Annotated in this window: 34 protein-coding genes and 7 pseudogenes (1 of these 41 cut by a window edge); 19 read left to right on the forward strand and 22 right to left on the reverse strand. The window is 59.6% G+C overall.

Annotation, left to right across the window (positions count from 1 at the left end; all coding sequences use genetic code 11):
• Window positions 1-487: 487 nt before the first annotated feature.
• The 6 genes and pseudogenes from CBM2586_RS30230 to CBM2586_RS30255 all read right to left on the reverse strand — a co-directional run bounded on the left by CBM2586_RS30230 (window position 488) and on the right by CBM2586_RS30255 (window position 9,319).
• Window positions 488-1,930, reverse strand: a complete 1,443-nt coding sequence (locus CBM2586_RS30230; protein WP_012354588.1) for a TolC family protein — start codon at window positions 1,928-1,930, stop codon at window positions 488-490.
• The gene (locus CBM2586_RS30235; protein WP_012354589.1) at window positions 1,920-3,350 is read right to left on the reverse strand and encodes an HlyD family type I secretion periplasmic adaptor subunit; all 1,431 of its coding nucleotides are present in this window, start codon (window positions 3,348-3,350) and stop codon (window positions 1,920-1,922) included. The genes CBM2586_RS30230 and CBM2586_RS30235 overlap by 11 nt, the downstream gene beginning before the upstream one ends.
• Window positions 3,347-5,479: a type I secretion system permease/ATPase gene (locus CBM2586_RS30240; RefSeq protein WP_012354590.1), complete on the reverse strand. Its 2,133-nt coding sequence runs from the start codon at window positions 5,477-5,479 to the stop codon at window positions 3,347-3,349. Before CBM2586_RS30240 ends, CBM2586_RS30235 begins: the two co-directional genes overlap by 4 nt.
• A gap of 103 nt (window positions 5,480-5,582) precedes the next feature.
• On the reverse strand, window positions 5,583-6,845 hold the full coding sequence (locus CBM2586_RS30245; protein WP_145987295.1) for a hemolysin: 1,263 nt from the start codon (window positions 6,843-6,845) through the stop codon (window positions 5,583-5,585).
• Between the two features lie 173 nt (window positions 6,846-7,018).
• Window positions 7,019-7,780: a hypothetical protein gene (locus CBM2586_RS30250; RefSeq protein WP_145987296.1), complete on the reverse strand. Its 762-nt coding sequence runs from the start codon at window positions 7,778-7,780 to the stop codon at window positions 7,019-7,021.
• Between the two features lie 176 nt (window positions 7,781-7,956).
• Window positions 7,957-9,319, reverse strand: a pseudogene (locus CBM2586_RS30255) (IS5 family transposase).
• Window positions 9,320-9,478: 159 nt separating this feature from the next.
• Between CBM2586_RS30255 and CBM2586_RS30260 the strand changes: the two are divergent.
• Complete coding sequence (locus CBM2586_RS30260; protein ID WP_012354594.1) at window positions 9,479-10,441, forward strand: IS5 family transposase; 963 nt, start codon at window positions 9,479-9,481, stop codon at window positions 10,439-10,441.
• A gap of 160 nt (window positions 10,442-10,601) precedes the next feature.
• On the opposite strand, the gene CBM2586_RS30265 is transcribed toward CBM2586_RS30260, so the two are convergent.
• Window positions 10,602-11,618 (reverse strand): LysR family transcriptional regulator, encoded by a 1,017-nt coding sequence (locus CBM2586_RS30265; RefSeq protein WP_012354595.1) that lies wholly within the window; start codon window positions 11,616-11,618, stop codon window positions 10,602-10,604.
• Window positions 11,619-11,827: 209 nt separating this feature from the next.
• Between CBM2586_RS30265 and CBM2586_RS30270 the strand changes: the two genes are divergently transcribed.
• Window positions 11,828-13,269, forward strand: a protein-coding gene (locus tag CBM2586_RS30270) for an IS3 family transposase (protein WP_240074694.1) whose coding sequence is annotated in 2 segments (ribosomal slippage) — window positions 11,828-12,290 and window positions 12,290-13,269 — 1,443 coding nt in all. Because the reading frame shifts where the segments join, the coding sequence is not laid out codon by codon here.
• A 377-nt stretch (window positions 13,270-13,646) separates the two neighbouring features.
• Here CBM2586_RS30270 and CBM2586_RS30275 read toward each other — a convergent pair.
• Window positions 13,647-14,747 (reverse strand): IS5 family transposase, encoded by a 1,101-nt coding sequence (locus tag CBM2586_RS30275; RefSeq protein WP_012354583.1) that lies wholly within the window; start codon window positions 14,745-14,747, stop codon window positions 13,647-13,649.
• 596 nt (window positions 14,748-15,343) lie between these two features.
• Between CBM2586_RS30275 and CBM2586_RS30280 the strand changes: the two genes are divergently transcribed.
• The gene (locus CBM2586_RS30280) at window positions 15,344-16,126 is read left to right on the forward strand and encodes a GH12 family glycosyl hydrolase domain-containing protein (protein WP_012354599.1); all 783 of its coding nucleotides are present in this window, start codon (window positions 15,344-15,346) and stop codon (window positions 16,124-16,126) included.
• Between the two features lie 143 nt (window positions 16,127-16,269).
• A pseudogene (locus CBM2586_RS30285) lies at window positions 16,270-17,444 on the forward strand (IS3 family transposase).
• Between the two features lie 289 nt (window positions 17,445-17,733).
• Here the strand turns inward: CBM2586_RS30285 and CBM2586_RS30290 are convergent.
• From CBM2586_RS30290 to CBM2586_RS30300, 3 genes and pseudogenes are all read right to left on the reverse strand, one after another.
• Window positions 17,734-18,872 (reverse strand): IS3 family transposase gene (locus CBM2586_RS30290; RefSeq protein ID WP_373429603.1). Its coding sequence is split into 2 segments (ribosomal slippage): window positions 17,734-18,605 and window positions 18,605-18,872, totalling 1,140 coding nucleotides; the frame shifts between segments, so codons are not numbered across the junction.
• 84 nt (window positions 18,873-18,956) lie between these two features.
• Window positions 18,957-19,211 (reverse strand): annotated as a pseudogene (locus CBM2586_RS30295) (transposase); the annotation flags it as partial.
• A 19-nt stretch (window positions 19,212-19,230) separates the two neighbouring features.
• Entirely contained in the window at window positions 19,231-20,559 is a 1,329-nt protein-coding gene (locus CBM2586_RS30300) for an IS4 family transposase (RefSeq protein ID WP_041232861.1), read from the reverse strand.
• A 393-nt stretch (window positions 20,560-20,952) separates the two neighbouring features.
• Between CBM2586_RS30300 and CBM2586_RS30305 the strand changes: the two are divergent.
• Window positions 20,953-21,470 (forward strand): annotated as a pseudogene (locus CBM2586_RS30305) (DUF2165 family protein).
• Window positions 21,471-21,869: 399 nt separating this feature from the next.
• Here the strand turns inward: CBM2586_RS30305 and CBM2586_RS30310 are convergent.
• Together CBM2586_RS30310 and CBM2586_RS30315 are read right to left on the reverse strand one after the other, a co-directional pair.
• Window positions 21,870-22,832 (reverse strand): IS5 family transposase, encoded by a 963-nt coding sequence (locus CBM2586_RS30310; RefSeq protein ID WP_012354594.1) that lies wholly within the window; start codon window positions 22,830-22,832, stop codon window positions 21,870-21,872.
• Between the two features lie 184 nt (window positions 22,833-23,016).
• Entirely contained in the window at window positions 23,017-24,033 is a 1,017-nt protein-coding gene (locus CBM2586_RS30315; protein ID WP_018003670.1) for a 1-aminocyclopropane-1-carboxylate deaminase, read from the reverse strand.
• 243 nt (window positions 24,034-24,276) lie between these two features.
• Here CBM2586_RS30315 and CBM2586_RS30320 point away from each other — a divergent pair, with 243 nt between their 5' ends.
• The 4 genes from CBM2586_RS30320 to CBM2586_RS30335 all read left to right on the forward strand — a co-directional run bounded on the left by CBM2586_RS30320 (window position 24,277) and on the right by CBM2586_RS30335 (window position 26,698).
• On the forward strand, window positions 24,277-24,726 hold the full coding sequence (locus CBM2586_RS30320; protein WP_018003671.1) for an Lrp/AsnC family transcriptional regulator: 450 nt from the start codon (window positions 24,277-24,279) through the stop codon (window positions 24,724-24,726).
• 491 nt (window positions 24,727-25,217) lie between these two features.
• A complete protein-coding gene (locus CBM2586_RS30325; RefSeq protein WP_025586805.1) occupies window positions 25,218-25,826 on the forward strand; it encodes a hypothetical protein in 609 nt (202 codons plus the stop codon).
• Between the two features lie 72 nt (window positions 25,827-25,898).
• A complete protein-coding gene (locus CBM2586_RS30330; protein ID WP_081610655.1) occupies window positions 25,899-26,444 on the forward strand; it encodes an ankyrin repeat domain-containing protein in 546 nt (181 codons plus the stop codon).
• Window positions 26,445-26,455: 11 nt separating this feature from the next.
• Window positions 26,456-26,698 (forward strand): FmdB family zinc ribbon protein, encoded by a 243-nt coding sequence (locus CBM2586_RS30335; protein ID WP_081610656.1) that lies wholly within the window; start codon window positions 26,456-26,458, stop codon window positions 26,696-26,698.
• 278 nt (window positions 26,699-26,976) lie between these two features.
• Here CBM2586_RS30335 and CBM2586_RS30340 read toward each other — a convergent pair whose 3' ends face one another.
• Both CBM2586_RS30340 and CBM2586_RS30345 read right to left on the reverse strand, forming a co-directional pair.
• Window positions 26,977-28,077: an IS5 family transposase gene (locus CBM2586_RS30340; RefSeq protein ID WP_012354651.1), complete on the reverse strand. Its 1,101-nt coding sequence runs from the start codon at window positions 28,075-28,077 to the stop codon at window positions 26,977-26,979.
• Window positions 28,078-28,325: 248 nt separating this feature from the next.
• The gene (locus tag CBM2586_RS30345) at window positions 28,326-29,288 is read right to left on the reverse strand and encodes an IS5 family transposase (protein ID WP_012354594.1); all 963 of its coding nucleotides are present in this window, start codon (window positions 29,286-29,288) and stop codon (window positions 28,326-28,328) included.
• A 370-nt stretch (window positions 29,289-29,658) separates the two neighbouring features.
• Between CBM2586_RS30345 and CBM2586_RS30350 the strand changes: the two are divergent.
• Window positions 29,659-30,962, forward strand: a pseudogene (locus tag CBM2586_RS30350) (IS4 family transposase).
• 324 nt (window positions 30,963-31,286) lie between these two features.
• Here CBM2586_RS30350 and CBM2586_RS30355 read toward each other — a convergent pair.
• A complete protein-coding gene (locus CBM2586_RS30355) occupies window positions 31,287-32,222 on the reverse strand; it encodes a cation diffusion facilitator family transporter (protein WP_115691557.1) in 936 nt (311 codons plus the stop codon).
• Between the two features lie 945 nt (window positions 32,223-33,167).
• Here CBM2586_RS30355 and CBM2586_RS30360 point away from each other — a divergent pair.
• Complete coding sequence (locus tag CBM2586_RS30360) at window positions 33,168-34,496, forward strand: IS4 family transposase (protein ID WP_041232863.1); 1,329 nt, start codon at window positions 33,168-33,170, stop codon at window positions 34,494-34,496.
• A 733-nt stretch (window positions 34,497-35,229) separates the two neighbouring features.
• Here CBM2586_RS30360 and CBM2586_RS30365 read toward each other — a convergent pair.
• The 4 genes and pseudogenes from CBM2586_RS30365 to CBM2586_RS30380 form a co-directional block, all read right to left on the reverse strand.
• Window positions 35,230-36,330: an IS5 family transposase gene (locus tag CBM2586_RS30365; RefSeq protein ID WP_012354616.1), complete on the reverse strand. Its 1,101-nt coding sequence runs from the start codon at window positions 36,328-36,330 to the stop codon at window positions 35,230-35,232.
• Between the two features lie 360 nt (window positions 36,331-36,690).
• A complete protein-coding gene (istB, locus tag CBM2586_RS30370) occupies window positions 36,691-37,458 on the reverse strand; it encodes an IS21-like element helper ATPase IstB (protein ID WP_232348037.1) in 768 nt (255 codons plus the stop codon).
• 17 nt (window positions 37,459-37,475) lie between these two features.
• Window positions 37,476-38,487 (reverse strand): annotated as a pseudogene (istA, locus tag CBM2586_RS30375) (IS21 family transposase).
• A 78-nt stretch (window positions 38,488-38,565) separates the two neighbouring features.
• Window positions 38,566-39,007 (reverse strand): annotated as a pseudogene (locus tag CBM2586_RS30380) (transposase DNA-binding-containing protein); the annotation flags it as partial.
• Between the two features lie 553 nt (window positions 39,008-39,560).
• On the opposite strand from CBM2586_RS30380, the gene CBM2586_RS30385 reads away from it, so the two are divergent.
• Both CBM2586_RS30385 and CBM2586_RS30390 read left to right on the forward strand, forming a co-directional pair.
• Entirely contained in the window at window positions 39,561-40,577 is a 1,017-nt protein-coding gene (locus CBM2586_RS30385; protein ID WP_232348028.1) for an ABC transporter substrate-binding protein, read from the forward strand.
• A complete protein-coding gene (locus tag CBM2586_RS30390) occupies window positions 40,577-42,403 on the forward strand; it encodes a sensor histidine kinase (RefSeq protein ID WP_012354625.1) in 1,827 nt (608 codons plus the stop codon). The genes CBM2586_RS30385 and CBM2586_RS30390 overlap by 1 nt, the downstream gene beginning before the upstream one ends.
• Window positions 42,404-42,598: 195 nt before the next feature.
• On the opposite strand, the gene CBM2586_RS30395 is transcribed toward CBM2586_RS30390, so the two are convergent.
• The gene (locus CBM2586_RS30395) at window positions 42,599-43,561 is read right to left on the reverse strand and encodes an IS5 family transposase (protein ID WP_012354594.1); all 963 of its coding nucleotides are present in this window, start codon (window positions 43,559-43,561) and stop codon (window positions 42,599-42,601) included.
• A gap of 77 nt (window positions 43,562-43,638) precedes the next feature.
• Window positions 43,639-44,271: a response regulator gene (locus tag CBM2586_RS30400; protein WP_012354626.1), complete on the reverse strand. Its 633-nt coding sequence runs from the start codon at window positions 44,269-44,271 to the stop codon at window positions 43,639-43,641.
• Window positions 44,272-45,614: 1,343 nt separating this feature from the next.
• On the opposite strand from CBM2586_RS30400, the gene CBM2586_RS30405 reads away from it, so the two are divergent.
• From CBM2586_RS30405 to CBM2586_RS30430, 6 genes are all read left to right on the forward strand, one after another.
• The gene (locus tag CBM2586_RS30405) at window positions 45,615-46,565 is read left to right on the forward strand and encodes an aldose 1-epimerase (RefSeq protein WP_012354627.1); all 951 of its coding nucleotides are present in this window, start codon (window positions 45,615-45,617) and stop codon (window positions 46,563-46,565) included.
• 2,039 nt (window positions 46,566-48,604) lie between these two features.
• Entirely contained in the window at window positions 48,605-50,101 is a 1,497-nt protein-coding gene (gene istA, locus CBM2586_RS30410; RefSeq protein WP_012354628.1) for an IS21 family transposase, read from the forward strand.
• Window positions 50,098-50,919 carry an IS21-like element helper ATPase IstB gene (istB, locus tag CBM2586_RS30415; protein WP_012354629.1) on the forward strand — a complete coding sequence of 274 codons (822 nt, stop codon included), beginning with the start codon at window positions 50,098-50,100 and terminating at the stop codon, window positions 50,917-50,919. Before istA (CBM2586_RS30410) ends, istB (CBM2586_RS30415) begins: the two co-directional genes overlap by 4 nt.
• 1,312 nt (window positions 50,920-52,231) lie before the next feature.
• Window positions 52,232-52,591 (forward strand): hypothetical protein, encoded by a 360-nt coding sequence (locus CBM2586_RS30420; RefSeq protein ID WP_012354631.1) that lies wholly within the window; start codon window positions 52,232-52,234, stop codon window positions 52,589-52,591.
• A gap of 384 nt (window positions 52,592-52,975) precedes the next feature.
• Window positions 52,976-54,826, forward strand: coding sequence for a phage integrase family protein (locus CBM2586_RS30425; RefSeq protein ID WP_012354632.1), 1,851 nt, complete (start codon window positions 52,976-52,978; stop codon window positions 54,824-54,826).
• A gap of 2,173 nt (window positions 54,827-56,999) precedes the next feature.
• A protein-coding gene (locus CBM2586_RS30430) for an ISL3-like element ISRta1 family transposase (RefSeq protein WP_012353615.1) crosses the window boundary here: on the forward strand, window positions 57,000-57,671 show its 5' portion. 549 nt of this gene lie beyond the right edge of the window; 672 of the gene's 1,221 nt are visible here — the first part of the coding sequence; its start codon is at window positions 57,000-57,002; the stop codon falls past the right edge of the window.

Genomic DNA, 57,671 nt, shown 5'->3' on the forward strand with positions numbered 1-57,671 from the left:
CTTGGCGGAATCTACATAGGGCTGTTTTTTTAGATAGCCGATAACCGCGTTGACGTCCTTGGCCGCATCCATACCGCTTGCCACGGCATCGCATCCGTGCCGACGGAGGTAGCCTTCCGAATTACCATAGCCACGCATCATGGGCTCGGCCACGACATATCCGCGCGACAGCAAATAGCCCGTCGCAAAATTAAAACGAAATCGTGTGGTTTTCCAGGAATGAGCCGTGGTTTAGTACCGCAAGAAATGGACTCGGACCCGGCCGGGTGTACAGCGTGACTTCGAGCTTGACCGGATCGTCGGGATTTCCTTCCACCAGAATCACCCGCTCGCTTTTCTGCACGACCTCTGGAAGATGCTGCTTCGGTTCCCTCTCAGCGAGGGGCGCACAGGCCGCGACGAGCAAGGCCCCCGAAGGCCAGAAGCAAAGAGAGATGCTTTGACATGGATTTACTTTCTCCCTTCGCAAATGCCGTGGCGGTTTCGTTCATCGTTCCACCTGTACATTGTTCATGCCAAGCCGCCCCAGGCTGCCCGCCAGCCGCAACCGCGTGGCTTTCCAATCGGCCAGTGCCTGTACGCGCTGCTGCTTGGCATTGGCCAGCGCCGTTTGCGCATTCAGCAGTTCGAGAATATTGCCGACGCCGGCCTGATAGCGATGTTCGGCAGCGTTAAAGGATTGCTGCGCAGTATCGAGTAGCGTTGCGCTGTACTTCACGCTGTCCGTGGCGGTTCGAACGGCCTGATAACTGCTCCACACCTCCAGCCCCACCTGCTGGCGCGCAGCATCCAGACCGTCGTGCTCGCGTTCGAGCTGTGCCTGGGCCTGATGGATCCGGTACAAACGGCCAAAACCTTCAAATAACGGGATCGTGAGCTGAATCCCGACATACCAGTCGCGTCCGGTAGCCGGAAAGCTCGGGACGCCGAGCCCTAGCGTAGCTGGCTGATTGTTCAGGCTGTAGCGGGATACCAGGCCGAGGCTGGGCATGCCCTCGGCGCGCGTCTGGTCAACCCTGGCCGCCGCCGCATCCACCTGGGCCTCGGCGGCCATCACGCTTGGATGTGCCTGCCTGGCGCCCTCGATCAACTCGCCAACCGCCTGGGTGAACTGCGCGTCCGTCCTCACCTCGTCGCCCACACCGGGCAGGGTGAGCGGCACGTCCGGCGATAGATTCATGTCAGCAGCGAGCGTGCCAACGGCGGTTTGCCACTGGCCGTCCGCCTTGGCGCGGTTTAGTACCGCCTGCGTATAGGCCGTCTGTGCCTGCAAGGCATCCGAGATGGGCGCCACGCCTTTGTCCACCCGCCCCGAGGCCGCGCGGAGGCTGTTCGCCGCCATCGCCTCCACATCGCGCGCCGCAACCAAGGCGCCCGCACTCGCCTGGGCCGTGTAGTAATCCTTGGCCGTGGTCACGAACAGGCTTTGCACGGTGGCATCCTGCGTTGATTGTGCGGCAGCCAGCAATGCCGATGCGCTGCTCACGGCAGCGCTACGCGCACCGAAATCGTAGAGCACCCAATTCAATGCCACGTTGCCGGTGCCCACATTGGCGAGCGTGGCCGAACTCAGATTCGGATGCCTGGTCACATCCGTCCTCGCCCCGTCTCGCACGTACTGCCCGGTGCCGTTCACGGTCGGCAAGTAGCCTGCCCGCGCAGTCCCCACGCCAGCGGCCTGGGCCTTGACATCGGCCCAAGCCTGGCGCGTCTTTGGGTTGACGCATAGCGCCCGTTCGACGGCCTCGCCCAGGAGCAGCGGCGAGACTGGCGGCCCGGCCCGACATCCGGCGATGTCCGGAATGAGCGCGCCGGCAGGGGTGGCCGGAAGGTGCTGCTCCGCGCGCAGCGGGTCGAAGGCCTGCGCGTCCTGGACCAGCCCCCATAGCCCGGCCAGGATGAGGGTGAGCGGGATGCGTCTAGCGTTCACGCAAGCTCTCCTGAGCGGCCTCGATCACGGGGCCTAGGAAGTATTCGGCCACCGTGCGCTTGCCGGTACGGATATCCGCCGTAACCGCCATGCCAGGCGTGAGCGCGATCCAGCGGTTCTCCACCCGGATGCGGTTAGTGGTGAGGCGAATACGCACCGGAAAGGTGAGCCCAAGCTTCTTGTCGTTGGTAGCGTCATTCGACACGGAGAGCACCGTGCCCTCGATGAAGCCATAGCGGGAATAGGGAAACGCCTCCACCTTGACCGCGACAGCCTGGCCCACGTCCACAAAACCGATATCCTTGTTTTCCAGTTGTCCCTCGACCTCCAGCGTGTCGTCGGGCACGATTTCCATCAGCGCCTGGGCCGTGGTCGCGACACCGCCCAGTGTGTGCGCGGCGAGTTGCTGCACCGTGCCGGCCACGGGCGCGGTGAGGCTCATCAGTTCCTGGCGCGTCTGCGCCTTGGTCTCATCGTTGCGGCTCTGCGCCCCCTGCTGGGTGTGTTTCTCCAGCTCATCGAGCTGGTCATGCCGAAACTTCGAGGCTAGCGCCCCCAGTTCGGCCCGCTGCTCGGCGATACCGGCCGTAAGCTCCAGCACGTGGGCACGCTGGGCCGCCAGCTCGTTCTCCAGGTCCAGGGCCTTCTGTTCCTTGTCCAGGTAATCGTGACGCGCCACATACTTGTCAGCCACCAGCGCCTTATAGTCCATGGCCTGCTGGCGCGCAAGCGGCGCGGTGGCCTGTAACCGTGCCACTTCGGCCCGTGTGCTGTCCCGCGCCGCCTCGCGCTTGTGCAGCTCTGCCTGCGCGCTGTCGATGCGATCCTGATACTCGCGCCAGGCGCCATTGGCCAGATGCTGGGCTTCGCGCATTCGGTCTTCCGACGCGCCATCCACCTGCACAACCTGCGGCGGTTGTTTGATTTCCTGCGCGCCAAGCAGCGCCCGCGCACGGGCCGCACCGAGGCCGGCATCGACGCGGGAGAGGTACGCCTTGTCCGCATCGGCGGCGGCCTGAGTGGTGTCGAGCTTCACCAGCAACTGGCCCGCCGCCACGCGCTGGCCATCACGCACGAGGATTTCGCGAATGACGCCGGTCACCGCCGGCTGAATCACCTTCACCCGCGCATTGGGTACAAATTTCCCCTTGGCAGTTACCACGATATCGAGCTTGCCAAAGATGCCGATCAATAACACCAGTCCGGTTAGCGCCACAATGATTCGCATTGTCCAGCGGGGCGCCGGATGCGCTGGCGTTTCCGCCAATTCCAGATGGGCGGGGAGAAATGCCAGTTCGTGCGGGGTCCGACTGGGCGCGTCCAACTCGCGACGGATGTGCCAGGCCGCCCGGAATACGCTGGCGTAGCGGCGCAGCGGCTCACGCAGCGCCGCCCATTGGGATACGCCGGGGGTACTCATAGTCCGCTGTCCTGTAACGAGACGAGATGGGCATAGTAGCCACCCAGTGCCAGCAACTCCTCATGCCTGCCCCGTTCCACGATACGGCCGCCGTCCATGGCAATGATCTGGTCGGCGTGGCGCACGGCGGTGAGCCGGTGGGCGATGATGATCACCGTGCGTCCGGCGCAGATGGCCTTCATATTGTTTTGGATAATTCGCTCGGTCTCGAAATCGAGCGCACTGGTGGCTTCGTCGAACACCAGCACGCGCGGATTGGTCAGCAGCGCCCGTGCAATCGCCAGGCGCTGCCGCTGGCCGCCCGAAAGGTTGCCGCCGTGTTCACCGACCACCGTGTCGTACCCTTCCGGCATGTCGCAGATAAAATCGTGCGCTCCCGCCAGCTTCGCCGCTTGCATGACTGCCTCCAGCGGGGCGCCGGGATCGGTGAGCGAAATGTTGTCGCGGATCGAGCGATTGAACAGCAGGTTCTCCTGCAACACCACGCCGATCTGGCGGCGCAGCCAGGAGGGATCGGCCAGCGCGAGGTCGATGCCATCTATACGCACCGCGCCCTGCTCCGGCAGATAGAGTCGCTGTAGCAGTTTGGTGAGCGTGCTCTTGCCTGAGCCCGAGCGCCCGACAATACCCACGACGTGGCCGGTGGTGATCCCCAGGCTCACGCCATCGAGGATCGGCGGGCCGTCCGCGCGATAGCGGAAGCGGATGTTCTCGAACACGATGCTGCCCTTGATGGACGGCGGCGTTTGCCGGCTTTGCGCCAGCTCCGTGCGCGTATTCAAGATGTCGCCGAGGCGGCTCATGGATATACCGACTTGCTGAAAATCCTGCCACAGTTGCGCGAGGCGCAGCACCGGGGCGCTCACGCGCTGCGACATCATGTTGAAGGCGATCAGCGCGCCCACGGTCAGCTTGCCGTCGATGACGAGCTTGGCTCCAAAAAACAGCGTGCCGAGCGTCACCAGCTTCCCCACCAATTGAATCGCCTGCTGCCCGACGTTGCCGAGTGAGGTCACACGGAAGCCCGCCGCGACGTATGCCGCGAGCTGGGTTTCCCAGCGTTTGACGAACTGCGGCTCCACGGCCATGGCCTTGACCGTTTCGATCCCGGACACCGATTCCACGAGGAACGATTGGTTATCCGCGCCACGGGCGAACTTGTCGTTCAGGCGCTTGCGCAGCAACGGCGTAATGAAGGCGGAAATCGCACCGTAGAGCGGCAAGGACAGAACCACCATCAGCGTGAGCCAGACGCTGTACAGGCACATGACAGCGAGGAACACCACAGAGAACACCAGATCGATGAGCGCGGTCAGCGCCTGGCCGGTCAGGAAATTTCGAATGCTTTCCAACTCCCGCACGCGTGCCACGGTGTCGCCCACACGCCGCGCGCCGAAATAGGCGAGTGGCAAGGCTACAAGATGGCGAAACAGGCGCGCGCCCAGTTCCACGTCGATACGGTTGGTCGTGTGCGCGAATACATGGTTGCGCAGGCCCGTGAGCAACACCTCAAATACCGAGCTGACAAGGAGCGCCAGGCACACCACGTTGAGGGTGCTATAGGTGCGGTTCACCAGCACCTTGTCCATCACCACCTGGAACATCAGTGGCGACACCAGCCCGAACAGTTGCAGCGCCATCGAAACGCCGAGCACTTCCAGCAGCAGGCGGCGGTACTTGACCACCGCCGGGATAAACCATGAGAAATCGAAGCGAGCCAGCTCGCCTGCCAGGGAGGCGCGCGAGGTGAAAAGCAGGATGCGCCCGCTCGTACGCGCCACTATCTCTTCGATCGGCTTGGGTGCGGGCGCCGACATGCCGGGCTCCAGTATCAGCGCGGTCTTGCCATCGGAACCGGCGAGAATGAAATGCCGGCCCGCACTGTCCAGCACCAAGGCCGGGAATGGGGTCTTGCCAAGCCGATCTGCCACCAGCGCCACTGCTCGGGCTTTCAGGCCCATGCCACGAGCGGCTAATACCAGATCGGCCTCAGAGAAGGACTCGCCACCGAGCGCGGCGGCATGGCGGATTTGCGCGGCATCCGTAGCAATGCCATGAAATCGTGCGATGAGCACGAGCGCAGCCAAGCCGGCATCGTCGAGACGCGCCAGGTTTTCGTTCGAACCCATGGATCAGTGCGAAATTGTTCTTGTTAGACGGGGTGGCTATCGACAAGCGTAGAAAAACCGGCGCCCTCGCAAGGGCGCCGTCTGCTACCGTCGGGGTGACGTATCAATGAGCCGCCAGTTGCAGTGTGGTTTGATCCTGGGGCAGCGCCTGCGCAACGATGCTACCGGCTGCGTCCGGCGCATACGCGGCCATTGCCTGAATCAACTGATTCACTTGTTTTTGGGCGAAGGTATCCGCCGCGCTAGGCGTCTGGCCGTTGCCCGGATTGAACATCAGATTGACCCCGGCAATGTCGCCCGTGGTGCCATCGGCGCGCGTGTACGTGCCGTCATCCAGGATGGTGTTGCCGTTGCTGTCCTGGCTGATGTGCGTGGCATCCAGGTTGATCCCTGCAATACCCAATTGGTCGAGGGTGTACAGTTGCCCGCTCTGGAACTGGCCGGTGCCTGTCGTATCACCCCACACCTTGAGGGTCTGCCACGTTGCCACGTTGGCGCCCACATTGAAGACGTTGTTGCTGGTGCAGACTAGGTCATTGGCACCGGTGTTGATGGTGTTGTTTGTACCGTTCGCCGTGACCGTGACATTATTGCCGGCGTTAATGGTGTTGCCAGTGCCGTTCACTGTAGCGGTGGCGCCATTCAGAAGATTAACGGTTGCATTATTCGCATTGACCGTCGCACTAGTATAGACATTTTCGGTAAGCAGATTGCCAGATGGATTCGTAACGGTCGACGTGCTCGGCGCTGTTCCAGTGAACTTTACCTGGATCGTATTACCGGATGAGTAGTTCTCCGACATCGAACCAATCTGATTGGTCGCGTTGTTGTTCGTAAAGGTGACCGATTGAAGGGTTCCAGGCGCGGGAGCCTGTGCGCCACTGGCTGCGCCGTAATAATTGAAGTAGGCCTGCCAGTTAACACTGTTCGGCAAGGTCGCATAGACGCCCATTGCACTATCAATCAGAATCTGCCGATCAGAACCGATAAGGCTACTGGAGCGAATATCCGTGGCATGTTGCGTATCAAGTAACGACTGAAGCCCGGTACTACTAACGCTACCATCAGGATTCGCCTTATACTCGCCCGCCAAATAAATCTGCGGACCATTATTGCTCAGAATCTCCCGCTGAACCACCCAGTTGTTATAGACTGCTTCGCCCTCTTGATGCAGGCCGACCATGGCGCTCATCGCATAGGCGTCTGGACTACTGGACGGAACTGCATACGCCGATTTGAAGTCAGTGTCGGCTTTCACATTCGCGAAATGACCGATCTCATGGGCCAAGCTACCGATGACCTCGCCATCCGGCCAAGTTTTCCAATTGCTAGCAAACGTAATTCCTCCCCCTTCCTTGAAGAACATGCTGCCATCGGGCCCTTGAACAATTGGGTTCAATGATCCCGCAGCAACTGCCGCCTGGTAATCCAATAGCTGGGACACAAGAGTTGGACTCTTGTTTATAAGTGCAATCTGACTCGTTGAGAGTCGGACGTTACCCCACATTGATTCATTGCCCGTGATAATCTGATTACTTGTCATGGTAACTCAACCATTTTCCTGTTTTGAAATAAACTGATATTTGTTGCACAGTCAATCGTAGAGAAGCCAACTATCAACTCAATCCAATTCTCCTTGTAATTGAATCCATAAAAATAGTCCTCACCCGGGTGATCATAATTTCTATGTGATATACCTCGACCGAATTTATCAAAGAGCACGCCACGAGTTATACATATATTATTTCGATCAAGATAATCACCAAATGACACCCTCGGCAGCCCTCCATCACTCGGCGCAAGGGTTCCATATGACGCGCTGGGAGTTGTTGAATAAAGAAAAGTTTCTTGAGACGCCGATGCGATCTTGAAATCCCGTCGGATTCCAATTAACTCATTAGTTTTCGGATGAAAGGCTTGATGCGGCTCTCCGTGGCTAAATTTCAGTCGAAAGCTTTCCGCCAATAGTTCGCTATTTGTTAAATCGCCATGCTCAATGACGTTATTGATCGCTGCGAGAAAAGCCTCCGGTGTTCTGGCAGCATCTGATGCCGACCGCGAGCCCGCGCAGCCATATAGGTAGCCAATGGAGATAGCAATAGCAAGCACTGTCGCTTTGCCTGAAAGATGGCGCCCATTACGCCTTCGATAGCTGATCATTTGAGCTTTATCACCTCCAAGTATGTTGACACCCAGCGTCAAACACGCAAATCTGGTCATGCCCTTAGGCACGCCTCCGCCATGCTGAATAAACTCAGAAAAAATGCACCGAATATTCGCACGAGCAAACCAGCCCATCATTTATTGCAGCACAGGCGGCCACACGGATTCTATAGTCGGACCTGAAAAATTCAGTCTGAGGGCCCAGCGTGGCTGGAGGGTGGATGATTCTGGTCGCCCCATCGGTTGACTGCGGCAATGCGGGCAAGGTCGATTGGCTGCATTCCTGGCGGATCGAGCCATACCTGTGAGCAGAGTCAAGACGAAAAAAAAGAACGCCCGCGGATGCCCAGGCGGGCAATTGCTCGCGGCAGCCAACGGAGATTGAAGCCTGCGGCACAGAGGATAGGGGACGGCGTTACCGATTTCGCCCTGACGCATGCCGTGATCCGCTTTGACATGGCCGATGACAGGCTCGACCGCCTGGCGACGTTTAAGCATTCTGCGCTGGCGACGATTCATGGTTTTGATTCTGCCGCGGTGAATCACCTTCACCGGCGTCACTTCGGCATCGACCCCGCGATAACCGAGGTCAACGATAGCAGTGTGGGGCTTGCGCGATCCCGGCAGGTCCTGAAGCAGGATAGCGGTTTGCTCGAGTTGGATGTGTAGTGTGTGACCATCGTAAGGATTGCCAGGAAAGCTGCGAGCACCGACGATGAGTCCCTGATTGGCAGTGATTGCCAAACTCACCTTCACACCGAACTCATACGGCTGGGGGGCTTTGCCCTTGGCGACACACTTCACCTCGGGTGCGTGCAGGGCGTAGAGCTTGTTCTTGTCCTTGACGCGTTGCTGCGCAATGCGTCGGGCACGTTCGAGCCAGGGACGCAGACGCTCTTGCTGGTCCTCGGCAAGCGCCGTCATCTTGTGTTCGATGTCCCGTAGTACGCGGCCGAGCACGGTGCGCTGACGCTTGAGCACGGTTCTCAGCAGTTTGAACTGCTTGGCATGCGCATAACCACCCGCACGAAATCGCAACGACTTGCCTTCCCTGCCAAAGGTCTGCTTGAACTCGATGCCGGCGCGTTTGGCCAGTTGCACCACCTTGGCCCGCGCTACCTCCAGCAGACGGCTGTCGGTCGGATAGGCAATGGCCTTCTCTTGCACCGTGGTGTCGACGACGACCCGTTCGAACTCAGCCGGTTTGATCACGTTCATTTGCACGGCGGCAGCAATCGTGGTGGCCAGCAGTTCCTCGACGCCAGCCTCACCCAGAGCCTGCCGGAAACGCACGAAGTTGGTCGGGTCACACGGCAGCCGCATCTGGAAGTACTCCTCGCCGCAGAAGTACTGCCAGTACACGTTCTCCGCCCAGCGCTCGCACACCGACTCGTCGCTCTCGTTGAAGGCATGCTTGAGGTAGAGCAGCCCGACCATCAGCCGGATCGGAAGGCGAGGCCGGCCTGCGGCACTGATGCCTGCACCAGCCACCGCCAACATCGGTCCGAACAAGTCCTCGCCGACCACGTTGCTGCCATCCTTCGCCTTGCGCGCAAGCACTGGCGCCAAGGCTGCCTCAATGCTGTTCCACGGCATCCGGCTCGCCAGCACTGCCAGCGGATGCCGAAGATCAGTCATCCCGTCCAGGCGGCTGCGAAAGAAGTCCGGTGTGCTCATCCGCAAGTTCCTCAAATCTCCCAGGATTCGAATCAGATTCATATTCGATCTGGGAGTTCGGCACGCAGCGAAATTTTTTGCTAAACCTTAGGGATGCTCTGCACAATTAGCCGGCGGATGTGCTTGCAATGAATCGTCGAGCCAGCGAGCATGTGGCGCATGAAACAAACTGACCTTGGACTGAACTTGTCGACCAAGCGCACCCGCAAGCGCGAATTCCTGGACGAGATGAACCGTGTGGTGCCATGGGCCGATCTGGTGATGCTGATCGCTCCGTACGCCCCGGAAGGCAAGCGCGGCCGTCCCCCGTTCGCGGTCGAGGCAATGCTGCGCATCCACTTCCTTCAGCAATGGTTCGGCCTGTCGGACCCGGCGATGGAAGAAGCGCTGCACGACGTGCCGCTGTATCGGGAGTTCGCCGGGCTGGACAACTGGACGGTGAGGCTGCCCGACGAGAGCACCATCCTGCGGTTCCGTCACCTGCTGGAGAAGCACAAGCTGGCCGCTCAGATCCTCGCGCTGGTCAACGACATCCTTCGCGACAAGGGATTGATGCTGCGCGCGGGCACGGTGGTGGACGCGACACTGATCAGCGCACCGAGTTCGACCAAGAATGGGTCGGGCGAACGCGACCCAGAGATGCACCAGAGCAAGAAAGGAAACCAGTGGTATTTCGGCATGAAAGCGCACATTGGCGTGGACGCCGAAAGCGGGCTGGTGCACACGGTGCGGGGCACGGCGGGCAAGGTCAACGACGTGGTTGAGGGCAACAGCCTGCTGCATGGAGAGGAAACCGACGCGTTCGGCGATGCGGGCTATCAGGGCGTGGAGAAGCGTCCGGACGCGCGGGCGGGCGTGAACTGGCACGTAGCGATGAAGCCAGGCAAACGTCGCGTCCTGGACCAAAGCAAACCACTTGGCGCGCTCGTCGATCAGGTCGAGCGAATCAAGGCGGGCATCCGGGCCAAGGTCGAGCATCCGTTCCGGGTCATCAAGCGGCAGTTCGGCTACACCAAGGTCCGCTATCGAGGGCTGAGGAAGAACACCGCGCAACTCATGACCTTGTTCGCACTGTCCAACTTGTGGATGGCGCGCGGCAAACTGCTGGCTGCCGGGGCATGAGCGCGTTTCTGGCTCACGCCGATGCCTCGCGCGCAGCCCGCGAATGCTGCTTCGCGCGTGCGAGATAGCTTCGCTCCGAGCTGATAGGTTGGCGTCGTGGCGCATTCAGCTTCCTGTTAAACGGCCAAGCACACTCGATTCGCGTTTGTGCAGAGTATCCCTAACCGAAAGGACTTGTGTCTACGGCGCCTGCCTCCGGTAAGATATTGCGTAGTAATTGCTGTTGAGCCATGTTGTTACTTCTGCCGATGGCCTTGAGCGGATCGCGCAGCACAGCTCTACCAACCTCCATGACGTCGCTCACCACTCGTTGATCGCAACTGCGTTCCGCCCCCCAGAAATTCAAGGCAGCCCATTTTGGGAAACTACAAGGGAGTGCTAGAAGCTGCGTTTCTGGCTCGCGTGTCACCAATGGAATGTTATAATCCAACAGCGAGCAGATGCCACCCGCTGAATGCAGTAGCGTTATCTGCGCATGCCAGGATGGCACCACCGTCTCTCGGTAGCCAGGCGTACCGGCCTGCCGGCTCAGGAAGGCACGTAACGGGCTGCCGGGTTCGCTGTCTTCTTGCAATAGGATCCAGGCATTCTCGCTCTTATCCTCGTTGACTCTGCGCGTGGCGCCGACGAGCCGACGCTGCGTTGCCACGATGTTATGCTGGCGCACACGCTCGGGATGGTGCCCGCTGTCGACGACGAAGGCGCAGTCTAATTCTCCGGCGTCAAGTAGACTGGCAAGCACCGCATCGGCAATCACCGGCCGCGTGACAAAAGTGTCTTGCGGAAACTCTTCGCCTAAGGCGAACAAGATTTCAGTGATGAGGGGATCGCCAATCGATGCCGAAAAGCCTATTGCTACGCGCCTACCACCCTCCTGACGCTTGGTCGTGACCTCCTCTCGGCGTCGAACCAAATCTCCCCATATCGCCAGGATCTGTCGCGCTATCTTTTCCAGACGTATCGCATGCGGTGTGGGCACAAGTATGCCGTTTCCTTTGAAGAACAAGGGGTCACCGGTGATCTCGCCCAAGCGATCGAGACTATAGGACACCGTGCTCACGCTGCGCTGGGTGCATGCTGCGACAGCCCCCAGGTTACGGTACTCCATAACGAGAACAAAGACTTGCAATAGCTTCGTGTTAACATGACGAATTTCCGATAGCGTAGTATTGGACATTCTACCAATATCACCATGCAATGGTGACGCGAGTCTAAAGGACGGGATGGGTATCCAAAAGAAAGATAGACATAAGTCTGGTCCCGTGAATTGATCTGAATCAAAACTTTGCAGACGTCGAAAGATCCTCGTGCACCCCCGGCGTCAGAATTGTTGTCGTGTCACCTGATTTCGATTGACCCAGTCTGGGGGCGGTAGAGTCAGAGTGAATGAGAGCCTATTCAGCAGAGAGAAAGGAAGCGCTGTTGCTCCGCATGATGCCTCCCGAGAACGCGTTGGTGTCAGCGCTGGCAAGGGAGACGGGGATCACGGAGCAGACGCTGTATGCTTGGCGTCGACAGATGAAAGCGCAAGGAGTCCCGGTGCCGGGAGATGGAAAGAACCCCGAGGTCTGGTCCTCGGAAGACAAGTTTGCGGTGGTACTGGAAACCGCGCCGCTCAATGAGGCGGAATTGGCCGAGTATTGCCGCCGCAAGGGTCTTTACGCGGAGCAGATCGCTGCTTGGCGCGAGGCCTGTCGCTCGGCCAATGCCAACGCCGGTGAGCAGGCGCGAGAGCAACTGCTCCAGTCCAAAGGCGACAAGAAGCGTATCCAGCAGCTTGAAAAGGAATTACAGCGCAAGGAGAAGGCGCTGGCGGAAGCGGCCGCGTTGTTGATCCTGAGAAAAAAAGTCCAGGCGATCTGGGGAGAAAAAGAGGACGACTGATCAGCGTCCCAGATCGCCGGTTGTGTATATCGTTGATTCGTGAGGCAGAACGCTCTGGCTGCCGGCTGGCGCAGGCTTGCGACGAGTTGGGTCTGAGCTTGCGCACCTTCCAGCGCTGGGTTCGGGAAGGCGACGAGGTGGTCGCAGATGCTCGCACCACCACTGAGCGGCCAGCGCCAGCCAACAAGCTAAGCGAGGCGGAACGCCAGCAGATTCTTGCCGTGGCCAACAGCGTGGAGTTTGCCAGTTTGCCGCCCAGCCAGATCGTACCGACGCTGGCGGACCGCGGCCAGTACGTGGCCTCGGAGTCGAGCTTTTATCGTGTCTTGCGTAGCGCGTCGCAGCAGCATCACCGCGGTCGTGCGCGCAAGCCCTCGGCCCGGGTGGTGACCAGCCATTGCGCCACCGGTGAAGTGCATCGGGCGGAGTCGGCGGAACTGGCGGCGCTGCTCATGCGGCGAGCCAGTTTGGCCGAAGGTCTGGCTGGACGTCCTCTGGTTCTGCACTCGGATAACGGCAGTCCAATGAAGGGCGCGACGATGCTGGCCACCCTGGAAAACCTGGGGGTGGTCGCTTCGTTCAGCCGGCCGCGCGTGAGCAATGACAACCCCTACGCGGGGTCGCTGTTCCGGACCTGCAAATACCGGCCGGACTACCCGCACCAGGCGTTCGACAGCGTGGACGAGGCACGCGCATGGACGCAGCGATTCGTGCGTTGGTACAACCATGAGCACAAGCCTAGTGCACTGAAATTCGTCACGCCGGCGCAGCGCCACAGTCGCCTCGCCCCGGTGGTGCTGGCGCACCGTGAAGCGGTCTATGCTGAGGCTAAGGCCAGAACGCCTGCGCGTTGGTCAGGGCCGACGCGGAACTGGAGTTTGGCCGACGAAGTCTGGCTCAATCCGGAGCAGATGGAGCTAGCAGAACTAAAGCAGGTTGCGTAAGGTGACGTGACAACTACGTTGACAATCGCCGTGCATGCGGGGCCGCTCATTGAATCGGCGGATTGTTATGCGTTTAGGTTCAAATACAAGCCAACGCCGGGGAAAGCGGCAAGAGCTCGCAAAGAGATTGCTTCGCTCTGGCCAGGTTTGCGTTAAACAATCGAACATGAATTTTCTGGACTGCTTTTCGAAGGGTTTTATCTCCGTGGCATCAGGCACCTTGGAGACCGCCTATCAGGCTGCTGAAGTACTCATCGCGCTAGCGATGAGTTTTTCCCCGCAAGGCGGGGAGCGCTGTTTTTCACAATCCGGAAGCCGGACGTCACTGCCTCGGCTTTTTCCGCGTTTTGGCGCCCATTCCGGCCTCATTAGCGCGATTACTGCAACTGCGGACGGATTTGTCCCAGCGAGCGCATGCGCACGAGGTGGTAGGCGGCCATGCTCAGCACAAACATCTGATCGACTTTCTTCAGACCGCGCACCATCACCTGACGCATGCGCCCCACGGTCTTGACCCACCCGAAGCCCTGTTCGATCAGCTTGCGCTTTTGTTGCGAGACGGCATAACCGGCGCTGGAAGCAATGGCATCAGGAACGGCCGAGCGACGACCCGATGTGTTCTGCGCCACGTGGGGCGTCACCTTCATTTCCAGGCAGGCCTCAATGAACTCGTGCGCGTCATAGCCCTTGTCCGCGCCCACGGTGACTTCCACATTCAGGTCTTCAATCACCTGCCTGGCATCGTTAAGCATGACCTTTGCGGCCTCCCGCTCGGCGTGTCCGTCCGCCTTGGTCACCATGGCGCTAACCACCAGGCCATGGCGGTTGTCGCTCAGGGTATGACCCATGTAGCGCAGCTCACTGGATGTCTTGCCCTTGCGGTAGAGCTTGGCATCGGGATCGGTCTTGGATTCGTGTGTCTCGTTGCTGCGCTTGCGACCTTTGAAGCTGCCGCCGGCGTCATCGTCTTGGTCGTCGCCATCCTTGCGCACGAAGCTCTTGTGGCCTGCCCACGCCTGTATCAGCGTGCCGTCCACGCTGAAGTGCTCACCCGACAGCCAGTTCTTCTTCTGCGCGATGGCCAGCACCTCGTTGAAAAACTGGATCACCGCATCATGCTTGATCAGTCGCTCGCGGTTCTTGGTGAAGACCGTGGGCACCCAAACTGAGTCGTCCATCGACAGCCCGATGAACCAGCGAAACAGCAGGTTGTATTGCGTCTGCTCCATGAGCTGGCGCTCAGAGCGAATGCTGTAGAGCACCTGCAGCAGCATGGCCCGCAGCAACTTCTCCGGCGCGATACTGGGGCGGCCACCCTTGATATCGGCCTCGTACATCTGCGCGAACAGCCGGTCCATCTTCACCAGCGCCTGGTTGGCCATAGTCCGGATCGAGCGCAGCGGATGGGACTGCGGCACGAAATCCTCCAGCCTCCGCATAGTGAACAAGCTTTCCGTGAAGGTATCTGCGCCGCGCATGAATGTGGGATTGGATGGGATCCTCAAAGCAACGCTTCAGCCAGTCGTCGCGCTGACGTCCGCTGGAGGTATTTCAGCGGCCTGCTAGGGCCGAACCTGGCGTCGAATTCGTGCCGTACCGCGCTGCGAACACAACCGGCAATCCTCATTTGGTTAGTTTGGCAATGCTAATGTTTGAACACCATCCCCTCGGGATATCAGATATCAGGAAATCCTTATTATAAATTAAAGAAAATCCGATGACATCTTCTGTAGGGTGCGATTAGTATCTGTATAGGGATTGGGCTAGACAGGCCCTCCTTGAGTTGGTGTATGTCTCCCCAAACAATGCGTCCTTTATAGCGCCCGACTTCCCGTCGGGCGTTTTTTTAACGTCTGTGTGCGGGTGTATTGTGCCGTATACGATGGCATCCCGGACACGCCAGTGGTAGGGGATCTGCTAATGGAGAACCAGGCAGCTCTGTCGGTATTTCCGGCGCGGAATCGTTAGGTAGTTCATTTCCGCTTCAGTTGAACTCGTACGACACCCAGCCATCTTCGTTAAACTAGAACGCCTTACCGATTCTAAGTATTTACACCGATAGGATTAAGAAGATATGCCAAAATTTCTAGCCATATTGGGATGTCTCACCTCCCTGATGCTGATGCTTGGATCCACCGTCGCGCAGGCTGCAACATGGTCTGTAACTTCGCCTTCAACTTCATCCTGCCATGAGCATACTCTTTTCGCGCGTTGGAGCTACGAGGGGTATACCTTAAACAATGACGTATGGGGGCCTTGCAGCGTTCCTCCAGTCGCAGTTGGTCCGCAGTCCTTTTGGGCTAATTCAAGTTTCGACTGGAGTGTCACATCAGACCAGCCTGACACGAACGGCATAAAGTCCTATCCGCACGTCGAATACTTTGTCAACAAGCCTGTCGGTTCGCTGAGGAAGCTCACTGCCACTATCTCAGCTACCACGCCCTCTGCTGGTGCATGGGAATCTACGTTGGATATCTGGGCAGACGCAAAACAGCACGAGATCATGGTCTGGCTGAACTACACGGGCACCTCGAATGGATGCGGTAATGTCAAGCCAATCTCGTACAACTGGACTGCTGAAGGTTGCGCGATTCCGCTCTACAGTAACGTTTCGCTGTCCGGTAGCACCTGGAATGTCTATGTCGGTACCAACGGCAAGAACGCCGTCTATTCTTTCTTACGTACAGCGAAGACCAACCAAACTACGATCGACGTGCTGGAGATTATGAATTACTTAAAGTCGCTGAACTATTTTGATGACGTGGTCGTCGGCGAGATCCAGTACGGTTTTGAAATTACATCCTCGGTCGGTGGGCTGAGCTTTGGGTCTAAGAACTTCGCCGTCACCGCTGAGTAATTTTAAGGCGGCATAAAATTCTGAAGTGCAACACCTTGTCAATTTGTAAGGTGTTGTGAATGACGAAGAAGAAGTCCTGAGCTTGCCCCCGAAAAAGGAATCCCTTGCTGAGCGTTTAAATTCATGCAAGGAGAGTCAAGAAGATGAGCAAGACGACGCGAGCGCGGTACACGCTCGAATTCAAGCTGGGAGCGGTTCGGCTGGTCAAGGCGGGCCAGAGCATTGCGGCGGAGGCTGCGGCGCTGGGCGTGCCAGGGCAGTCGATTTCCAACTGGGTCTAGGCCGAGCAGGAAGGCAAGCTCGGCGGGGCCGGCACGAAGCCGGTCCGCGCGGAGCAGATGGAATTGTCGAGAACTTCGTGCCGAAGTGGCACGTCTGAAGATGGAGCGTGTCATCCTAAAAAAGGCGTGCGCGTACTTCGCGAAGGACTCGACGTGAAGTACGCTTTTATCGAACGCAATCGTCACCACTGGCCGATTTCGGTGTTATGCGAGGTGCTGGAAGTCAGCCCCGCCGGCTTTCATCAACGGCGGCAACGCGCCGCTAAGGACAGGCCGCAGCGCAGCCGCGTGAGCGACGACGCGCTGCTGGTGCACATCCAGGCGATTCACGCGGAGGTCAAGGGCGAGTACGGTTGGCCGTGCATGTGGAAAGAGCTGGTTGCGCGCGGCGTACTGAAAGGAGCGCGTGCGCAAGCTGATGGTGCAACACTGCGTGCGTGCCCGGCACAAGCGAAAGTACATCGCGACGACGAACTCGAAGCATGGCCTGCCTGTCGCACCGAACCTACTGGAACGCAACTTCACGGCGCCGGCGCCGAATCGGGTCTGGACGAGCGACATCACCTACGTGGCGACGGCTGACGGCTGGCTGTACCTGGCCGTCATCATCGACCTGTTCAGCCGGCAGGTGGTGGGGCTGGTCGATGCAGCGGCATATGAAGGCCGAGTTGGTCACGGATGCGTTGCGCATGGCATGGTTCCGGCGTCGCCCCGATGCCAGCGTGATTGTGTATAGCGACCGTGGCAGCCAGTACTGCGGCGGGCTCTTCCAGGACACGCTCAAGGCGTACGGCATGCGTTCGTCGATGAGCCGGCCCGGCGATTATTGGGATGCGCCAACCGAAAGCCTGTCGGGTTCGCTGAAGGTCGCACGACTGCACAGCCGGCGCTTCCCGACGCGGCGTGCCGCGATGGATGAAATCGTCGACTGGCTCGGCTTCTACAATGCTCGCCGGCTGCATTCGACATTGAACTACGTCAGCCCTATGACGTTCGAGAAGAATTGGGCCGCTGCCCAGCCAGGGCAAGCGGCCTGATGGCCTCGGCTATGGGATTCGTGAAACAGGGGCAAGCTCAGTCCTAGCAACTGCGGCCCGCCCATGTTCATCCCAGCGCGCCGGCACAAGCATATGTGTTGAACGCCAAACATCATTCATGAGCGGGATTCACGTCGAGCTTGTGCATGGAGGTTGACTGCCGAGGGCGATCTGGGACGCTTCGATGGCGTTCAAGAAGACCCTGATCGAACGTGCCCTGGGCGCTGGAGAGGTGGCGCCGTTTGTTCGGATAGAGATCCGGAGTTTTTAAGTGGAAGCGCTGTGGCAGTCAGGCTGCCGATTTGATCGCTGGCAGCGTGGCGAAGTATGCCTCATCCGGGGTCTGGTCCGCCAGACTGGAATGGGGCCGTCGTTGGTTGTACCAAGTTAGGTAGTTAGCGATAGAGCGGCGCGCATGGCTGACCGAGTCGTAGGCTTTCAGGTAGACCTCCTCGTATTTGACGCTGCGCCAAAGGCGTTCGACGAACACGTTGTCGCGCCAACTGCCCTTGCCGTCCATCGACAGTCGGATGCCGCGGTCGAGCACAGCGTCTGTGAACCCCGTCGCGGTGAACTGGCTGCCCTGGTCGGTGTTGACGATCTCCGGCGTGCCGTATTTCGCAAAGGCCTCCTCCAGCGCCTCGACAGCATGGCAGCTCTCCAGAGTGATCGCCACCCGGTGGGCCAGTACTTTGCGGCTCGCCCAGTCCACCACCGCCATCAGATACACGAAGCCCCGCGCCATCGGAATGTAGCTCGTGTCCAGCGCCCACACCTGGTTGGCGCGATCGATCGTCCGGTCGCGCAGTAGGTATGGCCAGATCTTGTGCGCCGCATGCTTGCGGCTCGTGTTGGGGCGACGGTACAGCGCCTCGATGCCCATGCGCTTCATCAGCGTGCGCACGTGCCGGCGGCCGACCGGGATGCTCTCCCGTCGCAACAGGCGGGCCAGCATGCGTGCGCCCGCGAAGGGATGCTCCAGATGCAGTTCGTCGATCCGGCGCATCAGCCTCAGATCCGCGTCGCTGATTGGACGCGGCTGGTAGTAGACGCTCGATCGGGAAATGTCGACCAGCTTGACCTGGCGGCTCACCGGCAGCGGGTGATCGCGGTCAATCATCGCTTTCCGCTCAGCAATCCCGCCTTGCCGAGCGCGTGCTCTAAAAAATCGTTCTCCAGTGTCAATTGGCCTATCTTTGCATGCAGCGCCTTCACGTCCACCGGCGGCTCGGCCGCAGTCTTGGTTTTGCCGCCGCCGAACACGTCCGCGGCGTGCTCCGCCAACTGTTGCTTCCACTCCGTGATCTGGCTCGGGTGCACGTCATACTGCTGGGCCAATTCCGCCAGCGTCTTGTCGCCCTTGAGCGCGGCCATGGCCACCTTGGCCTTGAAGGTTGCCGAGTGGGTCCGTCTGCTTCGTTTCGTCATCTTCTGGATCCTTTATGCCCGCCATTATGGCCGGCTCAGGCCCCAGCTCTTCCACTTAACCGACTGTCCGAATTTCCGCCGCCACCTCTGCGCGAGGGCCAGTACCTCGTTGAAGAATTCGATCACCGCATCGTGCTGGATCAGGCGCGCACGGTTCTTGGTGAATACCGTGGGCACCCAGACTGCATCGTCCATCGACAGCCCAATGAACCAGCGAAACAGCAGGTTGTACTGCGTCCGCTCCATCAGTTGACGCTCGGACCGGATGCTGTAGAGCACCTGCAGCAGCATCGCCCGCAACAGCTTCTCCGGTGGAATGCTCGGGCGACCGCCTTTGACCCATTTCCTTATACGGAAGTCATGACTCTTCCCTCAGTGTTTGAATAGTGAGCGCGGCGTCCATGGTTCGCTGCATGCCGATCCAGATCGTCTTGGCGCCGGGCTCGCCATCGTTCTTCCGCCCAAGGAACCCGCCCAGGGAAGCAACCAACCGAATCATGTGATTGAGTGTGACCGGTGTCTTCGGGCGAGCTTTCTTGGAGAGCACGTATGCCCCCCGAATCTCGTCGGCATCGAAGAACAGCGACGCATCCAGATCCGGACAGGTTCTGCCCAACCGCATCAGGCGGGCAATGCGCCATGCCACCACCATATACAACGCCAAGGCCCGCTCCACACGATCCATGTGCGATAGCTGTAGCGCCTCGACCTTGCAGCCGGTCTTCAGGACATGGAAGAACATCTCGATCTCCCACCTTGCCCGATACCATTCAACAAGTTTGTTGACCGCATCAGCGTCCTGCGCTTCTCGGTTCGTCACCAATCGCCAAACCACTGGCTTGACGCCTGCGGGCGCTTCGATCTCCCTTGCCGCCACACAGGTGAACTCCGCTCCGACCAGACCCGGCAGCTTCATACGCTGGGCGCGTAGTTCCTGTTTGACCTCGCGCGCCTTCTGGCCTGCTCGCCCTGGCAAGATAAAGGTGATTTCCCCGAGTACCGGGCTGGCGTCGACGCTATCCCACAACTTGCCGCCCTCGGCCAGGTTGCGGTTGTGTTGGCTGCGGATCAACCAGTCGGCCGGTTGGCCAAGTTCCTGGGCGCGCGCCATCAACTCGGCAATATCACCCTCGCGGTCTGTCATATACACCAGCCGTGTCTGCGGCAATAGCGCGGCTTGCTCCGCAACCCGTTCATATCCTTCAATCCAGCGTACGCTTTCCTTGATCCCGCCCCGGTTGCCATCGGCGTCCTTGGGCTCCCGAGCCCACATCCAGGCATCGATCACCCCCAGCGGCTCGCGGTCAGGCGTCACCGCGTAGGTCGGATGCAAAAACATGCCCCGCTGGGCTTCATAGGTCAACGGACCCAGCCCGTCGATCTCCTGGCCATTAAAGTTCAATTCGGTTGTATCAGCGATGCACAGCACCACCGGAAACTGCGCGGCCCTCGCTGCAGTGCGCTCCCAATGCGGCTGCATTACGTCCCGCCAATCGATCTGCTCATTGCCGAGAAACCGATATGCCGCGATGGTTTGCGACCAGTCATCGCATGCGCCGGGGATGCTCGCCGTCGGCAGAGCCGCAAACCGCTTGAGCAGCTCCTTGGCGCGCCGATCCCGCCGCGGATCACCAAGATCCAGACTCTCGAATTCCTCGTCCACCCATGCCCCCGACTCGTTGCTCATTGCTGCGCGAAAATCCGAGAGTAAACGCGAGTCTGGCGAAGTTAACAACCCCCTTACCTCGAAATTCCCGGGACTTCAAGCTCCAAGCCTCGCCGCGGAGACGGTCCTACTTCCGTATAAGGGGATGCCTTTGACGTTACTGAAAAAGGTGGATCAAATTTAACTCGCTTTGAGGCGATCAAGTTGAAGGAACAGAAACCTAGAGTGAGTTCGCGCAAACGTCTGGCACACTCCTTGCGCCAGCATTTGTTATGCGCAATATTGCGAGCGGCGATGGGTGGTCACCCGTTGCCAACCCCGAGTCCAGAAACAATGGCCTGAAGGACGGACTCCTGGACATTGGGGTCGGCGCAGAGGTTCTTTCTGATGGCACTAACTCAAAGCGATAAATCTATGGCCCTACGAATCTCCAAGACACTGATGGTCGTTGCCATCGCGCTCTTTGCCTCTTTGGTCGCGTTTAACAATATAACCGATTACTTTACAAATTTCGTCTTTATCCGTCATGTCCTTCTAATGGACACGACCTTTCCAAGTAGCAGAAACATGTATCGAACTATCACTTCGCCAATTCTGCATCATGTTGCCTATGTGTGCATTATCACACCTAGAGACTGTAACGGCGGTTTTTTGCTGGATGGGTAGCAATCGCTTGTGGTGTGCCCGGCATGATTCCCACATGGCCTTTCAGCGCGCGAAAGGCTTTGCCAACGCCGGGCTGACGCTAGGTTTTTTGAACATTGCAGGTTGCGTTCATGTCGATTGGAGGGGAATGGTTCGGTATGTGGATGTCGAAACAGTGGAATGGGATACCAGATGCGTTCCGATTTTTTATCACGATCCTGTCAGTGCTGATCTTTGTGAGCCAGGAGAATGATGCTTTAAAAAACCACGACAGAACCGGCCTATAGGCAGAAGCTCATTGACATGGGCTGCACCCATGACTGCAGCAACACTATTTGACGCCCTTAAAATCTGTGGCGAAATTAAATTAATGGCGGGCCTTAGAACGGTTATCCACGGGCTTGCAAACCGCTTGGTTGCGGCAGGTTTGGGTTCCCACGCTCCCACCTGATTCGCCGTTTCTGTTTCTTCGCTGTGCAGCCTTGCAGGGTGCCTTAACAGGCTGCTGAAGTACTCATCGCGCTAGGGATACTCTGCACAAACGCGAATCGAGTGTGCTTGGCCGTTTAACAGGAAGCTGAATGCGCCACGACGCCAACCTATCAGCTCGGAGCGAAGCTATCTCGCACGCGCGAAGCAGCATTCGCGGGCTGCGCGCGAGGCATCGGCGTGAGCCAGAAACGCGCTCATGCCCCGGCAGCCAGCAGTTTGCCGCGCGCCATCCACAAGTTGGACAGTGCGAACAAGGTCATGAGTTGCGCGGTGTTCTTCCTCAGCCCTCGATAGCGGACCTTGGTGTAGCCGAACTGCCGCTTGATGACCCGGAACGGATGCTCGACCTTGGCCCGGATGCCCGCCTTGATTCGCTCGACCTGATCGACGAGCGCGCCAAGTGGTTTGCTTTGGTCCAGGACGCGACGTTTGCCTGGCTTCATCGCTACGTGCCAGTTCACGCCCGCCCGCGCGTCCGGACGCTTCTCCACGCCCTGATAGCCCGCATCGCCGAACGCGTCGGTTTCCTCGCCATGCAGCAGGCTGTTGCCCTCAACCACGTCGTTGACCTTGCCCGCCGTGCCCCGCACCGTGTGCACCAGCCCGCTTTCGGCGTCCACGCCAATGTGCGCTTTCATGCCGAAATACCACTGGTTTCCTTTCTTGCTCTGGTGCATCTCTGGGTCGCGTTCGCCCGACCCATTCTTGGTCGAACTCGGTGCGCTGATCAGTGTCGCGTCCACCACCGTGCCCGCGCGCAGCATCAATCCCTTGTCGCGAAGGATGTCGTTGACCAGCGCGAGGATCTGAGCGGCCAGCTTGTGCTTCTCCAGCAGGTGACGGAACCGCAGGATGGTGCTCTCGTCGGGCAGCCTCACCGTCCAGTTGTCCAGCCCGGCGAACTCCCGATACAGCGGCACGTCGTGCAGCGCTTCTTCCATCGCCGGGTCCGACAGGCCGAACCATTGCTGAAGGAAGTGGATGCGCAGCATTGCCTCGACCGCGAACGGGGGACGGCCGCGCTTGCCTTCCGGGGCGTACGGAGCGATCAGCATCACCAGATCGGCCCATGGCACCACACGGTTCATCTCGTCCAGGAATTCGCGCTTGCGGGTGCGCTTGGTCGACAAGTTCAGTCCAAGGTCAGTTTGTTTCATGCGCCACATGCTCGCTGGCTCGACGATTCATTGCAAGCACATCCGCCGGCTAATTGTGCAGAGCATCCCTACCGCGATGAGTACTTCAGCAGCCTGCTAAGCTGCCAGACAATTTGCGATGGTGTTGTCCGCATATCCACTCTGCCCTCGATTCGCAATCAGCCCCTGCTTCTGAGCGGAATTCTTAACCACCTCGGAATAGGAAGCTGTACGCGCTTAGAGCTGGCGCGCCGCCTAGGTGGACGTATAGCACTCTTGAGCCTTTAGGAAATTCACCACCACGGACCATATCGATCAATGCGTGCATAGACTTACCCTCATACACTGGATCAGTCATTATGCCTTCATACCTGGCGCACGAACGGATTGCTTCGAGCGTACCTTCGGATGGTAGCCCGTACTCCGGTCCGCCGTAACGCGTGTCGAGCACGATGTCAGCATCAGTAATCTCGCGACCTAGGTCGACAAGCTGTGCGGTGTGGCGCGCGATTCGCACAATTTGCTCCCGAGTATGCTCGGGCCTTGCCGAAGCATCAACGCCAATCACGCGATTGGCGCGTCCTTCATCTGCAAAACCGACTGCCATGCCGGCTTGTGTGCTACCCGTAACAGAGCACAACAGGATATAGTCAAAGCGGAAGCCAAGTTCCGCCTCTTGCTCCCGAACTTCCTCGGCGAATCTAACAAAACCCAAGCCACCCAGGGGATGTTCAGAGCAACCAGCGGGAATCGGATATGGTTTTCCTCCATCATGAAGCACACTTTCTATTGCCTCTTTCCAGCTCTTTCGTATTCCGATATCGAAACCGTCGCCAACTAGGCGTACGTCAGCTCCCATAATGCGCGACATCTGGATATTCCCCACCCGGTCATAGACGGCGTCCGAGTAGTTAACCCAGTTTTCCTGGACCAGAACGCACTTGAGTCCAAGATGTGCTGCTACCGCCGCCACTTGCCTTGTCTGATTAGACTGTATGCCTCCAATCGACACCAGCGTGTCGGCACCCTGCTCTAGCACATCGGGAATCAAGTATTCAAGTTTTCGGGTTTTGTTTCCTCCAAAAGCTAGCCCACTATTACAGTCCTCACGCTTTGCGTATAGCCGGACCTGTCCTCCGAGATGCTCGCTCAGTCGCCTTAGAGGATGGATGGGGGATGGGCCAAATGTCAATGGGTAACGGGGAAAGCATTCGATCTTCATGGCGGAGCTCCGGCGTGATGGTAAGTTGTACTCGCGAGGGCAATTCGGGGACACTTTCTCTTGGATTATTTCCCAGTTCACAAACGAATTGACTCGAAAATGGAACGCGCGAGGCACTCTTGCAAAGCTCGCCAAATTTGAGCACCATAAAAGAATTGACTTCAATTTTTCGCGCATGAAAACCATGGGAACCACAACATTTCACACGACCACCCAACGCTAAGGTAAGCGTTGATGCACTAGATGGTATTGACAATCTTGAGAGCCATGCAGCAAGACGCATCGATCTCAAACCTGGCGCTGGCAGCGCATCTCAATCTAAGCCCGCCGGCGTGCTCTCGGCGCGTTGAACGACTCGAGAGGACTAGCCTCATCCGTAGCATCGTGGCGCTGCTGAATCCGGTGAAGCTAAGAGTTGGCATGCTGGTATTGATTCGCGTGGTCCTGGAACGTGCCACTCCCGAGTCCTTTTCGAAGTTTGAGGAGGCCGCGAGAAAAGTCACAGGCTGCATGGAATGCCATGTAGTAGCTGGGGAGTTCGACTATTTCATGATGGTCCGGACTCGGGATAGCGAGAGCTTTAACAGACTGCATTCTGAGCAACTTCTATACCTGCCCGGTGTACGACAACTCCGCTCCTTCATGACGCTCAAGGAAGTCCTATCGAGCACCCAGCTTCCGATTTTGATCTGAAGCGACTGTCGGTAAGTTTCAGCATCTGTTCAGGTCGGCTTGTAAAAAGCTACGCTGGCCATGTACTGCTTGGTTCCGGAGACAGGGCGGTGGCGTGCTTAGCCACTAGCAGCGCCTGAGCTCGAGGGCCTACCCGCGTCGCGTAACACTATTGCCGAAACTGAGCGCTTGCCTTTCGTTCTTCGGCCACTGCACAGTGGTTGTTGCGCCCCAGTTCAGTCGGTTTCCTCGTCGCGTTTCTCGGCATCAGTGGTTTCTCAATTTTGGCGTGAGCGTGTAGTGCCATGTACCTTTTTTCAGTGGCCTTTAAGACAAACATCTGCTCCTTTTGTCGCGAATGACACCTCGCTACTCGTCGAGTAGCCTGCCCGCATACCATCTCAGCATATTTTTTGCTGGTACGGAAGTTGCGAAGGTCTTAGCGGTCGCGTCGCTCCATACGCAACGTTTCGGTTAGTGTGGAGTGCCTTTGCTTGAAAGGAGGAATATGTATGACCGCTACACCTGTTCGTGATGAACTCGCCGACAACCCGTTCGCACGTCTCCAACACGAAGGGCGTCTTCTCAATGCAGTCTTCAAGGGTCGAACGACGAAGCCAAGGCGCGTTGGTTTTCGGGGCGAACTCGCGCTCCGCTTCGCCCCGCGGCTCGCCGACGAGGCACGGCCACCCGAACTGTGTTGCGAGCAGGTGATGGCTGTAGCCCATGCGGGTGATTCTCAGCTGCCATTCTTTTGCGGCTGGCTCTTGAGTTTCGAGCACTTACGGGACGTCGCCGAAGTGTTGGGTGACGCCTTGCACGCGCGCGGGAAGTACTTCCTTTTCTGCGACAATATCGATCTGACTAAGCGGTACCAAGTACCGTATAGGGGAGCAATGTTCTATGTACTGCCGATCGTTGAGTCCACTGTGTACAACGAGATGCTGGAGCTTCTGTACTTGGAAAAAAATGAGCTAAAAAAGCAAAGTACGGCAGCGAAGTTAGATGCTATAGCCGACGCCGGTTGCCGATTCGATTTGCCCTTTGACATTATCAGCTATGAAGAAGGAATCGAAGTAATGGGTCCGGTGCGCAATCCACATGAGAATCGACCAGTCTGACGTTTTTCATTGTGGCCTCTTGAAGTGTGACAATTCGTCTAACGGGATACAAAGATACAACCGGAGTGCAAGATGTCCCTGGAGAACACGATTGCCCCGTACGAGATCATAGGTGCTGAACGCCCCCGAAGTATCGAAGTATCGTGGAAAAGCCGTAGGCATGCGCCCCTTGTGATATGGCTGTCCAAGCATGGCTTCCACGACGCAGATTCAGTTGGCGTAAATGGCGTCACGCCGCTGATGGAGGCAGCGCTAGAGGGGAATGACCACATTGTCGCGACTTTGCTCTATGAGGGTGTACCTGTCGGCATGCTAGACGATGAAGAAAATAGTGCGCTCTGGTATGCGTGTTTGAACGGTTCGCCCAAAACCGTCCTCAGGTTAATCGAGGCCGGCCTCGAAATCGATCACACAAACGGAGATGACCTCACGTGTCTAATGCAGGCCGCTTCAAGTGGCCGGCTTGACGTTATGAGATTTTTGATGTCGCTAGGAGCAAATGAAAGGCTCGTAGCACCCGACGGGCGAAACGCCCTGGAAATGATGACTGATTGCGTAATGCGGAATGGCATCGACCATCGAACAAAGGCCATTCCGTTGGATACTAATTTTCTATGAAGAAGAGGCCGATGCCGCTATACGACTATGTCTGCTGCCAATGCGGTCTACGCTACGAAACGCTTGTACGCGCTAGCCAAAAGCCCGTGTGCCCGCAATGTGGCAGCGTGAGACTGACTAGGCAAGTCTCTGCGCCGTCCCCTCCCCTGAGTAGCAAGTCGCTCATCGCAGCCGCACGTCGGCAGGCGGCAAAGGAAGGACATTTCAGCAATTACACAGCGGAGGAACAACGGGAACTCCTTCGCCGGAGCTGAAAGAAAGAGGGGGACGACCGACACGTACGCCAGAGAGAGGCCGCTCACTTTCGCGAAGCCTTGCAACGATCCTCACGCCACCGCGCTCTTGGGCCGTCTTCTCCTCATATACGGATTTGAATGGCGATTGACCTAGCAGGCTGCTGAAGTACTCATCGCGCTAGCGATGAGTTTTTCCCCGCAAGGCGGGGAGCGCTGTTTTTCACAATCCGGAAGCCGGACGTCACTGCCTCGGCTTTTTCCGCGTTTTGGCGCCCATTCCGGCCTCATTAGCGCGATTACTGCAACTGCGGACGGATTTGTCCCAGCGAGCGCATGCGCACGAGGTGGTAGGCGGCCATGCTCAGCACAAACATCTGATCGACTTTCTTCAGACCGCGCACCATCACCTGACGCATGCGCCCCACGGTCTTGACCCACCCGAAGCCCTGTTCGATCAGCTTGCGCTTCTGTTGCGAGACGGCATAACCGGCGCTGGAAGCAATGGCATCAGGAACGGCCGAGCGACGACCCGATGTGTTCTGCGCCACGTGGGGCGTCACCTTCATTTCCAGGCAGGCCTCAATGAACTCGTGCGCGTCATAGCCCTTGTCCGCGCCCACGGTGACTTCCACATTCAGGTCTTCAATCACCTGCCTGGCATCGTTAAGCATGACCTTTGCGGCCTCCCGCTCGGCGTGTCCGTCCGCCTTGGTCACCATGGCGCTAACCACCAGGCCATGGCGGTTGTCGCTCAGGGTATGACCCATGTAGCGCAGCTCACTGGATGTCTTGCCCTTGCGGTAGAGCTTGGCATCGGGATCGGTCTTGGATTCGTGTGTCTCGTTGCTGCGCTTGCGACCTTTGAAGCTGCCGCCGGCGTCATCGTCTTGGTCGTCGCCATCCTTGCGCACGAAGCTCTTGTGGCCTGCCCACGCCTGTATCAGCGTGCCGTCCACGCTGAAGTGCTCACCCGACAGCCAGTTCTTCTTCTGCGCGATGGCCAGCACCTCGTTGAAAAACTGGATCACCGCATCATGCTTGATCAGTCGCTCGCGGTTCTTGGTGAAGACCGTGGGCACCCAAACTGAGTCGTCCATCGACAGCCCGATGAACCAGCGAAACAGCAGGTTGTATTGCGTCTGCTCCATGAGCTGGCGCTCAGAGCGAATGCTGTAGAGCACCTGCAGCAGCATGGCCCGCAGCAACTTCTCCGGCGCGATACTGGGGCGGCCACCCTTGATATCGGCCTCGTACATCTGCGCGAACAGCCGGTCCATCTTCACCAGCGCCTGGTTGGCCATAGTCCGGATCGAGCGCAGCGGATGGGACTGCGGCACGAAATCCTCCAGCCTCCGCATAGTGAACAAGCTTCCCGTGAAGGTATCTGCGCCGCGCATGAATGTGGGATTGGATGGGATCCTCAAAGCAACGCTTCAGCCAGTCGTCGCGCTGACGTCCGCTGGAGGTATTTCAGCGGCCTGCTAGGGATACTCTGCACAAACGCGAATCGAGTGTGCTTGGCCGTTTAACAGGAAGCTGAATGCGCCACGACGCCAACCTATCAGCTCGGAGCGAAGCTATCTCGCACGCGCGAAGCAGCATTCGCGGGCTGCGCGCGAGGCATCGGCGTGAGCCAGAAACGCGCTCATGCCCCGGCAGCCAGCAGTTTGCCGCGCGCCATCCACAAGTTGGACAGTGCGAACAAGGTCATGAGTTGCGCGGTGTTCTTCCTCAGCCCTCGATAGCGGACCTTGGTGTAGCCGAACTGCCGCTTGATGACCCGGAACGGATGCTCGACCTTGGCCCGGATGCCCGCCTTGATTCGCTCGACCTGATCGACGAGCGCGCCAAGTGGTTTGCTTTGGTCCAGGACGCGACGTTTGCCTGGCTTCATCGCTACGTGCCAGTTCACGCCCGCCCGCGCGTCCGGACGCTTCTCCACGCCCTGATAGCCCGCATCGCCGAACGCGTCGGTTTCCTCTCCATGCAGCAGGCTGTTGCCCTCAACCACGTCGTTGACCTTGCCCGCCGTGCCCCGCACCGTGTGCACCAGCCCGCTTTCGGCGTCCACGCCAATGTGCGCTTTCATGCCGAAATACCACTGGTTTCCTTTCTTGCTCTGGTGCATCTCTGGGTCGCGTTCGCCCGACCCATTCTTGGTCGAACTCGGTGCGCTGATCAGTGTCGCGTCCACCACCGTGCCCGCGCGCAGCATCAATCCCTTGTCGCGAAGGATGTCGTTGACCAGCGCGAGGATCTGAGCGGCCAGCTTGTGCTTCTCCAGCAGGTGACGGAACCGCAGGATGGTGCTCTCGTCGGGCAGCCTCACCGTCCAGTTGTCCAGCCCGGCGAACTCCCGATACAGCGGCACGTCGTGCAGCGCTTCTTCCATCGCCGGGTCCGACAGGCCGAACCATTGCTGAAGGAAGTGGATGCGCAGCATTGCCTCGACCGCGAACGGGGGACGGCCGCGCTTGCCTTCCGGGGCGTACGGAGCGATCAGCATCACCAGATCGGCCCATGGCACCACACGGTTCATCTCGTCCAGGAATTCGCGCTTGCGGGTGCGCTTGGTCGACAAGTTCAGTCCAAGGTCAGTTTGTTTCATGCGCCACATGCTCGCTGGCTCGACGATTCATTGCAAGCACATCCGCCGGCTAATTGTGCAGAGCATCCTTAGAGGTCATAATCAGCCGCCTGCGTTATTGATATATTTTTTGCTCTTCGCCGAATTGCGTGATCGCTTAGAAACAAAAAGGGCCAACCGCCCACCCCTGGCATCTTGGAGTTGCGACACAACAAGAAATCATGAAGGTGGACGTTGTCCCCATCCCCTTATACGGAAGTAGGACCGTCTCCGCGGCGAGGCTTGGAGCTTGAAGTCCCGGGAATTTCGAGGTAAGGGGGTTGTTAACTTCGCCAGACTCGCGTTTACTCTCGGATTTTCGCGCAGCAATGAGCAACGAGTCGGGGCATGGGTGGACGAGGAATTCGAGAGTCTGGATCTTGGTGATCCGCGGCGGGATCGGCGCGCCAAGGAGCTGCTCAAGCGGTTTGCGGCTCTGCCGACGGCGAGCATCCCCGGCGCATGCGATGACTGGTCGCAAACCATCGCGGCATATCGGTTTCTCGGCAATGAGCAGATCGATTGGCGGGACGTAATGCAGCCGCATTGGGAGCGCACTGCAGCGAGGGCCGCGCAGTTTCCGGTGGTGCTGTGCATCGCTGATACAACCGAATTGAACTTTAATGGCCAGGAGATCGACGGGCTGGGTCCGTTGACCTATGAAGCCCAGCGGGGCATGTTTTTGCATCCGACCTACGCGGTGACGCCTGACCGCGAGCCGCTGGGGGTGATCGATGCCTGGATGTGGGCTCGGGAGCCCAAGGACGCCGATGGCAACCGGGCGGGATCAAGGAAAGCGTACGCTGGATTGAAGGATATGAACGGGTTGCGGAGCAAGCCGCGCTATTGCCGCAGACACGGCTGGTGTATATGACAGACCGCGAGGGTGATATTGCCGAGTTGATGGCGCGCGCCCAGGAACTTGGCCAACCGGCCGACTGGTTGATCCGCAGCCAACACAACCGCAACCTGGCCGAGGGCGGCAAGTTGTGGGATAGCGTCGACGCCAGCCCGGTACTCGGGGAAATCACCTTTATCTTGCCAGGGCGAGCAGGCCAGAAGGCGCGCGAGGTCAAACAGGAACTACGCGCCCAGCGTATGAAGCTGCCGGGTCTGGTCGGAGCGGAGTTCACCTGTGTGGCGGCAAGGGAGATCGAAGCGCCCGCAGGCGTCAAGCCAGTGGTTTGGCGATTGGTGACGAACCGAGAAGCGCAGGACGCTGATGCGGTCAACAAACTTGTTGAATGGTATCGGGCAAGGTGGGAGATCGAGATGTTCTTCCATGTCCTGAAGACCGGCTGCAAGGTCGAGGCGCTACAGCTATCGCACATGGATCGTGTGGAGCGGGCCTTGGCGTTGTATATGGTGGTGGCATGGCGCATTGCCCGCCTGATGCGGTTGGGCAGAACCTGTCCGGATCTGGATGCGTCGCTGTTCTTCGATGCCGACGAGATTCGGGGGGCATACGTGCTCTCCAAGAAAGCTCGCCCGAAGACACCGGTCACACTCAATCACATGATTCGGTTGGTTGCTTCCCTGGGCGGGTTCCTTGGGCGGAAGAACGATGGCGAGCCCGGCGCCAAGACGATCTGGATCGGCATGCAGCGAACCATGGACGCCGCGCTCACTATTCAAACACTGAGGGAAGAGTCATGACTTCCGTATAAGGAAATGGGTCTTAACGGCGTCTTTTGTGAGGATTTACTTTGCTCGTTTGGCACATCGCTTGGATGGTGCACTTCCACGGGAATGGCCATTCAGTCCGAATTTATGGGCCAACTGCGTGAGTGCGATCATTCCCAAATGGCCTATCAGGAATACGATTTTCTTCTACCATGGCGTACCCAGCTCAGCAACGAGAACACGCGATGTCATATTTCTCTTTTCGATGACCGTTGAACACCCAAGCTGCCACCGGGTCCGATGACAACGAGACCAAGACACTCTAATTTCTTGGATATCCCAAAAACAGGGCGACATCTATTCTGCCTTGAGGGTTTTCGTAAAGTAAACCGGGTCGACGTGAGTCATAACGTTGAGTACGCGATGGTGCTCCATCGTGCGCCGCCGGGCATCGACGGCAATCGCATGGCCCTGTGCCACTGTCAGCGTGGCCTCGACTTCAAGATGGACATCAACGAGCACCTGGTCGCCCATCTTGCGGGTGCGCAGGTCGTGCAAGCCGAGCACGCCGGGCGTGCCCAGCATGGTGGCGCGAATGTCGGCGACGGTTACTTTGTCGGCGGCGCGGTCCATCAGGTCATTTAGAGCGTCCCAACTGAAGCGCAGTCCCATGCGCGCGACCATCAGCGCCACTACCATTGCCGCGATCGGGTCGAGGCTGTGATAGCCGAGCAGGTTGCCGGCGATGCCAAGCGCCACCACCAACGATGAAGCCGCATCCGAGTGCGCATGCCAGGCATTGGCTACCAGCATGCTCGAACGGACCCGCCGCGCCACGGCCAGCATGTAGCTGAACAGCAACTCCTTGGATGCCAGCGCGACCACTGCCACCCAAAGTGCCATTGGCTGAACCGGCTGTGGCCCGGCGGGATGCTGCAGCTTGCCCAGTGCTGCCCACAGCATGCCCGCCGCCGCCGTCAGCAGCAGCACACCCAGGACCAGCGACGCTGCTGTCTCGAACCGCAGGTGTCCATACTGGTGATCGGCATCCGGATCCTTGCTGCTTTGCGCTCCGGCGGCCAGTACGACAAAGTCTGAAAGTAGGTCGGACAGCGAATGTGCGGCGTCGGCAATCAGCGCCTGCGAGCCGGAGATGATGCCGGCCGCCCCCTGGGCGATGGTCAGGCCGATATTGACCGCCACGCTGACAAGCGTGCTGCGCCAACCGGCGCTGTAACGCGCCTGTGCGTCAGTCGGCCTTCTGGCGTCGTTTTCGGGTAGTTCGGGACGCATCTGGTGAATTTCGATTTGGTCCTGGAACTATAGCTCAAAGCGACAGGAAGTAGATCATCACGTATTTGTGGTGACGAAAAAAGTCCTGCATTGGCTGGGCTACACCTCTGCTTTTAAAAGATTGATCCTTGAAGCGATTTCCCAATTCTAGTCTTTTCCCTTTAAGGCTTCTTTGACCACGCGAAAACACCGAGCAGCACAAGCAAAGAAAATGCGAATCAGTACACCATCCACAAGCGCGAAGGATCTCCTGCCTGGTGCGGGAGGTGGGTCAAAAGCAAGCCGATCAGCCAGACAAGCCTCCACGCAGACAACAAACCTGTCGCCGTAAGCTGCGTCCGCGGTCGCGATAGATTGTCATACTTCCACTTGATTGGCTTGAAGTCATCCCGGAATGTGATTGGCGACAACGTTAGTCAAGAACGCAGCGAACTGATCGCTGGTAGGGACTGTCAGAAAATTTCTGTTTAGGGCATAACATGTCGCCAAGTAGCACTCAATGAGTGCGCAACACCGCAGCGTATCTGTCGCATCCACTGCGTTGTCCGTTCTTGCCAAGGCTCTGACCTGATCAACAATGTTGAAGAAGAGAGTTAGCTCCTGCAGTTGGAAGCCGACTGTGCATAGAGCGTCATCCGGATACAGGCGAATCGTGAACCTGTAGGGACGATAATGAATCTCTTTCAAGGTGTTCGGCGGGATTGAAATTGACCTGGGCCAAATCTAATTCAAATTATCGAGTCGGTCCATTTTTTCTGCACTAAAATGATACCAGACGTCAGCGCTTTGCAACGCTGGAGGTTACCACCCACTCAAGGCATCCCCTTATACGGAAGTAGGACCGTCTCCGCGGCGAGGCTTGGAGCTTGAAGTCCCGGGAATTTCGAGGTAAGGGGGTTGTTAACTTCGCCAGACTCGCGTTTACTCTCGGATTTTCGCGCAGCAATGAGCAACGAGTCGGGGGCATGGGTGGACGAGGAATTCGAGAGTCTGGATCTTGGTGATCCGCGGCGGGATCGGCGCGCCAAGGAGCTGCTCAAGCGGTTTGCGGCTCTGCCGACGGCGAGCATCCCCGGCGCATGCGATGACTGGTCGCAAACCATCGCGGCATATCGGTTTCTCGGCAATGAGCAGATCGATTGGCGGGACGTAATGCAGCCGCATTGGGAGCGCACTGCAGCGAGGGCCGCGCAGTTTCCGGTGGTGCTGTGCATCGCTGATACAACCGAATTGAACTTTAATGGCCAGGAGATCGACGGGCTGGGTCCGTTGACCTATGAAGCCCAGCGGGGCATGTTTTTGCATCCGACCTACGCGGTGACGCCTGACCGCGAGCCGCTGGGGGTGATCGATGCCTGGATGTGGGCTCGGGAGCCCAAGGACGCCGATGGCAACCGGGGCGGGATCAAGGAAAGCGTACGCTGGATTGAAGGATATGAACGGGTTGCGGAGCAAGCCGCGCTATTGCCGCAGACACGGCTGGTGTATATGACAGACCGCGAGGGTGATATTGCCGAGTTGATGGCGCGCGCCCAGGAACTTGGCCAACCGGCCGACTGGTTGATCCGCAGCCAACACAACCGCAACCTGGCCGAGGGCGGCAAGTTGTGGGATAGCGTCGACGCCAGCCCGGTACTCGGGGAAATCACCTTTATCTTGCCAGGGCGAGCAGGCCAGAAGGCGCGCGAGGTCAAACAGGAACTACGCGCCCAGCGTATGAAGCTGCCGGGTCTGGTCGGAGCGGAGTTCACCTGTGTGGCGGCAAGGGAGATCGAAGCGCCCGCAGGCGTCAAGCCAGTGGTTTGGCGATTGGTGACGAACCGAGAAGCGCAGGACGCTGATGCGGTCAACGAACTTGTTGAATGGTATCGGGCAAGGTGGGAGATCGAGATGTTCTTCCATGTCCTGAAGACCGGCTGCAAGGTCGAGGCGCTACAGCTATCGCACATGGATCGTGTGGAGCGGGCCTTGGCGTTGTATATGGTGGTGGCATGGCGCATTGCCCGCCTGATGCGGTTGGGCAGAACCTGTCCGGATCTGGATGCGTCGCTGTTCTTCGATGCCGACGAGATTCGGGGGGCATACGTGCTCTCCAAGAAAGCTCGCCCGAAGACACCGGTCACACTCAATCACATGATTCGGTTGGTTGCTTCCCTGGGCGGGTTCCTTGGGCGGAAGAACGATGGCGAGCCCGGCGCCAAGACGATCTGGATCGGCATGCAGCGAACCATGGACGCCGCGCTCACTATTCAAACACTGAGGGAAGAGTCATGACTTCCGTATAAGGAAATGCGTTCAACATCCCGGGCGTCAAGGGCTTGGCAGTGATGCTCGGCCGCACAGCAGTCTTTGCGAAAGTTAGACCAGTCCGAGTCGGCGAGTCGACGAAATCTAATGTCACGCCATCCAATAGAAGACGGCTTTCGGCCGGCAAGAAAAGGCGAACACCTTTGATATCCATCTCTTCGTCGCCTACGTGTGGCTCGGCCTCAGCGCTGAATTCTGCATCATGTTCAGAGCACGCGCCAACGCTAACGCACAGCCGAAAGCCAGCACCAAGTGGCACGCCGGAAAAACGCACCACACAACGCATGAATTCAGCCGCGGTAGCCGTAACAGTTAGGTTAGGTTAGGTAGCATGGTATTGATTCCCACAATATGATATTTGCCGACATTGCGCTGCCCAAAGTTGGCCGCAAGATCTTGCATACAAGCCAATACACCCTGCTTATGCTTTAGGCTCAAGCTGCATCTGTTTGACCTCGGACATGATGTTCTTTATGGCCTCAGCCTAGTGAAGGCCCTCAAATGCGAAATCCATGCCACCGCTTAAAATGGGTTCTTCGAAGAATTCCGTGGGCCTAACAGGCTGCTGAAGTACTCATCGCGCTAGCGATGAGTTTTTCCCCGCAAGGCGGGGAGCGCTGTTTTTCACAATCCGGAAGCCGGACGTCACTGCCTCGGCTTTTTCCGCGTTTTGGCGCCCATTCCGGCCTCATTAGCGCGATTACTGCAACTGCGGACGGATTTGTCCCAGCGAGCGCATGCGCACGAGGTGGTAGGCGGCCATGCTCAGCACAAACATCTGATCGACTTTCTTCAGACCGCGCACCATCACCTGACGCATGCGCCCCACGGTCTTGACCCACCCGAAGCCCTGTTCGATCAGCTTGCGCTTTTGTTGCGAGACGGCATAACCGGCGCTGGAAGCAATGGCATCAGCAACGGCCGAGCGACGACCCGATGTGTTCTGCGCCACGTGGGGCGTCACCTTCATTTCCAGGCAGGCCTCAATGAACTCGTGCGCGTCATAGCCCTTGTCCGCGCCCACGGTGACTTCCACATTCAGGTCTTCAATCACCTGCCTGGCATCGTTAAGCATGACCTTTGCGGCCTCCCGCTCGGCGTGTCCGTCCGCCTTGGTCACCATGGCGCTAACCACCAGGCCATGGCGGTTGTCGCTCAGGGTATGACCCATGTAGCGCAGCTCACTGGATGTCTTGCCCTTGCGGTAGAGCTTGGCATCGGGATCGGTCTTGGATTCGTGTGTCTCGTTGCTGCGCTTGCGACCTTTGAAGTTGCCGCCGGCGTCATCGTCTTGGTCGTCGCCATCCTTGCGCACGAAGCTCTTGTGGCCTGCCCACGCCTGTATCAGCGTGCCGTCCACGCTGAAGTGCTCACCCGACAGCCAGTTCTTCTTCTGCGCGATGGCCAGCACCTCGTTGAAAAACTGGATCACCGCATCATGCTTGATCAGTCGCTCGCGGTTCTTGGTGAAGACCGTGGGCACCCAAACTGAGTCGTCCATCGACAGCCCGATGAACCAGCGAAACAGCAGGTTGTATTGCGTCTGCTCCATGAGCTGGCGCTCAGAGCGAATGCTGTAGAGCACCTGCAGCAGCATGGCCCGCAGCAACTTCTCCGGCGCGATACTGGGGCGGCCACCCTTGATATCGGCCTCGTACATCTGCGCGAACAGCCGGTCCATCTTCACCAGCGCCTGGTTGGCCATAGTCCGGATCGAGCGCAGCGGATGGGACTGCGGCACGAAATCCTCCAGCCTCCGCATAGTGAACAAGCTTTCCGTGAAGGTATCTGCGCCGCGCATGAATGTGGGATTGGATGGGATCCTCAAAGCAACGCTTCAGCCAGTCGTCGCGCTGACGTCCGCTGGAGGTATTTCAGCGGCCTGCTAAGTTGCCACATTCGGTAAGCTACTGCCTCCTTCGTTGGCACAGGGCTCAAAATTGCTGTGTTACTTGGTCCCACAGCTTGCCGCCGCCAGGCAAGGTGTTGTGATTGTGCTGCGAGCGCAATAGCCAATCCGCCGGGTGGCCCAACTCCCTTGCTTTGACCATCAGCGCCCATGATGTCCGATTCCAGTGAGCTACATAGATGTCAACGCCGATTTAAATTTGACCCACTTTGGCAAGAATCGCCGAAGTAAAACTGACCCACCTGGCTCCCGTCAGCCAGCCGCCTTGGCGGCGGCTCGGCCGTTCGTTTGACCTGCCCGGCGCTTGTCCTTGAGCCGGTAGCTTTCCCCTGTAATCTGCACGATATGGGCGTGATGCAGGAGCCGGTCGAGCATCGCCGCCGTTAGCGTCTGGTCGTCGGCAAAGGCGGTCGCCCATTGCGCAAACGGCAGGTTGCTGGTCAACACCATCGAACCCCGCTCGTAGCGCTTGGCGACGACATTGAAGAACAGGTTCGCCTCTTCCCGCCCGAACGTCAGGTAGCCGATTTCGTCGACCACCAATAACCTGGGTCCCATCACGGCCCGATTGAAGTACTCGCGCAGCCGCCCCTGCTGCCGCGCAGTCGCTAGTTGCATCATCAGGTCAGCCGCCGTCAGGAAGCGGCTCTTGATGCCAGCCTGCGTCGCGCGATAGGCCAGCGCCGTCGCCAGATGTGTCTTGCCGACGCCGGACGGCCCGAGCAGCACAACGTTCTCGGCGCGCTCGATAAACGCCAGGCTGCCCAACTCCTGTATCTGCATGCGCGGTGCGCCGCTGGCGAAGCCGAAGTCGTACTGCTCCAGCGTCCTTACCGACGGCAGTGTCGCCAGCTTGGTCAGCACCTGACGCTTGCGCTCCTCGCGGGCGGCAACCTCGGTGTTGAGCAGCCGCTCCAGGAAGTCGGCCAGACTGGCGTCCTCGGTCGCCACCCGCTGTGCCAGCGACCCCCACTCCAGCGCCACGCGGTCTAGTTTGAGCTGGCCGCACAGGTTGGCAATGCGCTAGTGCTGCAGGTTCATGCCGCCACCTCCAGCAGGCTGTCATACACGGCCAGCGGATGCTGCAGGCTCTCGCGCGGGATGGGGCGCATGGGCCTGCGTACAGGCAGCGGTCTGCCCGCCTGCGGTAGCGGCAGCAAGGCCTCTTGCTCGACGGCAAGGCGCACCACGGGGCGCTCGCCAGTGGTGGCATGAACCCGTATGTTGGCCACCTCCGTCAGCCAGCGGCCAATGTACTGGTTGGCGGCCTCGACATCCAGCTTCAGCCCGGCTTGTTTGAGCGTGGCGGCCAGCGGCACGACAAAGCTCTCCTTGAGATAGCGATTGAAGCGCTCGACCTTGCCCTTGGTCTTGGCGCGATAGGGACGGCATACCTTCAGTTCGAAGCCATACCGCTCGGCCTGCGCCAACAGTTCCCGGTCCCAGCGATGGCGGCCATCGCCGTGCGCGTCGCGCTCGACGACCACCGACTTGGCGTTGTCGAACAGGATGTGCTCGGGCACGCCGCCGAAGAAAGCCAGCGCCTCTTCCAGACAGGTGCATAGCGTGGCGGTGTCCTCGCCGGCCGTGAAACGCACGAAGCTCGCGCGGCTGTAGCCCAGCGTCGCCACCAGTGCCAGCAGTGGCTCGCGCCCGCGCCGAATGACTGTGAAGTCGGCCTGCATTTGCTTGCCAGGGGCCGTCTCGAAGCGCACCAGCGGCTCGGGCTCGGCGCTCTTATGCGGCGCCAGAAACACCTCGAGCTGGCTGACGCCACCGTCGTAGCCGCGTTCGCGCAACTCGCGTAGCAGCACGGTCGCCGGAATCCAGCGCGGGCGTGCCGCTTCGATGCGCTCCAGCAAATAGCCGTGGTGCGGCGCAAGCTTCGTTGCCCTGAGCTCACGCGGCCTGTACCGACCCGCGTGTTCGTGGCCCAAATAGCGCCGCACCGTGTTGCGCGACAGACCCGTCTGCCGGTGCTATCTCCCTCACCCCCGCACCTCGTTTCGCCAATACCCTGATTTCCACTGCTTGCTCCTGTGTCAGCATCGGCGGCAAATCCGCCATCCTCCACCAGGTGGGTCAGTTTTACTTCGGCGGGGTGGGTCAGTTTTACATCGGCGCTAACACATAGACAAGTCGTGTGGCTGGCAGTGCGGCCGCCTGTTCCGCGACCCGCTCATATCCTTCGATCCAGCGGGTACTTTCCTTGATGCTGGGGCGCACTCCATCCGCACTCTTCGGCTCGCGTGCCCACATGTAAGCATAGAGCACGCCAGGCGGTTCGCGCGATGGCGATACAGCGTAAGTCGGCCAAGACAGTGATAGTCTGACCGTTAAAGTCCAGTTCCGTAGTGTCTTGGATCCAGAGCACCACTTCGCATGCCCGCATCCGCTCGGCCTAACTCTGGCAGTGGGGCGCCAGAATATCGCGCCAGTCCAGTTCATCCTGCGCCAGGAAGCGGTACGCCGCAGCCGTTTCCGCCCAGCCGCCGCATGCGCTGGGTATGCTTGCCGTCGGTTTCTCTGCGATGCTATCGCTAGCTAGCAGCACCGCCCGCTTGTTCAGGCGCTAGTCGCCCAAGTCAATGTCCTTGAATTCTGCCGCCGCCCAACTCGTTGCCTCTCCCTGCATGTGCCGGTCCATTTGGGGGTTGGGCCCCCAAGCGTTACGCATGTGGTTTTCTCCGCCTTACGATCGTTCACCTGGTCATAGAATGCATGATGCGGTAGACGAACCTTTTGTCGAAGTGCAGGATATGCCACTGAAATGAAAATCCCGCATAATTCTCAAGCTGCAATTATCATCAACATGTAGAGTGCCTCTTAGGGCTTAAGACCTACTGAAGCTGTCGCCCTACTCGTACGATTTTTTTGGCTGCTGCCAATACCATCGCTACTATTCTGACGTGCGCTCTCTATAGAAATGAAATCCGACGGGTAATACAATCTACCGGCCGCTTCAGAGCACGTTTCGAGCTGCCGCCCCCATAGCGCTTAGATGGTTTGATAGAACCTAAATTTCGAAAATGAATCGCAGAGAGATGCTCCGCGCCGGAGCGTATGCCGGGCTTGTAAACATGATACATTCGACACATGCATTCGAACGGCGGCCCCACGTTGTGTTTCTCAACCCCGGCGAATCCGCTGAACGTGGCACCGGTCAACATTGGCAATTGGTGTCCAGTTTTATGGGCATGGCCGCAACGACGTTTAATATGCAACTGGAGGTGTTGTACGCAGAGCGTGATCATTTACTCATGCAGCGCCAGGCGGAGGAAGTTGCCCGACGTAGTTTTCCCCCAGACTACGTAATCATTGTCAACGAGAAGATGGCCGCACAACAAATGCTTAAAGTGTTGGCTCACTCACCGTCCAAAATATTAGTTATTCACAACGATCTGACGTCCGAACAGCGCCAGTACGTCGGCAATGAACGGGAAAAAATTTCGAACTGGATCGGCACATTAACGGCGAACGCCGAGTTGGGCGGATTTCGCCTGATGGAGTTTTTATATCAACGACTCGGCCGACGAGAGGTTAATGTTATTGGAATAACTGGGGATCCTAATACACCAGTCTCGCTGGAAAGGGCTGCCGGGGTCGCCACCTTCCTGAATCAAACGGCAAATGGGCGCATCTGTCAGTTGGTTTTTAGTGACTGGAGTCGAGCCGATAGCCACCAAAAGGCTCGCGTACTGCTGGCACGGTACCCCGAAGCCAATGTCATGTGGGCCGCCAATGACACTATGGCACTGGGTGCACTTGATGCCGTCAAGCTTAACAACGCCCATGTTCTGGTAGGCGGCATGGGAGCTTTGAAAGAAGCGCTTGAAAGCGTGATTCATGGCGGCCTTGCGGGCATCGTAGCAGGCGATTATTTTGTCGGTGCTTGGGCAATGGTACTGCTATACGATTATCACTGGGGCAAGGATTTTGCGAAACATGGGGGGCCGCGTCTAAAACTCGACTATCTTGGCATTATCGAGCGCACGAACGCCAGACGTTTTTCCGATGTCGTTTTTAGACGAATCGAAGCCTTTGACGTTAGACCCTATTCAAAGCATTTAAATCAACGGGAAGGCTCCTATGATTTCGATCTTAAGCATCTTTTAAAAACTACGACCAGAAGCCTCTGATGCGTGTGCGTGCCAAATTTTCGCTGAGGTCCCTAAATCTTCATACCAAGTTGATGCTTTCGCTTGTCGTGCTTGTCGCAGCTGTCGCCGGAACTTCAGCTTCTATGTTAGTAGAACACGAGCGCAACAGCCGACTTCTCGCACTAGGGGACCGGGCCACAAGAATTGCTGACCTTTTCAGCCAATCGCTTGTTCTGCCTTTATGGAACGTTGATCTTCGCGCAATCGAAAACCAACTCGCCGCGCTTGCACCCAACCCTGAAGTTGCCGAGTTTACGGTTACCGCGGCAGGCTACGGAACGGTAGCTACTGTAAAAGGTTCCCGTCACTTAAACGACGGCGAAAGCGTTGTACGTGTACGAGCAATTGAATATGATCCGCCCGGAAACGCACCGAAAGAGAAAATCGGGGAAATTCGAGTCGTACTAACCAAGGCTGTCGCTCAGGAGGCAATCAACCGCGCCCGGCAGGCCATCTTTGCGATTATGGCAGCGCTCCTAGCAGTGCTTTACGCTGCTAGCTTCCTCCTCCTGAAGCGCATGGTCCGCAGCCCCGTCAATGGCCTCGAAAAGATGGTCGATAAGATTTCTGGTGGAGATCTTGATGCGAGATGCGAGGTGAAATCTGGCGACGAGCTCGGGCGTCTCGCCGTGCGAATCAATTACATGGCCGATCAGCTTCGTACATCGACACTGCTTCTTCAAAAAAGCGAGAGAAAGTACCGTAGCATCGTGGAGAATGCTGTCGAGGGTATATTCCTCCTCGATCAAGCTGGAAATCTTGCCGAAGCCAATCCCGCGATGGCTCAACTGCTTGGCTATGACAACGCGTGTGATTTGACTGTGTCTGCAGAAAGCGATGGTCGACCAAAAAGCCCCTTTTCTCTCAGCCTAACTGCGACTTTGTTCAAGACCCTGAACGTCGATGGCGAAATTCGCGGCCTCGAACTTCAGTTGAGTCGGCTTGATGGAACACCTATATGGGTCCAATTGAATGCACGCGGCCTAATGGGAAGCGAAGGTAGCCTTCGTTATCTCGAAGGATTGCTCACCGATGTGACCGCCCGCAAGCATGCCTTGGAAGATTTGCAATTGCAGCGCGATAGGCTAGAGCTAGAGGTGAGCGAGCGGAAATGGACCGAACTCGAATTGCTAGCATCCCGGGAGCGTCTCCAACAATTACATGCGCATCAGGAAGCGATTCGGGAGGAGGAAAGGAAGTGCATAGCCATGGAAATCCACGATGAACTAGGGCAGCTTTTAACAGCCCTAAAAATGGACCTCTCCTTATTAAGCATGCAATTGCCGACGGGATCTGGTGTGATTCAGAAGGCTGAAGAGATGCGCGAATTGATTGAACAAACCATTCGCATTGTGCGAAATGTAGTGAGTCACCTGCGACCCACAGCATTGAACTATGGTCTCGCGTCCGCATTGGAATGGCTCGCTGCAGACTTTAGCCGCCACACCAAGATTCCGTGTCGATTCCAATCCACTCACCCCGAACCAAATCTTCCTGACCCTCGTGCGACGGCAATTTTTCGTATCGTTCAAGAATCACTTACCAATGTTGCCCGCCACGCCAAAGCTTCCCAAGTCGATGTCACACTTGCCAATACAGACGCCGGTATCGAAGTGATCATCAGGGACAACGGGCAGGGATTCAACGTTGTTTCTGCGCGCGCCGGATATTCATATGGATTACACGGTATGGCGGAACGCGCTCGCCTAATTGGCGCGCAGCTAGAAGTTCACAGCAAGCCAGATCGCGGTACCCTAATAAGACTGCGACTTCTGGAAACCTTTGAAAAACCTCAATCCCATTAATCGAGAATCCGAGATGATTCGCCTGGAAGTCTTAGGGATACTCTGCACAAACGCGAATCGAGTGTGCTTGGCCGTTTAACAGGAAGCTGAATGCGCCACGACGCCAACCTATCAGCTCGGAGCGAAGCTATCTCGCACGCGCGAAGCAGCATTCGCGGGCTGCGCGCGAGGCATCGGCGTGAGCCAGAAACGCGCTCATGCCCCGGCAGCCAGCAGTTTGCCGCGCGCCATCCACAAGTTGGACAGTGCGAACAAGGTCATGAGTTGCGCGGTGTTCTTCCTCAGCCCTCGATAGCGGACCTTGGTGTAGCCGAACTGCCGCTTGATGACCCGGAACGGATGCTCGACCTTGGCCCGGATGCCCGCCTTGATTCGCTCGACCTGATCGACGAGCGCGCCAAGTGGTTTGCTTTGGTCCAGGACGCGACGTTTGCCTGGCTTCATCGCTACGTGCCAGTTCACGCCCGCCCGCGCGTCCGGACGCTTCTCCACGCCCTGATAGCCCGCATCGCCGAACGCGTCGGTTTCCTCTCCATGCAGCAGGCTGTTGCCCTCAACCACGTCGTTGACCTTGCCCGCCGTGCCCCGCACCGTGTGCACCAGCCCGCTTTCGGCGTCCACGCCAATGTGCGCTTTCATGCCGAAATACCACTGGTTTCCTTTCTTGCTCTGGTGCATCTCTGGGTCGCGTTCGCCCGACCCATTCTTGGTCGAACTCGGTGCGCTGATCAGTGTCGCGTCCACCACCGTGCCCGCGCGCAGCATCAATCCCTTGTCGCGAAGGATGTCGTTGACCAGCGCGAGGATCTGAGCGGCCAGCTTGTGCTTCTCCAGCAGGTGACGGAACCGCAGGATGGTGCTCTCGTCGGGCAGCCTCACCGTCCAGTTGTCCAGCCCGGCGAACTCCCGATACAGCGGCACGTCGTGCAGCGCTTCTTCCATCGCCGGGTCCGACAGGCCGAACCATTGCTGAAGGAAGTGGATGCGCAGCATTGCCTCGACCGCGAACGGGGGACGGCCGCGCTTGCCTTCCGGGGCGTACGGAGCGATCAGCATCACCAGATCGGCCCATGGCACCACACGGTTCATCTCGTCCAGGAATTCGCGCTTGCGGGTGCGCTTGGTCGACAAGTTCAGTCCAAGGTCAGTTTGTTTCATGCGCCACATGCTCGCTGGCTCGACGATTCATTGCAAGCACATCCGCCGGCTAATTGTGCAGAGCATCCTTAGAGACCTCATTCCTGCGTGAATCCATGTCGAATTGCATAGCGAATAAGCTCGGCGTTGTTCTGAAGCCCCAGCTTTTGCATCAGCCGCATCTTGTGGGTGCTGATCGTCTTAGCGCTTAGCGATAGTGACTCGGCGATCTCGTTGACGGTTTGCCCTGTAGCAAGCCGCTGCAGCACTTGGAATTCCCGATCAGACAGCACTTCATGTGCTGGCGCGTCAGTGCCCCTCTGGTGAAACACCATGGCATCGACCAACGCCGGATCGATGAACTTGCCCCCTGCGGCAAGCTTTCGTATTGCCCCAAGGAGGATCTCCGGGTCACTATCCTTTGTCACATATCCAGATGCCCCGGCACGTAAGGCCCTTGAAGCGACCTGTGCTTCGTTATGCATGCTGAGAACCAGGATGACGAGACTCGGCCATTCGAGACGAACCCTCCGAATCAAGTCGATGCCACTGATACCGGGCATAGTCATGTCCAAGAGGAGAAGGTTGAACTCTCCGGTGCGCAATTGCTCCAACGCAGCGGCGCCATCCGCGGCCTCGCCTGAGACGACGATATCTGTCGTGGTCGCCACAATTTGCTTTAGACCACTGCGGACGATCGCGTGGTCTTCAGCAATAAGAACTCGAATCATGCTTGACAGGGATTGGTGGCTATAAATTGACGCGCCCGCAACAGCACTGCGATCGTGTCGATACTTGGTCTTTCAAAACCCTATTATCAACACCGACATCCGTTGCTGGGGGAGGAAGGAACATGGTACGCCATATCCCTGGTGTTCGGATATGGGATACATCGATAGATCGACAGAGGCCATCCCCTTGCCACGCCGGATGTGAACTCTAGCGGCGCGTATTCGTGCCTTGCGTTAGGGCGCCGTCTTGTAGAAAGCGCCGATGGAAGGTTTGATCACCAGTAGGTGCGCGCAAGTCTAACGGCAGCTTCGCTGTACTCCCGGGGCGAAAGGAGCTTCCCGTCTACATGACCGGCGCGGCTCCTTCCGCAGGGACGTCGTCTTTGAATGCACAGTAAGTGACTTAAAAATTTGGTTATGTGTCGCAAGCGGGGAAACTGAATGTGAATAAACGGCGCGCGCATGGAGCACTTTGGCGGTCGTGCACCGCCGGTATGACGATCGATAACCAATGCGTTGCCAGGCTCTTCCTACTTTTAGCGAGCGGCAGACCGCGCGAGTTAAGCAATAGCCATGCCGACAATGAGTTCTCGCCCCTTGAATGCGTCACTCCGGCTCTCACTGGAGACGCGCTGTCGTGCTCAAAGTTCTTTTAATCACGCTCCACGGTTTTACATGGGTGACCCAGCTTTGTGAGCGGCGTGCCGAAGATCGCCGGCAGTGCTATAGGCGCGCTCAAGCAGGGACAGAGCACTGATAGGTGAGCGCTGAAAAATTCTCAGATACCCGCTGCAGAATGCTCGAGAAGCAGCGGACTTTTTCGTACCGCCGAGACGGCACGATTCGTCGGATGCGGTGATGGCATATAAGCGCCGCACCGCTGGTGATGCAGTTCCGGCGCGGCCCGCGTGGCCCTTGCCCTCTGGCGGACTGCCGCCGCAGCGCGCTGTGGTGCCCATTAGCAGCCCGCCCACCTCCGGAAGCACCAGCTCGCGCTATCCGTGGCTAAGGGATGAATTGCACCGCATGATGGAAGACTGTGTCAGAAGTGCGCGAAGCATGATTTTCGATCTGGACTACTTGAGCCCGGCAATCATACGTGCCCTGAGTGTTTTGCTGGATGACGCTGTGCTATGTTCAACGAGATCGCTCCAGCGCCCCGCTTGCTGAGCACGCTGTCGGACCTGAAGGAGTGGTGCCTGATCGCTGTGGGCTATGCGCCGCAGGGCATCGCCAGCCACGTTGCGCGCTTCCTCAAGGCATGTGCGGGCTCAATCAGCATGGGGGCAGTGTGCCGGCGACATCTGCCTTATCATGGGGCCTTCGCACCCATCACCACAACCATGCATCTGCCAACCGAAGACTTCCAGGGTCACCCGCTGGTGTGGATTGGCCACGCCGACTCCTATCTGCTGCTGGCACCTCAACATGGTGGGCGCCTGGTCCGCTGGGTACACCGAGGGCAAGATATCCTTTACTGGCCCGACGCCGCTGACTGGAGCTGCCCCGCCAAGGTCCGCGGCGGCAATCCACTGCTGTTTCCGTTTGCCGGCCGGCATTTTGTCAAGGGCAACCCGGGGCAGTGGCGTGATTCGCAAGGGAAAGTGCATTCGCTCGCGCTGCACGGTTTTGCGCGCGACCTTCCGTTTGAGGTTAGCGCCATCAACGGTCGCGCGTCCATCAGAATGACGCTGCGCGACAGTGGGGCAACGCGCGCAGGTTATCCATTCGCCTTCGTTTTTGAAGCCATCTACGCGTTGCTGCCCGATGGCCTGGAAGTCACGCTGCGCACCATCAATACCGGCACGCAGTGCCTGCCCTGCTATCCCGGTCACCACTTCTATTTCGCCTTGCCCCACTCACAGCGCGCCGCAGCATCGCTCGCACTGCCGCGCACCGAGCGCTTGCGCCAGCGGTCGGATGGCAGCCCGATGTGCGCGGAGCCGGGCGAGCCAACATACCGGCTCGACGACCCACGGTTGCAGGACGCCCTCCACGCCTTCCGCGCTAACCCGTCTGCCACGCTGGCCATACCTGGGCGCAAAATCCGCTTCGAACTGAACCAGCCCGGCAGCGCGCCATGGCATGCCGTGACCACATGGTCCGAGACTGAGACCGCCGACTTCTATTGCGTGGAGCCGTGGGTGGGCCTGCCCGATGCGATCCACCACGGCCTCGGCCTGCGCTGGATCGAGCCCGGCCAGAAGGAAAGCGCGGTGTGCCGGTTGCGCGTCACGTCAGATCTCCTCGCGTTGGCCAAAGTTCGCTCAGACGATGAAGTGGCACCGACGTGATAAACGTACTTCAAGTCGCCTTGCCGGAAATTGCTCCTTGTGCGTTCGTGTTCAATCATTCTGTTGCTTTCCTAGCGCATCAGTCTGTCGCTAGGTTGAAAACTCCGACACCGCTCCTTTCGATCATGGGAATCGTGCCGTTGACTTTCAACGTCGTCCATCACCCCCGGATTTCGCGCGGTGGTCTGATACTACTTAAGCTTAAGACTCCAAGTTAGTAACCACATGGGGACACAACTAAGTGCCCATGGTCCAGCCGGAAGTCTCGGGGACACGGCGAATCTGCCCAGTGCAGGGCTGCTTACCGCAATAGGCGGTTTTTTCATGGGCCTATGCTTGGAAGAACCCGGGGTGAATGGCGTTCGCATTGACCTGTAAGTAGGTTCACGATGTGCTGCGAATACGGTCGGCTCGTCGTTTCCGGATCCCAGGACCTCGTTCGCGAGGCGGCGATCCTTCCTTATCGCTCTTTGCGGGCTTGGCCCGTCAGTGATTCTATTACCTTCGGCCGTGCTGTACCGCCGCAACGGCGAGCGCATAATTTCAGCTTGGGGGCGCTGGCGGAGCGGCCCGTCCGAGACGCGCTTGAAGGCGGCCGCTTGCATGCGCCGTGAAGATTCAACACATTGTATCCGTGGTTCATCCACTGAGTCTGGAAAACGCGGCACCACACGTTGCTGGAAGGCTGGATCGAGTCGGCCAGCCACGATGGCGGGCGCTTTGTGATCCGCGTCATCGACGGAGTCCACAGGATGTCGCAGCGAGAATGGTTGTGGCTCGGCAGCGAGTGGCCGACGGGCTTTGGCCTGTCGTTCACGGCAAGCCATCCGCCGGTGCGTTGTGCACAGGGATTCCGGTTTGCGACAGGGCGACCGCGCTGATGCATGCCATGACCGATTGCCTGCCGGTGGGTTATTGCCTGGCCAGTCAATTTTCCGATAAAGACGGTGCGCCATGTCTGCCGCCACGTACTGCTACGCTTGGCCGCGGCGCGGGCGTTGAGGAAGCGACATCACTGAATGCGTGGCGGCAGTTGGTCAAGGCATGCCGGTCATCGCATCTTGATGGCGATAGTGTCGGCCACTGCGGCACGACAGCACAATGAACGCAGCGCGATGCAGATGTGATGGAACCCCGTGTTTAACCTGGCGTCGCGACAGCATCCTGCCCTATGTGTCCTAGATGAGCCACACCCTGCACGGGGTCAGCGCACTCAATGGGCTTTGGGCATGCCAGCTTACGCTCATGCGGCGGACTGGGATCACCACGGCCGGCACCGGCCCGCCTTGATCGGGAGCGACTCGCGGCGTTAGTGGGCATTCCAATGGTCAACGCTCGAAGAAGCGAGGGCTGGCCTGCGGCCCGCCCTCTTCGGCGCCGTAGCCAGAGTCTGTCCCCTCTGGCTGGCTGCAGACTTATTTGCGCTGCGCTGGCTGCAGCACTGTCCGATCCACGCGGAGCCCAGCGTGCGGAGTGTCGCTGCGGCCGGGCATTTCCGATGACGTTGTCGGGTCCTGACGGCCGGCTGGCAGCTGCGGCTTGCGATCGGCTGCGCTTTTTGCCCCCGAGTTGTGCCACCGCCCTCGCATGGTGCCGGCGGACATAGTGCGATGAATCCGTTAGTGGTGTGGCTCGATGCCCTCACGTACCTCTCGTATTCGGAGGCGGTCGCAGGCCGACGCTATTGGACCCCACGCCTGGCTTTGAGCGCTGGCGGAGCGCCGCGTCCGCGATACGCTTGCGGACGGCGGCTTGCATGCGCCGACGCTAGCGAGTTCGCGACCGGCCCGCTCTGTGGCCGTTGGGGTACCAGGCGCCGTCACGCTGCCTGCGTCGTTGAGCCGGTTATTGGAGCCAATGCCCGGCCTGCGGTTATCGCGCTAGACGGCGACAATTATCTTGGCCGGTTTGATGACGATTATCTTTGCCGGTGGGGCAGTGGCGGAGGCGGCGTAGCCGCCGGAGACACTGCCCACCGGCGGCGCCGGGCGGAGGGGGTTTTAGGATGGCTGATTGCCTTCAAGAAGAAGCGAACAGCCATGTCCGGGATCCACATTACGGACCAGCAGGTCCGCCTCTTCATGAACAAGCGCAAACATCACACCCAGGAAGTTGCAGCGGCAATGGCCGGCATGAGCGTCCGCACAGCGCGGCGAATCGAGCACCGCGACCATCTGCCGTCGCAGAAGACGCCACGCACGTGGCGCACTCGTTCCGATCCGTTTGCTGATGGGGACAGCGAGATCGTGCCGCTGCTGCGCCTCTCGCCCCGGCTCAAGGCAGTCACGTTGCTGGCCAAGCTGCAGGAGGCTCATCCCGATCGGTTCCCCGACAGCATGCGACGCATGCTGGAACGGCGCGTTAGCCAGTGGCGCGCGATCGAGGGCCCCAGCAAGGAGATCTTCTTCCCGCAGGAACACCTGCCCGGCGTGCAGGGCCTGTCGGACTTCACCGACATGCGCGATCTGCACGTGACCGTCGCCGGCGCGCCGTTCGGGCACAGGCTGTATCACTTCGTGCTTGCGTTCTCGCACTGGGAATACGCTGGCGTCGTCGAAGGCGGCGAGAGCTTCGAAGCCTTGTCTAACGGCTTGCAGAATGCGCTCTGGCAGGCCGGCGGCTGCCCGCGCGAACATCGCACTGACAGCCTGTCGGCTGCGTTCAAGAACCTGCAGCAACAAGAGGACTTCACGGCCCGCTACGCCGCGCTGCTCGAGCATTACGGCATGACGGGCACACGCAACAACGTCGGCGTGGCTCACGAGAACGGCAGCGTTGAGTCGTCTCATCGCCATCTGAAGGAAGCCGTCGACCAGGCTCTCATGCTGCGCGGCCATCGCGACTTCGCAGATCGCACCGCTTACGAGGACTTCGTGCGCGAGGTCGTGATGCGGCGCAACCGCCGCAACGCCGCCGCGTTCAACGTCGAGCGTGAACATTTGCAGGATCTGCCGCTGCGGCGCACTACCGACTTCGTCGAGGAGGAGGCACGCGTGACGCGCTGCGGCACCTTCACGGTGCGCGGCATCCTCTACAGCGCGCCGTCGCGCCTGATCGGCCACAGGCTGAAGGTGCGGATCTACCCCGATCGGATCGACTGCTATCTGTCGGGGGCCTTGGTGCACAGCACCGCGCGTGGGTCTCATGCCGCTAACAGCCGTCGTCGCGCGCTTGACTACCGGCACTTCGTGGACGAGCTCAAGCGCAAGCCCCAGGCGTTCAAGGGGTTGGCGTTCCGCGACGACCTGTTCCCACGCGAAGCGTACCGCCGGGCCTGGGAACAGCTCGAAGCCCGGATGACGCAGCGCGATGCCTGCAAGACCATGGTCGGTTTGCTCGATCTCGCCGCGAACCACGGCGTCGAGGTCGTCCTTGCCGCCCGGCTCGAGGCCTTGCTGACTGCGGGCGAATTACCGGACCTCGAACAACTGCGCAGCGAGTTCGCACCGCGGCAAGCGCAGTGTCCGGAGGTAGTCGTCGAGACGCCAGCGGCGTCGCTCTATGACACGTTGCTCGACGCGGAGGTGACAGCATGAACATGCCTGCAACCTACGATGCCGCGCGCCTGGGCCTGATGCTCAACGAACTGCGGTTGCCGACGATCGGCCGACTATGGCCCGAGTTTGCACAGCGCTCTGACAAAGAGGGCTGGCAGGCCGCGCGGTTGCTTGGCGCACTGCTCGAGCACGAACTCGCCGAGCGGGTCAAACGGCGCATCGAACGACATCGCATCGAATCGCACCTTGATCCGACCAAGACGCTCGACAGCTTCGACTTCGGCATGGTGCCGATGGTCTCGAAGGCCCACGTGATGGCGCTCGCGACCGGCGACTCATGGCTAGAGAAAGGCGCCACGATCCTGCTGTTCGGGCCGCCGGGCGGCGGCAAGACGCATCTCGGCTCCGGCATCGGTCACGCCCTGATTGATGCCGGCTACCGCGTGCTGTTCACGCGCACCAGCGAGATCGTGCAGAAGCTGCAGGTGGCCCGCCAAAGCCTGCAGTTGCCGTCGATGCTCGGCAAGCTGGACCGCTTCGACCTGATCATCCTCGATGACCTGTCGTACGTGCGCAAGGACCAGGCGGAGACGAGCGTGCTGTTCGAGCTGATCGCAGAGAGATACGAGCGGCGAAGTCTTCTGATCACGGCCAATCAGCCGTTCTCGGGCTGGAACGATGTGTTCCCCGATCCGTCGATGACGGTGGCCGCCATCGACCGCCTGGTCCATCACTCGACGATCTTCGAGCTGAACGTCGAAAGCTACCGGCGCCGCAACGCCAGCGACAACAAGCGTGCGCGGCGGCGTCAATTACCCGAAACCGAACCGGAAGGAGCGACAACAATGACGACCTGACGAGCGACAATTACCCCAGCCGACAGGCCAAGATAATTGTCGTTTGACCGGCCAAAGTAGTTGACGCTCTACATCGCGCCATGCGGCACCGTCAACGCCGCGTGGCATTGTCTCGCAATGGCACGCTCAAGGCTGGACGGGCGCTGCCGCCCTCGCCCCGCCCGGCGCCCTCCACAGGCGGTGACTGCTCGGCGGGCTAGAGCGCGGCACCAGGTTCTGGGTTTACCGAGAAGCTGTCGGCGCCTTTGTCGCGCGTTTGCACGACGGACGAATTCAGGCAGTTGGCGAAACGTCCCGAGCCGCTATCTAGGATTACGGTCCGCGTGCTTCGCTCTCCCCCCGGTTTGCAGTCGTCTGCACGAACGCCGTCGCCGCGAGCGGCGACAACACAGATATGGGAACGAGACCGCCGGGCGCCGTTTCCGCATACCGAATCAGCGCCTCGACGTCGCCGTGACTTGCCAGATGCTGGACCGCTGCACTGCGGCGCGCCGTTTCAGGCAACGGCATGCGGAGCGGCTGACCGGCCAATCGATGGCTAACGCCAGCTCGCGATCACGCGCCACCGCCACTTGGCAACCCGAGCGAGGGAAGCCGTCGTATTGGCCGTCGCTGCCGACCACGACGGTGGGGCGCTCGCCCGCCACGTGCGCCGCCATCTGGCTCCCGACGGCGCGAGGTGGGTGGCCCGGTTCCGGTTCATCGACGCGTGCGATCCGTTGGCGATCAGCGCGTGGATCGGCAGCAGTCGCCGCGCGCGGTAGGCATTCATCGAGCTGCTGTGGGGACGTGCGGCCGAACCGGGCATTGAACAACGGCGTTGGCCCGATCGCTCGCCGCCGGCCGGGACCGTGGGACAGCTTACTGAACCCGTGCAAGCCGATTGTCGGCTGTGCGGCGCGGACCATGCCGATCCCGCGACGCGACACTGGCTTGCCTGCCATGCGGCGCCCAACACATCGTGGCGTGACAGCGGCTGGCTGGCGCGCCTCATGCCCAGCGGCTGGCTCGACTTCGCGGCGGCGATGCCGGCGAATGGACGGCGGCCCCGCATGCTGACAAAGCAATGCGGCAGGCGCGGCTTGCACACCTATATGTTGTAACCCTCCCCTATCCCACTTGGCAGGAAATCCCCCGAATCAGTGCGTTGCGCGACACTCTACCTGAGCGCGTCTGTGCCCTTCCGCACCGAAAGTTGTAATCGCTGCCGCCGTTTCACCTAATGTTGTGTCTTGTTGGAGCGGGATGGGAGGGCCGTAGGGTGCGCGCCAGAATACATCTACGGGCCCGAAGTACTGCGGCAGAGTCGGAAGTGGAGATCAATCTGGCCACGTGGCCCACGGTCGATGAGCAAGCCCTGCCAGAGCCTCAGCGCGTGACCTTTCTTGCCCGCGTCAGCGCGGTTCGGCTCTATTTGAATGGTGCCGATGGCAAGCATATTCGCGAGAAGGCGGGCATCAGCCGTGGCCAGGTGTACCGCCTGCTGACCGAACGTTGCCTGGCGCCGCATCCGGACGGTCGTATCTATGGCTGGCCGCGAGCGAATCGCCCCGAGCAGCTATCATGGGATTATGGTTCGCCCTTCTCCGCTATCGCCCGGTCCGCGCGAATGCATCATGGCCGTCCGCAGCTACAACTTCAGGTGCAAGCGGAGACAACTTCAGGTGTGTGAGCGGCGTGCGCTGTGAAAGTGACGTAAGAACCGGTGGATGGCCTTACCTGATAACCCACATTATCAGGCTTGAATTTTTACGGGATTTACCGGGTTTCTGAGGCGGCACTTGGGAAAACCGGGGATGGCGGAGGTGCCGGAACCGGCGCCACAAGGCCCGCAGAGCCACAAGGCCCGCAGACACGCGGCGCTGACACCGCTTGAGATCCGCCACGTGTGCGGCGATTCTCACAGTGTAGCCGAAAATGGCGTCGCTGCCCCGCCTGCGACGCCACCTGAATACCCCTTCCCGACTGTCATTCATCCTCGCGCGCGCCGCGCGGAAAGCGTCATCCCGCCATTATTATCAGGTAAGATAGGCTTGCTGCCGTTCTCTTCCCTGCCATGGCCCAACATAACCTCGTCGCTGCCGACACCCCGCGTTATACCCGCGCCGACTTCACGGCGCTGCGCTTCCGGCTCAACCGCATCCCGACCGAACAGATCCTGGCGCGCGTCTATGACGAAGAGGCGCTGCACGCCGCCGGCATCGACACCGCGGCGCAACTCGAAGCCCGGCTCGATGCCATGCGCGATCACCTGGTCGAGCGCGTCTGCCTGAGCAACCCGTACCTGTCGGCGAGCCTGGCGGACGCGCGCCGCTTCAACAGCTGGCCGAAATCGGCCATCGACTATCTGGTGCGTGCCGCCGATCAGGACTTTTCCGCGCCGCAGCCCGACGACCCGGTGTCGGCCTGGCTGCGTCCGATCGTGTTCCGGGCGCTGCGGCACGAGCACATCCAGACGCTCGGGCAACTGCACGCCTACATCGCGCTGCGGGGCCGGCGCTGGTACCTGCCGGTGCCGCGGCTCGGGGCCGGCAAGGCGCGCGCGATCGAGCGCTGGCTGCAGTCCCAGGCGGCGACGCTGGGGCCGCTCGCGGTCGTCGACGACACGCCGCAGGCAGCGTTGGTCGAGCTGGGCCCGGATCTCGCGCGCAAGCTGGTGCCGCTGGAGCAGATGGGACGGGTCGTGGCGATGTTCGACGGCAGCGAGGGCCGCAACCGGGCGCCAGGTTCCTGCCTGATTGCCGCGCGAAACGACCTCGAGGCCATCCAGGCCTACCTGTATCGCTTCCGCGACCGCAACAAGACCGCGCGCGCCTACCAGAAGGAGCTGGAGCGCTTCCTGCTCTGGTGCGTGGGCGTGCGCCGCATCGCGCTGTCGAGCGTGGGCGTCGACGATTGCGAGCGCTACAAGGATTTCCTGGCGCAGCCGGATCCGTCCTGGGTCGGCCCCAAGGCGCCCCGCAGCTCGGCCCGCTGGCGCCCCTTCGCCGGCGCCCTCAAGCCGGAATCCCAGCGCTACGCGGTACTGGTGCTGCGTGGCTTCTTTGCCTGGCTCGTGGGGGTGCGCTACCTGGGCGGCAACCCTTGGCTGCTGGTCCCGGATCCGTTGACGGCGCGCCGGGAGGTGCCGATCGCGGTCGAGAAGGCCTTGCCGGGGCAGCTATGGACGGCACTGGTGCAGCCTGGTGGCATCCTCGACCAGCTCTGTGCGAAATGGCCCGCAGTACCGGTGACCGCGCCGCTGACCGCAAAGGATGCCGACGCGCCCGGTGCCCAGTACCGCCTGGCGCGCGCGGCCGTGCTACTGCTCGGTTGCAGTGGCGCACGCCGCGAAGAGGCGGCCGGCGCGCAGCGCTGCCACCTCCAGCCGGTGCCGGAGCAAGCCGGCATCCCCGCTGGCCTGTGGGAACTGGCGCTGCTCGGCAAACGCAGCAAATGGCGCACCGTGTTCCTGCCGGCGCGCGCCATCGACGCGTTGCGCGCGCACTGGGCCGACCGCGGCCACGATTTCGAGAACGCCGATCAGGCGTTGGCGTTGCTCTCCCCGGTGGTGGTGCCGTCGACACGTACTGCCCAGGCGAAGCATCTCAGCTTGACGGACGGCGAATCGGTCCTCACTGGCAAGGGCTTCTCACCGGATGGCCTGTACCAGCTATTGACGGCGACGCTGCAGCGCATCGCCGACGACGCCTCGCTCCCCATGACCGAGCCAGAGCGGGACCTGTTGCGCCGGGCTGCGCCTCACGCGCTGCGGCATACGTTTGCTACTCATGCGGTGGCCAACGAGATGCCTGCGGACGTCCTCCAACGGCTATTAGGGCACGCCTCACTGCAAACGACCTCTTTGTATGTCCGAGCGGAACGCGCGCGCGGCCTCGCTGCGGTGTCGAAGCTCTTCCCCAGTTAGTGCGCTGCCCCGGGAACGGATGCCCCCCGACTTGGCGCGGACGCCGCAGCTTGTGTGCACCAGCCGTCTTGCACGGCGACCGCTGTTGGCTGCTGCGTATCCCCTCATTCGTCTGGGTGGTCACGGCGGGCCGTGGCGACTTCTGGGATAGCGGCGCCAAGGTCAGCATTCCACATCGGCGAGCCGGCCATTTGATCCCATGCCCACGGAAGCATCACCACGTCAAGGCTAACGATTGGCGCGAGCAACGTCATTGCGACCTCAGATTCCAATTGGCTGGTAGGCACGTCGCGCGGGTAAGCCGATCCGGGGCGCGGCTGTCCCGAGTTGGGACAGCCGCCGGGGAGAGTCGCCGCTCTCCGAGTCCGAGCAACGCAAGCACATCATAGCGACTTGAGAAGGTTGCGTCCTTGATAGGCGCCGCTTACCGAGCGGCCTGCGCCGGCACCATATCGCCATTGTCCCAACTTGGGACAGCCTCTCCAAGGGTACGGCGGCGGAACGCCCCGTTTTTTTGACGCCGCTGAACAAATGCCCCAAGTCGGGACAGTCTTGGTTGCCGCGCGACATAGGTCTGCCGCCAGCGTCGGTGTAATGTGCGAAGCCGACCTGTAGGTGGGCAGGGCCATGTCGTCCCGGGGGACGGCCGCGACGCTCGCCCGAAAGAGCGCTGGTCGCGGCTGCGGCAGTAGCCATCCCGGTGTCCCAAGTCGGGACAGATTCTTGCGCGTTCCCCCGCGTGTCACCTTGCCGCCGGCCAGGTCATTGCCGACGGGACAGAGTCTGGATGGATCGCACGGCGCCCAGCCCAGCTTCGGCGCGAGGCGCCGCGCCTGACCGTGGCTCCTTCTGGCAGCCGCCATAGCGACGACTTTGTTGACTCGGGAAAGCCCGTGCACGGATACAGTGATGGAACAAATCGCTTCGATGATCTCCCCTCAAAAAGTATCCCGAGTTGGGACAGTCTCAGCGGCGGCACGACATAGGGTCGCCGGCAGCGTCGCTGCGACGTGCGATTCTGACCTGCAGGTTGCAGCGGCCATTGTGCTCCTTGGGACCGCAGCCAGACTCGTCCGAAACAGTGGTGGCCTCCAGCTGCGGCATCTCCGCGTCCCCAGTCGGGACAGTTTCGCCAACGTTTCACCGTGTCCCACGTTGCCGCCTGCCGGCTTACCTCTCGAGGCCAAGTCCACTACTCCTCGCCATCATTACCGACGCGCGCGTGAGCGCGAGTTTCCTGGCCGCTACCATCCCCACTTGGGACAAGTGCCGGCGGTATGACCGTGAACGTTCAATGCGAGCGCATCACTGCAAAACGGTAGGGATCGCGCTTTGGGTTGGCATCGCTGGCAGAGCCCCTAAGACGTGGTGTCCCTAGTTGGGACAACCTCGGCTGCGTTGGAATGCGCAAGAAACTGTCCCGACTTGGGACACCGGGAAGGCTACAGCCGCGGGTGCGACCGCCGGCTTTCGGGCCAGCCTTGCTACCCGGAGGGGCGGGGCCATTTCCCGGACGCCCGCGGCTGGCCGCTCGCCGCCGCGTTGGCCATGGGGCCGAGTTGGCCGGATCGCCCAGAGTTTCGCCACTTCGGCGAACCACAGCGTTGTCCCACATCGCGCCTGACGGCATGAGGCCTTTCGGCCGCGGCCGGTTTGACTGACCGGCTTCGCTCGTCGCGTAGCGACGCTCGCTCAAATGCCTCAGCGCTTACCGGGGGTGTCCCAACTCAGAACAGTCTCTGCGTCCGACCCTCCGCCCACCGCACTATTGTCGCGGCGAACAAGGCGCCAATGCCCCGCCGCCGAGGCTCCTGTGCGACTGTCCCAACTTCGGACAGCCGTCGCGATGCAGCGGTCGCACAGCTCCTCGCACATTCATCCAGTCCTCTGCACTGCAGATTGCAGGTACGCTTCCCGCGTAGCATCCCTCCTGCAATGCGCCGGACCGAGCAGAAACTCCCATGGGCCTGTCAGTCCCAAATCGGGCCATCTGTCCAATCGCTGGGAGCCGCCGTTACAGAGCGAGTGAAGGCGACCCTGCCCGATACGGTAGCACCGCGTAGCAGCCGATTAGCCGATCGCGGCCAAAAAAAAGGTTCTTCGCAGAAAACCGTGGCCCGAAAGAGCACATTTTGTATGCTGATGTCTGTTTCTTCAGGTATCAGGGGGATGTGTGCTGGATCGCAAGACGCTGCAAGCACTGGGTTGCTGGAAGGGCTACCGGCTGGAGCGCGTGGAATGGCCGGAGGGAGAGAGCCGTACGCTGTCGTTGTACTTGAAGCCGGTCAGCAAGGTCATGCATTGCGAGGAGTGTGGCGCGCGCTGCCATCAGGTGCATGAGACAGTGGTCAGGCGAGTCCGGGACCTTCCGCTGTTCGAGTATCGGGTCGTACTGCACGTGCCGCGCCGGCGCGTTTGGTGCGACCGTTGCGGCGGTCCGAGGCTGGAGCGGCTGGAATGGCTTGGGCGCTACCAACGCGTGACGGCCCGCTTGGCCCAGGCTTGCGGCCACTTGTTGCGCCACTGTACGGTGCAGGCGGTGGCGGCCTTCTACGATCTGGGCTGGCACACAGTTAAATCGATCGATAAGGCTCGCTTGCGTGAGGCAGTGGCCGAGCCGGACTGGTCCAATATCCGCTACCTGGCCATGGATGAGTTCGCGCTACACAAGGGGCATCGATATGCCACGGTGGTAGTCGACCCCATTGGGCGGCAGGTGCTCTGGATCGGACAGGGGCGCTCACGCGAGACCGCCCGAGCCTTCTTTGAGCAGCTCCCCGCCGGCGTTGCGCAGCGCATCGAGGCCGTCGCCATCGACATGACGACCGCGTATGAGTTGGAGATC

Origin of the sequence: Cupriavidus taiwanensis, from assembly GCF_900250115.1 — a bacterium.
In the GTDB taxonomy this organism is placed as follows: domain Bacteria; phylum Pseudomonadota; class Gammaproteobacteria; order Burkholderiales; family Burkholderiaceae; genus Cupriavidus; species Cupriavidus taiwanensis_B.

Bases quoted from the DNA above. Each gene is read 5' to 3' on its own strand.
- CBM2586_RS30235 (WP_012354589.1), bottom strand. From the start codon at position 3,350: ATGAGTACCCCCGGCGTATCCCAATGGGCGGCGCTGCGTGAGCCGCTG.
- CBM2586_RS30240 (WP_012354590.1), bottom strand. From the start codon at position 5,479: ATGGGTTCGAACGAAAACCTGGCGCGTCTCGACGATGCCGGCTTGGCT.
- CBM2586_RS30245 (WP_145987295.1), bottom strand. From the start codon at position 6,845: ATGTTCTTCAAGGAAGGGGGAGGAATTACGTTTGCTAGCAATTGGAAA.
- CBM2586_RS30250 (WP_145987296.1), bottom strand. From the start codon at position 7,780: ATGATGGGCTGGTTTGCTCGTGCGAATATTCGGTGCATTTTTTCTGAG.
- CBM2586_RS30260 (WP_012354594.1), top strand. From the start codon at position 9,479: ATGAAACAAACTGACCTTGGACTGAACTTGTCGACCAAGCGCACCCGC.
- CBM2586_RS30265 (WP_012354595.1), bottom strand. From the start codon at position 11,618: ATGTCCAATACTACGCTATCGGAAATTCGTCATGTTAACACGAAGCTA.
- CBM2586_RS30275 (WP_012354583.1), bottom strand. From the start codon at position 14,747: ATGCGCGGCGCAGATACCTTCACGGAAAGCTTGTTCACTATGCGGAGG.
- CBM2586_RS30280 (WP_012354599.1), top strand. From the start codon at position 15,344: ATGCCAAAATTTCTAGCCATATTGGGATGTCTCACCTCCCTGATGCTG.
- CBM2586_RS30300 (WP_041232861.1), bottom strand. From the start codon at position 20,559: ATGAGCAACGAGTCGGGGGCATGGGTGGACGAGGAATTCGAGAGTCTG.
- CBM2586_RS30310 (WP_012354594.1), bottom strand. From the start codon at position 22,832: ATGAAACAAACTGACCTTGGACTGAACTTGTCGACCAAGCGCACCCGC.
- CBM2586_RS30315 (WP_018003670.1), bottom strand. From the start codon at position 24,033: ATGAAGATCGAATGCTTTCCCCGTTACCCATTGACATTTGGCCCATCC.
- CBM2586_RS30320 (WP_018003671.1), top strand. From the start codon at position 24,277: ATGGTATTGACAATCTTGAGAGCCATGCAGCAAGACGCATCGATCTCA.
- CBM2586_RS30325 (WP_025586805.1), top strand. From the start codon at position 25,218: ATGACCGCTACACCTGTTCGTGATGAACTCGCCGACAACCCGTTCGCA.
- CBM2586_RS30330 (WP_081610655.1), top strand. From the start codon at position 25,899: ATGTCCCTGGAGAACACGATTGCCCCGTACGAGATCATAGGTGCTGAA.
- CBM2586_RS30335 (WP_081610656.1), top strand. From the start codon at position 26,456: ATGCCGCTATACGACTATGTCTGCTGCCAATGCGGTCTACGCTACGAA.
- CBM2586_RS30340 (WP_012354651.1), bottom strand. From the start codon at position 28,077: ATGCGCGGCGCAGATACCTTCACGGGAAGCTTGTTCACTATGCGGAGG.
- CBM2586_RS30345 (WP_012354594.1), bottom strand. From the start codon at position 29,288: ATGAAACAAACTGACCTTGGACTGAACTTGTCGACCAAGCGCACCCGC.
- CBM2586_RS30355 (WP_115691557.1), bottom strand. From the start codon at position 32,222: ATGCGTCCCGAACTACCCGAAAACGACGCCAGAAGGCCGACTGACGCA.
- CBM2586_RS30360 (WP_041232863.1), top strand. From the start codon at position 33,168: ATGAGCAACGAGTCGGGGGCATGGGTGGACGAGGAATTCGAGAGTCTG.
- CBM2586_RS30365 (WP_012354616.1), bottom strand. From the start codon at position 36,330: ATGCGCGGCGCAGATACCTTCACGGAAAGCTTGTTCACTATGCGGAGG.
- CBM2586_RS30390 (WP_012354625.1), top strand. From the start codon at position 40,577: ATGCGTGTGCGTGCCAAATTTTCGCTGAGGTCCCTAAATCTTCATACC.
- CBM2586_RS30395 (WP_012354594.1), bottom strand. From the start codon at position 43,561: ATGAAACAAACTGACCTTGGACTGAACTTGTCGACCAAGCGCACCCGC.
- CBM2586_RS30400 (WP_012354626.1), bottom strand. From the start codon at position 44,271: ATGATTCGAGTTCTTATTGCTGAAGACCACGCGATCGTCCGCAGTGGT.
- CBM2586_RS30405 (WP_012354627.1), top strand. From the start codon at position 45,615: ATGCATCTGCCAACCGAAGACTTCCAGGGTCACCCGCTGGTGTGGATT.
- istA (WP_012354628.1), top strand. From the start codon at position 48,605: ATGTCCGGGATCCACATTACGGACCAGCAGGTCCGCCTCTTCATGAAC.
- istB (WP_012354629.1), top strand. From the start codon at position 50,098: ATGAACATGCCTGCAACCTACGATGCCGCGCGCCTGGGCCTGATGCTC.
- CBM2586_RS30425 (WP_012354632.1), top strand. From the start codon at position 52,976: ATGGCCCAACATAACCTCGTCGCTGCCGACACCCCGCGTTATACCCGC.